This window comes from Streptomyces mangrovisoli, assembly GCF_000974985.2.
Lineage (GTDB): Bacteria > Actinomycetota > Actinomycetes > Streptomycetales > Streptomycetaceae > Streptomyces > Streptomyces mangrovisoli.
The window spans coordinates 113,587-170,575 of record NZ_LAVA02000003.1 but is presented as its reverse complement, the minus strand read 5'-3'; the positions used below and the strand labels follow the sequence as shown (position 1 = coordinate 170,575).

The window sequence follows — 56,989 nt, the reverse complement described above, 5'->3', positions numbered from 1 at the left end:
GGGTGCAGCCGGGCGTCGGGCGGCGGACGAAGCAGAACGCCAGCACAGCCCCCAGCACCAGCACCCCCGCACAGATCGGCATCGCCCGCCGGAACGCCGTGTCGAAGGCGCCCGCCGAGCGGTACGCGTCCGGCCCCATCCCCGTCAGCACCGGCAGCGCCGCCACCGCGACCAGCCCCGCCACGCGCGCCGCCGCGTTGTTGACGCCGCTGGCCAGCCCCGCCCGGGACGCGTCCAGGGAGGCCAGGACGGTGGCGGTCAGCGGGGCGACCAGGGTGACCATCCCGGCGCCCATCACCAGCACCGCGGGCAGCACGTCCGTCAGGTAGTCCGCGTCCTCGCCCACCCGCAGCATGAGCAGCATCGCCGCCGCGCACACCAGCGGTCCCGCGGTCAGCGGGATGCGCGGCCCGATCCGGTCGGCGAGGGCGCCCGAGCGGGCGGAGAACAGCAGCATCAGCGCGGTCGTCGGCAGCAGCGCGGTGCCCGCCCCGAGCGGCGAGTAGCCGGCCACCACCTGCAACTGGAGCGCGGTGAGGAAGAAGAAGCCGCCGAACGCCGCGTACACGCACAGGGTGACCAGGTTGACCGAGGTGAACTGGCGGGAGGCGAAGATGCCCGGCGGCAGCATCGGATCCGGCCGGTGCCGCTCCACCCACACGAACGCCACGCCCGCCGCGACCCCGAGGACCGCGCTCAGCACGACGGCCACCGAGCCCGAGCGCGCCTCGATCAGGGCATACGTCGTCAGCGCGAGCGCCAGCGCGCCGAGCACCGCGCCCAGCACGTCGAAGCGGCCGTGCCCGCCCGCGTCCCGCGACTCCGGCACGTGGCGCAGCGCGACCGGCACGCACAGCAGGGCCAGCGGCACGTTGAGCAGGAACACCCAGCGCCAGCCGGGCCCGGCCACCAGCCAGCCGCCCAGGAACGGACCCACGGCCGCGCCGATGCCGCCGAAACCCGACCACAGCCCGACCGCCCGCCCCCGGTCGTCGGGGTGGAAGGACGCCTGGATCAGCGCGAGCGAGCCCGGCGTGAGCAGCGCTCCGCCGACCCCCTGTAGGGCGCGGGCGGCGATCAGCACCCCGGCGGTCGGGGCGAGCCCGCACAGCAGGGAGGCCGCCGCGAACCACACGACACCCGTCACGAAGATCCGCCGGCGCCCGTAGCGGTCGCCGAGGGAGCCGCCGAGCAGGATCAGCCCGGCCAGCGTGAGCATGTAGGCGTTGACCGTCCACTGGAGGGCGGACAGTTCGGCGTCGAGATCCTCGCCGATGCGGGGCAGGGCGACGTTGACGACCGTCGAGTCCAGCAGCGCCATGCTGGAGCCGAGGACGGTCGTCAGCACGATCCACTTGCCCTGGGGCGAGGCCAGCCGGACATCGGGCATGTACCCAGGTATACAGCGAGCCGGGCGCATGTGTCCGGACAAGGGACGAGCCCGGCGCCCAGGGATGTCGACCTGGGCGGCCGGGCTCGCTTCAGCGGCGGAAGCCGCGGTGGATCACGTCGGACGGCGGGGTCCTCGTGACCGCGCGGGTCACTTCAGACGGTTGCCCGCCGACCGCAGGTTCTGCGTGGCCTCGACGACGCGGGCGGCCATCGACGCCTCGGCCAGCTTGCCCCAGGTGCGCGGGTCGTAGGTCTTCTTGTCGCCGACCTCGCCGTCGACCTTCAGGACGCCGTCGTAGTTGCGCAGCATGTGGTCGGCGACCGGGCGCGTGAAGGCGTACTGGGTGTCGGTGTCGAGGTTCATCTTGACGACGCCGTTGTCCAGCGCGGTGAGGATCTCCTGCTCGGTGGAGCCGGAGCCGCCGTGGAAGACGAAGTCGAACGGGGACGGCTTGCCGAACTTGGCGGCGACGCCCTCGCTGAGCTCCTTCAGCAGCTCGGGACGGAGCACCACGTTGCCCGGCTTGTACACGCCGTGCACGTTGCCGAAGGAGGCGGCCAGCAGGTAGCGGCCCTTCTCGCCCAGGCCGAGGGCCTCGGCGGTGCGGATCGCGTCCTCGACCGTGGTGTAGAGGGAGTCGTTGATCTCGTGGGAGACGCCGTCCTCCTCGCCACCGGTGGGGGTGATCTCCACCTCGAGGATGATGTTGGCGCGGTGGGCCTGCGCCAGCAACTCCTGCGCGATGGCCAGGTTGTCGGCCAGCGTCTCGGCGGAGCCGTCCCACATGTGCGACTGGAACAGCGGGTTGCGGCCGGCCTTGACGCGCTCCTCGGAGATCGCGAGCAGCGGACGCACGTACCCGTCGAGCTTGTCCTTCGGGCAGTGGTCGGTGTGCAGCGCGACGTTGACCGGGTACTTCTCCGCGACGATGTGCGCGAACTCGGCGAGCGCGACCGAGCCGGTCACCATCTCCTTGCTGTACTGGCCGCCCAGGAACTCGGCGCCGCCGGTGGAGATCTGGACGATGCCGTCGCTCTCCGCCTCGGCGAAGCCGCGCAGTGCCGCGTGCAGGGTCTGGGTCGAGGTGACGTTAATAGCCGGGTAGGCGAACTTGCCTGCCTTCGCCCGGTCGAGCATCTCGTTGTAGACCTCGGGGGTTGCGATGGGCATCTGTCCGCTCCTTGTATCTGCGGGTTGGCGTACTGCTTTTCGGCCCTGACCTAGACCTTGGGATGCGACGTCATCGTCGGCCCCATCTTTCCAGACTCGACCCGGTGCCTCAGCCCCGGCGCGGCCCCGACCCGCCGCGTGTGCACCTGCGCGGACGGCCGCTCAGTCGAGACCCAGCTCGTCCTTCGAGAACGCGTACAGGTACGGCACTCCCGCGCCCTCCTGGATCTTCTCGGCGGCGCCGGTCGCGCGGTCCACGATGGTGGCGACGGCGACGACCTCGGCGCCCGCCTCCCGCACCGCCTCGACCGCGGTGAGCGGGGAGCCGCCGGTGGTGGAGGTGTCCTCGACGACCAGGACCCGGCGGCCCTTGATGTCCGGGCCCTCGACCCGCCGCTGGAGGCCGTGCGCCTTGGCGGCCTTGCGCACCACGAAGGCGTCCACGCGCCGGCCGCGGGCGGCCGCGGCGTGCAGGATCGCCGCGGCGACCGGGTCGGCGCCCATGGTCAGGCCGCCCACCGCGTCGTACTCCAGGTCCGCGGTCAGGTCGAGCAGCACCTGGCCGACCAGCGGGGCCGCCTCGCCGTCCAGGGTGATGCGGCGCAGGTCGATGTAGTAGTCGGCCTCCAGCCCCGAGGAGAGCGTCACCTTGCCGTGCACCACGGCCTTGTCCTTGATCTGCTGCAGCAGTGCGCCACGTGCGTCCGTCATGCGGTCCAGCTTAGATGCGGCGCCAGCTCCAGGTGGTCGTCGCCTCCAGCGGCTGAAGCGGTGTGACCAGGCGTGGAAGGGTGTTGAGCCCGTTCGGCGGCCCGGTCTGCGGCTCCACGCAGACGGCCGCGTCCTGCTCGTCGTAGACCACGACCCAGTGCTCGGGGCTGGTCACCGCGAGTTCCAGGAAGCCGGGCCAGGTGAGCGTCACGCGCACGCCGTCCGGCATTCCGAAGCAGTCGTCCCACGGGCCGGGCTTCGGGTCGATCCGGTTGCCGGTGGGCAGGTGGTCGTCGCCGCGCTCCTCCTGCCACGCCGGGGCGAAGTCGAGCCGGGCGTCCGCGCCGCGCAGGTTCCGGTGGAACCACGGGTGCCAGCCGATCTGCGCGGGGAAGGAGTCGTCGTACGTCTCCACCGACATGGTCAGCGTCAGCGCGTCCGGGGTCAGCGCGACGGCCTGGGTGACCCGGCCCGCGTGGGGCCACGGCTCGACCAGGTCGTACGTGATCACGGCCTCGCCGTCCGCCACGCGGGCGGTGCGCCAGGAACCGTCGCGGACCGTGCCGTGGATGGCGTGCGGCGGCGAGTTGAGGGGCATCTGACGGACGGTGGCGCCGTCCCGGAAGCGGCCCTCGCGGATCCGGCCGCACCAGGGGACCATCGGGAAACAACCGAACCGCTCGCCCTGGCGCAGCAGTTCGGTGCCGTCGACCCGGAGCCCGCCCACCCGGCCGCCGTTGCCCGGCTGCACGGTCACCTCCGCGTCGCCCGCGGTCAGCGTGATGTCTTCGTTACGCACGGGACGACCCTACTGGGCCGATCAAGAGCACCTCGCGCGTGCGGCGCGGTTTCGCTCAGCGGCGCTTGCGCAGCACCCGGCCGACGACGATCGCCGAGGCCACGACCAGGGCCGCGGCCGGGGCGACCCAGCGCAGGGTGGCGCCGCTGCCGACGGTCTGCGGGGCGGGCACGGGCGCGTAGCGGCCGCGCGGCGGGGCGTGGTCGACCTCCTCGGCGCTGCGCCCGATCATCGTGCGCCGGGCGTGCGCGGCCTCGGCCGGCGGCTCGGCGGGCTCGGGGAACTCCGGCGCGGGGCCGACGGGGTCGGGTCCGGACGCGGGGTCGAGGGCGGGCGGGGGGACGTCGGTGTCGAAGACGGAGACGTGATCGTCGTCGGGCGCTTCGGGGGTGCCGGTCTCTTCGGGGGTGCCGGAGTCGCCGGGGCTGCCGGAATCGTCGCTGTCTGCGGTGTCCTCGGGGCCGTCGGCGCCGGTGTCGGTGCCGTCGGATCCGGTGCCGGTGTCCGTGCCGGTGACCGTCTCGTCGGGAGCGTCGGTGCCCTCACCCGGTGCCGGTGCCGGTGCCGGTGCCGGTTCCGGCGTCGGTGCCGGTACCGGTCCGTCGTCCGCGTCGGGTCCCGCCTCGAAGTCGGCGCTCGCGCCGGGCGCGAAGTCCTCCGTGGCCAGCGCCTGGAGCGGGTCGGCGGACGGCTGCGCGGCGAGGTTCTCGACGCACCGGTCCAGCAGCCGGGTCACCGCCGAGTGCACGGCGTCCGCCGGGAGTTCGCCCACCCGGCCGTCGGCCGTCACGGTCCCGGCGAAGGCGACCGTCGTCCCGCCGTCGGTGTCCCGCACCCGCACCGTGAGCGCGAACTTCACCGTGCCGCTGCCCCGGGCCTCGACCGCGTCGCCCTCGACGGCGAAGGAGTCCGCGTCCCCCGCGGTGACCCGGAACGCGCCGCGGTAGGTGATGGAGTGGCCGCCGATCCGCAGCTTCAGCCGCCCCGCGACCGGCTCGGTGCCCGCGTCCTGCTGGAGCCCGGGGACCGCGCGGGCGACCCGGGCGGGATCGGCGAGCGCCGCCCGCAGACGGTCGGCCAGAACCGGAACGTGCACCTCGTGCTCCATGTCTGCGGAGCCTACCCAGGGTGGGGCCGCCCGCACCCGCGCGGTGAGGGATTCGCCCGGGATCCACTCCCGGCGGGCGTACCCGCGGGGCCGCTCAGTAGCGCGGATGCACCAGGGTCGACACCCGCGCCCCGTGGACCCTGGTCCGCTCGGCCGATCGCCGGTCCGCGGCCAGCGCCGCCCGGGTCAGGGTGCGCGGCGGGGGCTCGCCCGGGTCGAGGCGGAGCGCCGGGCGGTCCACGGCGGCCAGCACGAACCCCCAGTCGCCCGGTCCGCGCACGGCGTCCGGGCCGCGCCGCGCGCCGCGGCAGCCCACCCGGTAGGGGGCGGTGCGCAGGCCGGCCGCGCGGACGGTGGCCTCCACGGTCCAGAAGTCCCGGCGCCGGGTGAGGACCGGACCGGCGTGCACGGCCAGCCGCCCGCCGGGGGCGAGGGCGCGGCGGGCGAGGCCGTAGAACTCCTCGGAGTAGAACTTGGTGCTCGCGGTGGAGCGGGGGTCCGGCAGATCCGCGATCACCACGTCGTACGCCGCCCGGGGGCACCGGCGCAGCAGGCCGAAGGCGTCGCCGACGGTGACATGGACGCGCGGGTCGGCGTAGGCGTGGCCGTTGAGCCGGGCGAGGGCGGGGTCGCCGCGGGCCAGCCGGACCAGGTCCGGGTCGGCGTCGACGACGTCGACCCGGCGCACCCCCCGGTGGCGCAGCACCTCGCGGACGGCGAGGCCGTCGCCGCCGCCGAGGACCAGCACCCGGGCGTGCGGTCCGGCCATCGCGGGGTGCACCAGGGCCTCGTGGTAGCGGCGCTCGTCACGGCCCGCGACCCGCAGCCGGCCGTCGAGGAAGAGGTCGAGGGGGCGGCCCGCGGTGCCGCCGGCCAGGACCACCTCCTGGCCGCCGCTCTGCCGGGCGACGCGCACGTCGTCCCCGTAGACCGCCTGCCGGGCGGCGCGCTCGAAGTCGTCGGCGAGGAGCGCGGCGGAGGCGAGGACGCCGAGCACGGCCAGATTGGCGGCGATCAGCAGCCAGCGGGCCCGGCGCCCGAGGTCGCGCCGGAACAGGCCGAGGACCAGGGCGCCCCCGGCCGTGACGTTCACCGCGCCGGTGAGCAGTACGCCGGTGAGCTGGCCGAACAGCGGCAGCAGCAGGAACGGGAAGGCGAGGCCGCCGACCAGCGCGCCGACGTAGTCCGCGGCGAACAGGTCGGCCACCGCGCCGCCCGCGTCCTGCCGCCGGATGCGCTGGATCAGCTCCATCAGCAGCGGCACCTCGGCGCCGATGAACAGTCCGATGGCGAGGGAGAAGGCCACCAGCAGGCAGCGCGGGCCGTCGGCCCACAGCCCGCCCCAGTCGCCGGTCCAGGCGAAGACGGCGTACAGGCTCATCGCGCTGCATCCGCCGGTCAGGGCGAGCGCGGCCTCGACCGCGCCGAAGCCCGCCGCCGCGCGCCCGCGCAGCCGTTTGGCGGCCAGCGAGCCGACGCCCATCGCGAAGACCATGACGGACAGCACCACGGACGCCTGGGTGACCGAGTCGCCCATCAAGTACGAGGCCAGCGCGACCAGTTCGAGTTCGTACACGAGTCCGCAGGCCGCGCAGACGAAGACGCACACCAGCACCAGGAACCGCCCGGTGCCGGGCCGCACCGGCAGCGGCGCGGGACCACGCCAGGGCGGCGGGGTGCCCGGCGGTGCCGGTGCGTGCGGATCGATCACATGGCGACGTTACGTGACGGGCAGGGGGCACTTCGTCACCCACACGTGTGGAACGCGGAGTTGACGCCGTGCCGGGCGGTCACGCCCGCGCCGGGGCCGCCGTCCGCGCCGGCTGCCGGACCCCCACCCGGGTCCGGGTGGCGACGAGTTGGCCGTCCTGCGGGTAGGCGTGCCAGGTGCGCCAGTGCACCTGGCCCTCGTACCGCTGGGCGAGCAGCGCGGTGAACGCGTGCGGGCTGCCGGGGAACACCCCGGCCAGGCCCTGGGGATGGTCGGAGACCAGGGCCAGCAACTCCTGCGCGCGGCCCGCGAACGAGCCCGGCGAGAGCACCTCCACCCGGGCCGCGAACTCGTACTCCCAGTCGCCGACGCGCTTGGCCACTCCGAGCGGCAGCGGGGTGCTGGACCCCGGGATGCAGGCCACCGTCTCCGAACACCTGCCCCGTTCCTCGTCCAGAAGTACCTGGTGTGAAGCGCCGAGAAGTCTCAACTGGAGTTTTGCGTCCGCCAGTTCGAGGTCGAGGGTGGCGAGCGCGGGGAGCGGCTCGCGGCCCAGGGCCCAGGCCAGGTCGGCCGCGCGCGTATCGGTGTAGGAGGTGTTCAGGGTCGTGAGCATGGATCGGCTCCGCTGGCACGCAAGGAGGGAGGAAGGTCCGGCGCACCCCGGTCGACACCGGGGAATCGGATCGCTCAGCCCTGTCGGCGGAGGGCGTCCGCGAGACGTCCGAGGGGCTGCGTCAGTGATTTAGAGGGAATCATGAACTGTGGTGCCACCACAGCGTTTTTACCCAAGTTCGTGCGGTTTCCATCCCTCAGAGGGCTCCACAGCTCAACTGTTCAACCACCGGCGCACGCCAGGCCGGGGAGGGCGCGCGCCGGAGCGATCCGCCCCTCATGTCGCCGCGCGCGCTCCCCCGGCCGATGCAGAGGCCAGTCGGCTGCCTCCCTGCGGGGGAAGCCGGCCGATCGCCTCCCTGCGGGAGAGGCCGGTCAGCTGCCTCCCCCGCAGCCGCCCCCGCCGCAGGACGAGCCGCACGACGACCCTCCGCAGGAGGAGTGGCCGCCGCAGGACGAGTGCCCGCCGCAGCTGTGGTGGCCGCCGGAGTGCCCTCCCGAGTGGTGCCCGCCGGAGTGGTGCCCGCCGGACGAGCCGCCGCTGTCGCTCTGCCCCACCCACCAGCCGGCGTCGCTGCCGGCGGCCCCGCCGAGGCGGCCCGCGCCCCGGTGCCGCTTGCCGGACCGGCCGCCCCGCGCCCCGTTCACCACGGCCGCGACGACCAGCACCGCGACCACCGCCAGGATGATGCCGAAGACCATGGCGTCACCCTCCTTCCGTTCCCCCGAAGCGGCCCCCCGTGGGCGCCTCGCCGTCCGCGCGACGTGCGCGTGCCCGGGGGATGCCCGGCCGCCGCACCCGCCAAAGCGGTGTTGAGGAACTTCTGAGCAAGGACACAGGGCGCGAAGGGGCCGGTTGAGGAACCCGGACCCAGGGCGCAGGATGACCGCCATGACCTCCAGCGCCCGCCCCCTGCTCAACCGCCGGCTCGCCGAGTTCGGCACGACGATCTTCGCCGAGATGTCCGCCCTGGCCCTCAGTACCGGCTCGATCAACCTGGGCCAGGGCTTCCCCGACACGGACGGCCCCGAGGAGGTCCGCGAGGCGGCCGTGCGGGCGCTGCGCGACGGCCGCGGCAACCAGTACCCGCCGGGTCCGGGCGTGCCCGAGCTGCGCGGCGGGGTGGCCGCCCACCAACAGCGCCGCTACGGCCTGGAGTTCGACCCCGACACCGAGGTGCTGGTCACCGCGGGCGCCACGGAGGCGATCGCCGCGTCGCTGCTCGCCCTGCTGGAGCCGGGCGACGAGGTGATCGCCCTGGAGCCGTACTACGACTCCTACGCGGCCTGCATCGCGATGGCCGGCGGCCGCCGGGTGCCGGTGACGCTGCGCCCGCACGAGGGCGCCTTCCGGCTGGACCTCGACGAACTGCGGGACGCGGTCACCGACCGCACCCGGCTGCTGCTGGTCAACACCCCGCACAACCCGACCGGCACGGTCCTCACCCGCGAGGAGCTGGCCGCGATCGCCGCGCTGGCCGTGGAGCGGGACCTCCTGGTGATCACCGACGAGGTCTACGAGCACCTGGTCTTCGACGGCGCCGAGCACGTGCCCCTCGCGACCTTCCCCGGGATGCGCGAGCGCACGGTCACGATCGGCTCGGCGGGCAAGACGTTCTCGTTCACCGGCTGGAAGGTGGGCTGGGTGACGGCCGCGCCGGGCCTGGTCACGGCGGTCCGCTCGGCGAAGCAGTTCCTCACGTACGTCGCCTCCGGACCCTTCCAGTACGCGGCGGCGGAGGCCCTCGCCCTGCCGGACACGTACTTCACGGCCTTCCGCGAGGACATGCAGGCCAAGCGCGACCTGCTGGCCGCGGGGCTCCGGGAGGCGGGCTTCACGGTCTACGACACCGCCGGCACGTACTTCATCACCACCGACATCCGCCCCCTCGGCGAGACCGACGGCTTCGCCTTCTGCCGCGCCCTGCCCGAACGCGCGGGCGTCGTCGCCATCCCGAACGCGGTCTTCTACGACCACCGCGAGGCCGGCGCCCCGTTCGTACGGTTCGCGTTCTGCAAGCGGACGTCGGTGCTCGACGAGGCCGTACGCCGGCTGAAGTCCCTGGCGGGCTGACCTGGGGCCGCGCGGCCCGCAAGACCCGGGACCCGGGGAGCCGGAAGCCCGGGGAGCCGGAAGTCCGGGCGGCGGAAAACGCGTGAGCCCGGCCCGGCACGCGGCCGTGGTGGCCGGTGCCCTGGCCGGGCTCCGCTGCGTCCGTGCGGGCGCGCGCCCTGGCGTGCTCGCGCGCGAACCTCCGTGGGCTCCGCGCGGGCTCCTGGCGAGGAGGTCTACTCCTCGTCGTCCTCGGGCTTGTCCGCCTCGTTGACCTCCTGTTCGAGGCCGAGCTGCTCGACGAGCCACTTGTCGAACTCGATCGCGGCCCGCACCCAGCTGACCGTGGAGGAGACGAAGTGGTTCAGGTCGACGCCCGTACCGACCAGCATCTGCGCCTCACCGATGAGGCGGACGGTGCCGTCGTCGTGCGTGTGGCTGTACACCTTGGGCCACAGGGTCCGCCGGTTCCAGTCGTCGATCGACTCGAGCAGCTGGGGCTTCTCGTCGATCTTGTGCGGACGGTCGTAGAAGGTCCGCACCGAGAAGACCGCCTGTTCGGCCTCCCCGCGGAACATGAAGTACGTACGGAACTGCTCCCACGGCGCCGCGAGGTCCCCCTCGTCGTCGACGACGTACTTGAGCTCCATCTGGTCGAGGAGCTGCTTCACGAGGTCCTGATCCGGGACGACGGGGCCCGCCGGTCCTTGGGGCTGCGGCTCTGGCTGGCCCCCGAAGTTCGGAATCGAGGACGGGTCGATGCTCACCGTGTTTTTCCCTTCATGCGGATTCCGCCATCCTCCCTCATGCGGGGAGGGGGGTGGCAAGCCCCGACGGAGCCTGTCGGACTTCTGTCCCACTTCTGTGGACGGGATCGATGCGGGAGGATGCGGCCATGCGCATACCGAGGCCCGTGACCTGGGTGCTGTGGACGCTGTGGGTGGGATGCATCGTTTTCACGCTGTGGGTGGTCTGGGAACTGTACGTGGTCATGAGCAGCGTCTGAGCCGTCCGGGACCGGTGTACGCGGGCCGCGCCCCGGGCCGCCGCGCGGTGCGGCGGACCGGGGCGCGGGCCGCGGGCCGTCGGGCTACAGCGTCTTGCCGGTCACCGGGCCCACGATCAGGCCGTCCTCGAAGGCGTCCACCCGGACCGTGTCGCCGTCCTTGACCTCGCCGGAGAGGATCTCCCGGGCGAGCCGGTCGCCGATCGCGGTCTGCACCAGGCGGCGCAGCGGCCGGGCGCCGTAGGCCGGGTCGTTGCCCTCCCGCGCGAGCCAGTCCAGCGCCTCGGGCGTGACCTCCAGGGCGAGCCGCCGCTCGGCCAGGCGCCTGGCGAGCCGGTCGATCTGGAGCCGGGCGATGCGGCCCAGCTCGTCCTTGCTGAGCGCCGAGAAGACCACCAGGTCGTCGAGGCGGTTGAGGAACTCCGGCTTGAAGGCGGTCCGGACCACCTCCAGGACCTGGCCCTTCTTCTCCTCCTCGGAGAGCACCGGGTCGACCAGGTACTGGCTGCCCAGGTTCGAGGTCAGCACCAGGATGGTGTTGCGGAAGTCGACCGTGCGGCCCTGGCCGTCGGTGAGGCGTCCGTCGTCCAGCACCTGGAGGAGGACGTCGAACACCTCCGGGTGCGCCTTCTCCACCTCGTCGAGGAGGACCACGGTGTACGGGCGGCGCCGGACCGCCTCCGTGAGCTGGCCGCCCTCCTCGTAGCCGACGTATCCGGGCGGGGCGCCGACCAGGCGGGCCACGCTGTGCTTCTCGCCGTACTCCGACATGTCGATGCGGACCATGGCCCGCTCGTCGTCGAAGAGGAAGTCGGCGAGCGCCTTGGCCAGCTCGGTCTTGCCGACGCCGGTGGGGCCGAGGAAGAGGAACGATCCGGTCGGGCGGTCCGGGTCGGCGATCCCGGCCCGGCTGCGGCGCACGGCGTCCGACACGGCGCGCACGGCCTCGCCCTGCCCGATCAGCCGCTTGCCGAGCTCGTCCTCCATGCGCAGCAGCTTCTGCGTCTCGCCCTCGAGCAGCCGGCCGGCCGGGATGCCGGTCCAGGAGGCGACGACGTCCGCGATGTCGTCGGCGCCGACCTCCTCCTTGACCATCGTGTTGCGGGTGACCTCCTCCTCGGCCTCGGTGGCCTCGGCCAGGTCGCGCTCGACGGCCGGGATCTCGCCGTAGAGCAGCTTGGAGGCGCTGTCGAAGTCGCCGTCGCGCTGGGCGCGTTCGGCCTGCCCGCGCAGGTCGTCGAGCTTCTCCTTCAGCTCGCCGACCCGGTTCAGGGACTGCTTCTCCTTCTCCCAGCGGGCGGTGAGTCCGCGCAACTCCTCCTCGCGGTCGGCGAGATCGCGGCGCAGCCGCTCCAGCCGGTCCCGGGAGGCGGGGTCGGTCTCCTTGTCGAGCGCCAGCTCCTCCATCTTCAACCGGTCCACGGAGCGCTGGAGTTCGTCGATCTCGACCGGCGAGGAGTCGATCTCCATGCGCAGCCGGGAGGCGGACTCGTCGACCAGGTCGATGGCCTTGTCGGGCAGGAAGCGGGAGGTGATGTAGCGGTCGGACAGGGTGGCCGCGGCGACCAGCGCGCTGTCGGCGATGGCCACCTTGTGGTGGGCCTCGTAGCGGCCCTTGAGCCCGCGCAGGATGGCGATGGTGTCCTCGACGGTGGGCTCGGCGACCAGCACCTGCTGGAAGCGCCGCTCCAGCGCCGGGTCCTTCTCGATCCGCTCGCGGTACTCGTCGAGCGTGGTGGCGCCGACCATGCGCAGTTCGCCGCGGGCCAGCATCGGCTTGAGCATGTTGCCGGCGTCCATCGCGGAGTCGCCGCCCGCGCCCGCGCCGACGACGGTGTGCAGTTCGTCGATGAAGGTGATGATCTGCCCGTCGGAGTCCTTGATCTCCGCGAGCACGGTCTTCAGCCGCTCCTCGAACTCGCCGCGGTACTTCGCCCCGGCGACCATGGCGCCGAGGTCGAGCGCGACCAGCCGCTTGTCCCTGAGGGACTCCGGCACGTCGCCCTTCACGATCCGCTGCGCGAGCCCCTCGACGACGGCGGTCTTGCCGACGCCGGGCTCGCCGATGAGGACCGGGTTGTTCTTGGTGCGGCGGGAGAGCACCTGCACCACCCGGCGGATCTCGGTGTCCCGGCCGATCACCGGGTCGAGCTTGCCCTCGCGGGCGGCGGCGGTGAAGTCGGTGCCGAACTTCTCCAGGGCCTTGTACTGGCCCTCGGGGTCGGCGGTGGTCACCCGGCGGCCGCCGCGCGCCTTCACGAAGGCCTCCTGGAGCTTCCGGGCGGTCACGCCCTGGCCGGTGAGCACGTCGGCGGCCGGGCCGCCCTTCGCGGCGACGCCCATGAGCAGGTGCTCGGTGGAGACGTACTCGTCGCCGAGGTCCTTGGCGCGGGCCTGGGCGTCCGCGATCACGGCGAGCAGGTCGCGGTTGGGCTGCGGGGGCGCGACCGTGGAGCCGGCCACGCTGGGCAGCGCGGCCAGGGCCCGCTCGGCGCCCTGGCGCACGGACGCCTGGTCGGCGTCGACGGCCGCGAGCAGATCGACGAGGTTCTCGTTGTCCTGCCCCTCGAGCAGCGCGAGAAGCAGGTGGGTGGGGGTGAGATCGGCGTGTCCCCCGGTCACGGCACGGTTGCTGGCCGCGTTGATCGCGTCCCGGCTCCTGTTGGTCAGCTCGGCGTCCACGTTCGCGTTCTCCTCCTGGCGTCAGGCCCACTACTGACTCAAGCAGCGTACACAAAGTTGAGTCTATTCCGCTCAAGGCTGGAGCAGGAAGTTCCTCCGCGTTCCCGCGCGCCGATCGCGCGCTACATTCCGGGCCATGGCGACACACCCCCAGGATCCGGGCGCGCCCGACGCCCCGTACCTCGCGTTCTGGCGCGAGAAGCACTTGTGCACCCTCACCACCCTGCGCCCCGACGGCAGCCCGCACGTGGTTCCGGTGGGGGTGACCTACGACCCCGGGGAGCGGCTGGCGCGGGTGATCACCAACGGGACGAGCGCGAAGGTGCGGCATGTGCTGGCCTGCGGCGAGGAGAGCGCGCGGGTGGCGGTGTGCCAGGTGGACGGCCGCCGCTGGGCCACTCTGGAGGGCCGGGCCTTCGTCCGGACCGACCGCCCGCGGGTGGCGGAGGCGGAGCGCCGCTACGCCGAGCGCTACGGGCGCACGCCGGCGCCGAACCCGTCCCGCGTGGTGATCGAGATCGAACTGACCCGGGCCCTGGGCCACGGCTGAGATCCACCGGAGAACCGGACGGGCGAGTGGCCGTTTTCGGCCATGCGCGCCGGGCGGCCGAAAGCCGCCGCAGTCCGGACATGTCCGCGCAAACTGCAGCGGCGTCACCGTGTTCAGGTCACGGTGACGCCGCTGCGGGGGGAAGCACCTGAGCGATCTGTTACGACGGGGGAATCGCGTCAGGCACTGCGGGGGGTGGCCGAGATGGTCCGCAGGTCCGAGGTGTCCGGCTCGGCCAGCCGGTGGTCTCGTTGGTCCAGATTCACAAAGATCATTCCGTACCGTACGGCGCACCGCACGGGCTGCGGCGCTCCGCGCGGCCGGCGCAGGCACCGGTACGCCCTTACGTCCTCGTCCTCGTCGCGGGTCACGACCACCGGTTCGCCGAAGACCGTCACCATCAACGAGTCACCACTGTGGGGGATGGCGGTGACCAGGTCGATGAAGTGCCAGCCCGAGCGGTAGGCCGTGGCCATCTCGCGCCGGAAGGACCGGTCGTCAGGAGGAGTGGTCACGTCAACTCCACACGCTGTCGTCCGTGCCGTCGGAAGTGTCGCCACCGACCACCACGGTCGGAGCCGGCGCCGACCACACACTGTCGGCCGGAGCCGCCGACGACCACACACTGTCGGCCAGCGTCGCCGCCTTGGCGCCCGAAAGGCCACTCAGCGTAGCGAAGGCCGCAACGGCGGAGAAGGCGGCGACAAGCACCGAGCGAAGCATTCTCTTACGCATAGTCGGCTTCGTCCTCACTTGAAGGTCCCCTCTTCCCCCGTCGAGTAAGACGATGGCTCATTCGGGCACGTCATGGCCACACGATCGGTGCATCATGTTCCTGCATGTTCAGGACCCTGGGGGGTGGAGATTTGGCAACGAATCGGACTAAAGCTACGCATCCCCATGCGGTGACGGAGCTGTGTGCGGAGGGCGGCCGTCTTTACGCGAACGCACTGCGCACGGGACGTATCGCCCGCGCGGACGTGGAAAACGCCCCCTGCCTGATCGAATTCGCCCTGCTCCATCCCGATCCGGACGACGCCGGCTGGCTGCGCCCGGTTCCCCCCTCGGTGGCCCTGGCCCAGCGGCTCAACCCCGTCGAACGCGAGATCACCGAACGCAGGCGGCTGTCCATCGAGCTCGCCGACGCATTCGAGCCGTTCATGGCGCTCAGCGCGCAGGTGACGGAGTCGACGCATTCGATCACCGTATTGGAGGGGCTCGACCGCATCAACGCCGCGCTCGACCTCGCCATAGCGCAGTGCCAGAACGAGATGCTCACCGTCCAGCCCAGCCAGCGCCACCCGGAGCGCCGGCTGGTGGAGGCGCTGGACCGCGACAAACCGCTGATCGAGCGCGGCGTGCGGATCCGCACCCTCTACCAGCACACCGCCCGCCACAGCCCCGAGCGGATCGCCTGGGTGGAGAAGTTCGCCGACGGCAAGGCCGAGTACCGCACCATCGACGAGCTGGTGGAGCGCCTCATCATCTGCGACGAGACGGTCGCCTTCATCCCCACCCAGGACGACCGCCAGGTCGCCCTCGAACTGCGCCACCCGGGCCTGGTCCGCTACCTGATCAAGGTGTTCGAGTTCATGTGGAGCCGCGCCGTGCCGCTGAGCGCCGGCGCCCCCTACGAGACCGCGCCCGACGGCATCACCGACATCCAGCACTCCATCGCCAAGCTGCTGGTGGAGGGCCATGTGGACGAGGCCATAGCGCGCCGCCTGGGCATGAACGTGCGCACCTGCCGGGCCCATATCGCCAAGCTGGCCCAGGTCCTGGGCAGCGGCAGCCGGGCGCAGCTCGGCTACCTCATAGCCCAGTCCGGGATCCTGAACCAGGATCAGTGAGCCGAACGGGGGGGCGGCAGGGGTGACGGCGAGGACGCACGACCACGGGGTGGAGGAGCTGTGCGAGGCCGGGCGCGGTGTCTACGCGCGTGCCCTGCGCGAGGGGAGCGTGCCGGACGCCGACGCCGAGGACGCCCCCTGCCTGCTGGGCTTCGGCCTGCTCCAGCACGACCGCGCCGACCCGGGGCAGCTGCGCCCGGTGGCCCCCTCCGTGGTGCTGCCCCGGCTGCTCGGCACCATCGAGGAGTCGATCGCCCAGCAGCGCCGGCGCGAGACCCGGCTCGCGGACGTGTTTGCCCCGTTCCTGACCATCGACGCCCAGGTGGTGCCCGGCGTCGACCCGCTCGCGATCACCGTGCTCGACGGCCTGGAGCACATCACCGCCGCCATCACCGACGCGATCGAGCACTCCCACGAGGAGGCGCTGGCCATCCAGCCCGGCCGCCGCTCGCAGACCGCGCTGACCGAGGCGCTCGCCAAGGAGCAGCGCTTCCTGTCCGCGGGCGGCCGCTTACGCACGCTCTACCAGCACACCCAGCGCCACTCCCCGTTCGTCCTGGACCACTACGAACAGCTCACCGGGGACTACGAGGTCCGCACCCTCGACGAGGTCACCGACCGCCTGATCGTGCTCGACCGGACCGTCGCCTTCGTGCCCGGCAAGTCCGACCGCACCCTCGCCCTGGAGATCCGCCACCCGGCCCTGGTCGGCTTCCTGGTCTCCGCCTTCGACCGGCTGTGGCGGCTGGCCACGCCGCTGCTGCCCACCCCCGAGCACCAGCCCGTCCGGGACGGGGTCACCACGCGCCAGCGCGCCATCGCCCGCCTGCTCGTGGAGGGCCTCACCGACGCCGTCATCGCCGACCGCCTCGGCATGAACGTACGCACCGCGCGCCTGCACATCGCCAAGCTCGCCGCGACCCTCGGCAGCGAGAGCCGCGCCCAACTCGGCTACCTCATAGCGGAGTCGGGCATCCTGAAACCGGATGGAGACCTGTCATGAGCGCGTCGGCGCATGCGCCGCACGGCATGGAGGAGCTGTGCCCCGCCGGGGAGAAGCTCTACGAACTCGCCCTGCACGAGGGCCGGGTCGGTGTCACACGGGCCGAAGAGGCGCCCTGTCTGCTGGACTTCGGGCTGCTCCAGCCGGCCGTCGACGACATGCACCGGCTCGAGCCCGTGGACCCGGCCGTCGCACTGCACCGGCTGCTGCGCGCCTCGGCGACCCGCATCGCCGACGAACGGCGGCGCGAGGAACGGCTCGCGGGGACCTTCGAGCGGCTGCTGCGGGCCGGCGGACCGCCCGGACCCGCGCCGGGCACCCAGGCCCTCACGGTGCTCAGCGGCACCGACCGGATCAACGAGGCGATCACCGCGGCCATGGTGGAGGCGGAGCACGAGACCCTGTGCATCCAGCCGCACGCCCACTACGACGAGAGCCGCACCGAACTCGCGCGGGCCCGCGCCCGCGCCCGCGACCAGGCCCTGCTCGACCGCGGCTGCCGCATCCGCACCCTCTACCAGCACACCCAGCGCCACTCCCTGGCCATCATGGCCAACTGCGAGATGCTGCGCGGCGACGTCGAGGCCCGCACCCTGGACGAGCTGACCGACCGGCTCATCGTGGTCGACCGGGCCGCCGCCTTCATCCCCGCCGACGCCGACGGCAGCCTGGCCCTGGAGATCCGCCACCCGGCGCTGATCGCCTACTTCGTGACCACCTTCGACCGGCTGTGGCGGCTGGCCACGCCCATGTACCCGCGGGCCGAACGGCAGCCCACGCTCGGCGGGGTCACCCCGCGCCAGCGGGCCATCGCCGCCCTGCTGGTCGAGGGCCACACCGACGCCGTCATCGCGAACCGCCTCGGCATGAACGTGCGCACCGCCCGGGTCCACATCGCCAAGCTCGCCGCCACCCTCGGCAGCGAGAGCCGCGCCCAGCTCGGCTACCTCATCGCGCGGTCGGGGATCCTCGATCAGGAAGGATGACCGAGGCGACCTGGGGTCCGGCCGGCCGCGGCGGCCCGTCCAGGCCCACCTGCGCGATGCGCACGCCCAGCTGGGTACGGCTCGCCGCGCCCAGCGTCTCCGACAGGCGCGCGATGTGCGCGCGGCAGGTGCGCACGCTGATGCCGAGCCGCTCGGCGATCACCGCGTCCTGGTGGCCCTCCGCCAGCAGCGCGGCGATCGACTGCTCCCGGTGCGAGATGCCCTCGATGCCGGTGTCCGGCAGCGGCGCGGTCAGCGGGATGGCCAGCCGCCACAGCCGCTCGAAGACGGTGAGCAGATAGCCGACGAGCGCCGGGTGGCGCAGCTCCAGGGCCATCGTGCGATCGGAGTTGGCGGGGATGAAGGCGACCGTGCGGTCGAAGAGGATCAGCCGGTCGATCACCTCGTCGAGGGTGCGCGCCTCGACCGTGTCGCCCATCAGCTCCAGGTAGTTGAGCAGGCCCTGGCCGTGCCGGGCGACATGCGTGTACAGGTCGCGCATCCGCACCCCGCGGCCGCGCAGCGCCAGCGCCCGGTGCAGGCCCTCGGTGAGCTCGTCCTCGCGGCGGATGCCGCCGGGCTGCACCGTGAGCACCTCGGTGGTGCACGCCTCGGTCGCCTCGTCCATCGCGGCCTGGATGCGGGAGAGTCCGTCGAGGACCCGGATCGCGGCGCCCGCGCCCTCGGCGGAGGCCGCCGAGGCCTGGACGCGGCCGCCGAGCCCGGCGTACCACTCGACGGCGGCGACCGCCGAACCGACGCGACCGTGGCTCGCCGTGACCTCGTCGTAGACCCCGCGCAGCAGCCGGGTCATGACCTCCTGCGGGGAGGTCGGCACCAGCCAGTCCATGTCGTCGGGGTCGGGGTGCAGCAGCGCCAGCTCCAGCAGGCAGGGCACCCGCTCGGCGTCCTCACGCGCCACGCGGCCCCGGCGCACCGCCCGCGAGTACACGCGGTCCCCGGCGTCGCACAACCGGTCGGCGCCGTGTGGATGGTCCTCCGTCCTGTGCCCGGCCATCGTCCATTTCACCCCCGGATACTGCGCCTTCCGCAGCGCAACTATGCGCGGCCACGACCTGGTCCGCAACAAGGCTCCCCTGGCCACCACCGTCGTAAGCCACCGGTTTCGACCGGTATTTACCGGCCTCCGCCCCTCGCATTGCAACAAGCTGACGGTGGTGGCCCGCAAGCCACAGGTGCATCGTGGAACCCGCTTCCCCCGGGTGCACGGGCGCCCGGCGCGGCCCCGGCCCGGCACCCCCCGCCGACCGGGGCCGCCGCTTCGCCCGGCAGGCCCGGGGCCGCCGCATCGCGCCCACGGGGGTGGCGCGATGCGGCGCTCGAGGCATGTCCGGGGCGCGCGCCGGGAGCACGCGTGCGCTGTTCGGAAATGCCTCAGTGATCGCCGTGTCACATACCGCATCTAACGTCCCCTCATGGCGGACATATTCGACGCGTACGCGCTGGCCGACGCGTGGGACGAGATGTTTGTACGGCCGGGTGAGGTCAGAACCGCCTACAAGCCCGTCCTGGCCGCGCTCCAGCCCATGGAACCAGGTGAACTGCGCTTCAGGGCGGACCAGATGGCCCGCGCGTTCACCGACCGCGGGGTGACCTACGCCTTCGCGGGCGAGGAACGCCCCTGGCCGCTGGACCTGGTGCCCCGGATCCTCGACGCCCTCGAATGGGACCTGATCCAGCGGGGCGTGGCCCAGCGGGTGCGCGCCCTGGAGGCGTATCTCGCCGACGCCTACGGCCCCTGCCGCGCCTTCGACGACGGCGTGGTGCCCTGGCGGCTGCTGCTGAACTCCCCGCACTTCCACCGCGCCGCGCACGGCGTCGAACCCCCCGGCGGGGTGCGCATCCATGTCGCCGGCATCGACCTCGTGCGCGACGAGGCCGGTGACTTCCGGGTCCTGGAGGACAACGTGCGGGTCCCGAGCGGGGTGTCGTACGTCATCGAGAACCGGCGGGCGATGACCCGGATCTTCCCCTCCCTCTTCGCGGAACAGCACGTACGGCCCGTGGACGGCTATCCGCAGCGGCTGCTGTCCGCCCTGCGCGCCGCCGCCCCCGAGGGGGTCGACGACCCCCGGGTGGTGGTCCTCACGCCCGGCCCCGGCAACGCCGCCTACTTCGAACACGCCCTGCTGGCACGGCTGATGGGCGTGCAGCTGGTGGAGGGCCACGACCTGGTGTGCCGGGGGAACCGGGTGCGGATGCTCACCACCCGCGGCGAGGTGCCGGTGCACGTCGTCTACCGGCGGCTGGACGACGTCTTCCTCGATCCGCTGCACTTCCGCCCGGACTCGGTGATCGGCTGCCCCGGCATCCTCGGCGCGGCGACGGCCGGCACCGTCACCCTCGCCAACGCCGTCGGCAACGGCATCGCGGACGACAAGCTGCTCTACACCTACGTCCCCGACCTGATCCGCTACTACCTGGGAGAGGAACCGATTCTGCCCAACGTCGAGTCCTACCGCCCCGACGAGCCGGGCCGGCTCGACGAGGTGCTCGACCAGATCGACCGGCTGGTGGTCAAGCCCGTCGACGGCGCCGGCGGCCAGGGCATCGTCATCGGCCCGGCCGCGGACGCCCGGACACTGGAGCGCACCCGCAGGGCCGTCGCCGCCGATCCGCGCGGCTGGATCGCCCAGCGGCCGGTGGCGCTGTCCACCTCGCCCACCCTCGCGGGCGATCGCATGGCACCGCGCCACATCGACCTGCGGCCGTTCGCGGTCAACGACGGCGGCGACGTGTGGGTGCTGCCCGGCGGACTGACCCGGGTCGCGCTCCAGGAGGGCAACCTGATCGTCAACTCCAGCCAGGGCGGCGGCTCCAAGGACACCTGGGTGCTCGCCGAGGGACCCGCCGAGCGGCCCGTCCCGCCCGCCCGCACCGCCCTGCCGGTGGTCGCCCCGCGCGAGGCGGGCCCCGACGGCCGATGGACCGTCCCGGCGGAGGAGGCGCAGCAATGAACGGCCGCCGCACCGACCCGAACGGCCCCCGGCCCGCCCCCGCGGAAGGGGCACCACGATGACCGACGTGATCCTCTCCCGTATCGCCGAGGCACTGACCTGGACCGGCCGCTACGTCGAGCGCGCCGACGCCACCGGCCGCATCCTCGACGCCTATCTGCACCGGATGCTGGAGGACCCCTGGCGCGACGAGGACGCCGCCTGCCGGTCGCTGTACGCGATCCTCGGCGTCGACGCGGGCGCGGACGGCGTGGACATGCAGCAGGTGCTCGACCAGCTCGCGTTCGACGCGCACTCGACCTGCTCCATCGAGGGCGCGCTGGGCGCGGCCCGCCGCAACGCCCGCAGCGCCCGGGAAGCCGTCTCCTCGGAGATGTGGGAGTGCCTGAACTCCACCTGGCACGCGCTGGCCGAGCAGCGCCGCGCGGCCCGCCGCACCGGCCCGCACGCCTATCTCGCGCTCGTCCGGCGGCGGTCGGCCCTCTTCTTCGGGCTGGCCGACTCCACCATGAGCCGCGACGACAGCTGGCGGTTCGTGGTCCTCGGGCGCAGCCTGGAGCGCGTCGACATGACCGTACGGCTGCTCGCGGTGCGGGTGCTGGACGCCCCGCACGCGCCGGACTGGCCGACGCTGCTGAGCGCGAGCGGCGCCGACGAGGCGTACGCGCGCCTGTACAGCGGCTTCGGCGACACCCCGCGGGTGGCCGAGTTCCTGCTGCTGGACCGCGACTTCCCGCGCTCCGCGCTGCACGCGCTGACCACGGCCGAGGAGTGCCTGAGCGCGCTCGGCCGGCCCCGCCAGGACCCGGCGCGGCGCCCCATCGGCCGGCTGCGCACCCGCCTGGAGTACCTGGACTCCCCGGCGCTGGCCGAGCAGCTGCCCACGCTGCTGGGCGACCTCCAGGCCGCCTGCCGGGCGTCCGCGGACGCCGTGGCGGAGGCGTTCTTCCCGTACCAGGGGCCCGTGGAGTGGGCCCAGGAAGGGGTCTGAGATGGCCCGCAGGCTCCGCATCCGGCACATCACCCGGGTGTCGTACGCCCAGGCCGCGGTCTCCTCGCACAACGAGGTGCGGATGACCCCGCTGACGCTGCCGGGCCAGACCACCCTGGACGCCCGGGTGAGCGTCAGCCCGGCCGCCGCGACCTGGTCGTACTGGGACTACTGGGGCACCCAGGTCACCGGCTTCGACCTGATGGACCCGCACGCCGACCTGACCATCACGGCGTCCAGCCTGGTCGAGACCGCCGCGCCGGGGCCGCTGCCCGAGGCGCCCGGCTGGCCGGAGATCGCCGGCCGCGTGGCGTCCTCACGGCTGCTGGAGTTCGCACACGCGACGGCCCGTACGGCCGTGCCCGCGCGGCTGGTGGAGGGGGCGCGGGAGCGGGTCGCGGGGCTGGGGCCGCACGAGACGGCGGAGGCCGTCTCCGCGCTGGTCGCCGACCGGGTGGCGTATCTGCCGGGCGCGACCGGCGTGAACACCTCCGCGGCCGAGGCGTGGGAGCAGGGCGCGGGCGTGTGCCAGGACATCGCGCACGTGGCGCTCGCGCTGCTGCGCGCCGTCGGGCTGCCCGCCCGCTATGTCTCCGGCTATCTGCACCCGCACACGGAGGCGGAGCCGCACCGGCCGGTCGCGGGCCAGAGCCACGCCTGGATCGAGTACTGGGCCGGTGAGTGGTGCGGTCTGGACCCGACCAACCGCACCCGCTCGGGCGAGGACCACGTGATCGTGGGGCGCGGCCGTGACTACGACGACGTCACGCCCCACAAGGGGATCTACCGCGGGGTGGCGGGCGGACCGCCGGAGGTGACCGTGGAGTTCACCAGGGTGGCCTGAATCCGCCCGCCGGAGCGACTACTTCAGGCCGTGGGCCGCGCAGGCCGTCTTGAAACCGTTGCAGATCTGCTTGACGGTGTAGATGTTGTCGGCGATGACCGTGTCCTTGATGTTGCTCGCGGTCAGCGCGACCACGGACACCAGCTGCGAGGGGATGTCCTTGTTGGTCGGGCTGTCGACCTTGTCCTGGGTGAGCGCGTCGAACTGGATGCTCTTGCCCTGGACCTTCAGGACGGCCATCTGCGCGGCGGCCTGGGCCTCGCTCGGGTACGACTTGTAGACCGACATGTACTGCGTGCCGGCGAGGATGCGCTGCACGGCGGCGAGCTCGGCGTCCTGGCCGGTGATGGGCGGCAGCTTGGAGACGCCCGCGGCCCGCAGGCTCTTGATGATGCCGGCCGCCATGGCGTCGTTGGCGGAGTAGACGCCCGCGATGTTGCTCGCGCCGACCGCGCTGATGGCCGCGGCCATCTCCTTCTGCGCGGTGTCCGGGCTCCAGTCCTGGGTGTCGTACGTCTTCGCGATCGTGACCTTGCCCTGGAGCTCCGACATCGCGCCCGCCTTGAACTGCTTGGCGTTGGGGTCGGTCGGCGAGCCGTTGACCATGATGATCTTGTCGGAGGTGTCGGCGTTCGAGCCGAGGGCCTCCATGAGGGAACGGCCCTGCACCTCGCCGACCAGCTCGTTGTCGAACGAGATGTAGGCGTCGATCGGACCCTCGGCGAGGCGGTCGTAGGCGATGACCGGGATGCCGGCGTCCTTGGCCTTCTTCACCATCGGGGCGATCTTGTGGGAGTCCACCGCGTCGAGCAGGATGACGTCGACGTGCTCGTCGATCATCTTCTGCATCTGGTCCGCCTGCTTCGAGGCGTCCTGGTCGGCGTTCTCGTACTCCGTCTTGCCCTCGTTCTTGGTGAGCGTGGCCACCTGCTTCTTGATGATGGGGTAGTCGAACTGGTCGTAACGCGTGTTCGCCTTCTCCGGCAGCAGCAGACCGACCGTCACATCGTTGCCCTTGGTCGGGCTTGCGCTCGCCCCGTCCCCCGACGCGTTCAGCACGCCGCAGCCGGCGAGCGAGAGGGTCATCGTGGACGCGGCCACAGATATGGCGATACGACGCATTCGGGGGCTCACTTCATTGCGATGCGGATGTGGGCGCTGCATTACGACCCAGGTGACTGAAAAGCCAACGCGGGAGCGCCCCCCAGCGTCAAGCGGAACTACTTAACGAACCCGCAACAGCACGCTCCGCTGCCCCTGTGAAGGCGATGCGGAACCGTCTCCAAACGCTCTTTACGGACCCTTCACCCATCGAAAGTTCATCCTAGAGCAAAGATCGGTCCATCCGAACCGCCGACCCCGTTCATCATCGCGACAACCGGCACGCACCTCGGGGGCCCGGCTCGGCGGGAACCGGGGGCCCGGCTCGGCGAGAACCTGGGGCGCGGCGAGAACCTGGGGATCGGCGGGACCCTGAGGGCGCGCCAGATGCCGTGACGGCCCGGCGGGCGCCCTGAGGGCATGACGAAGGGGCCCGGAGTCGCTCCGGGCCCCTTCGGGGTGTCACATCGGGCGCGCACCGCACACGGCCACGCACGGCCACGCACAGCCGCACCCGGCCGCAGCACGCTCGCGACCGGACCGCCGTCGGCCAGGGCCTGTCGGACCTAGTCCTTCGCCTTCTTCGGCCGCCACACCACCAGCGCGCTGGTCTGCTGGACCTCCTGGTAGGGCACCAGGTCACGGCGGTAGGAGGCGTGCACAGCGGCCTCGCGCTGACGCATGGCGGCCGCCGCCCCGTCCAGGGCCGCCTCCATCTCCGCGACCCGGGCCTGGAGCGCCGCGACCTGGTTCTCGAGTTCGATGATGCGCTTGATTCCGGCCAGGTTGATGCCCTCGTCCTGCGACAACTGCTGCACCTGGCGGAGCAGTTCGATGTCGCGGGCCGAGTAGCGCCGGCCCCGCCCGGCCGTGCGGTCGGGCGAGACCAGACCCAGCCGGTCGTACTGACGCAAGGTCTGCGGGTGCAGGCCTGAGAGTTGGGCGGCCACCGAGATGACGTAGACCGGGGTCTCCTCGGTCAGGTCGTACGGCCCACGGAAATTGTTACTGCGTCGACGGCCGTCCATCACTCTCATGCTCCCTTCGCGGCCTCGAACAGCTCGGCCCGCGGGTCCTCGCCCACGGTCGCCTCGCGATACGCCTCGAGCGCGTCACGAGCCTTCCCCGACAAGTCCTGCGGAACACTCACCTCGACGGTGACCAGAAGGTCCCCGCGGGTGCCGTCCTTGCGGACCGCGCCCTTGCCGCGGGCCCGCATCGTGCGGCCGTTGGGGGTGCCCGGCGGCAGCTTCAGGGTGACCGGCGGCCCGCCCAGGGTGGGCACCCTGACCTCGCCGCCGAGCGCCGCCTCCGTGAAGGTGACGGGCACGGTCACGGTCAGGTTGTCGTCCTTGCGGCCGAACACCGGGTGACCGTTGACATGGACCATCACGTAGAGATCGCCCGCGGGGCCGCCGCGCTCGCCCGGAGCTCCCTTGCCGCGCAGCCGTATGCGCTGCCCGTCGGTGACGCCGGCCGGGATGCGGACCTGCATCGTCCGGGAGGACTTGGCCCGTCCGCTGCCCTTGCACTCCATGCAGGGGTGCTCCGCGATCAGGCCGCGGCCCTTGCAGTCGGGGCAGGGGTCGGTCAGCGAGAACCCGCCGCCCGAGCCCCGGGCGACCTGCCCGGTGCCGACGCAGGTCGGGCACACGCGCGGTGTGCCGTTCTTGTCGCCGGTGCCGGAGCACGCCTTGCAGGGGGCCTGCGAGGACATGCGCAACGGGACCGTCGCGCCCTCGATCGCCTCGGTGAAGCTGAGGGTGACCTCGGACTCGATGTCCTGGCCGCGCCGCGGCTGGGTCCGGGTGCCGGTACCCGCGCCGCCGCGGTTGAACAGGCCCCCGAAGACGTCGCCGAGGCCACCACCGCCGCCGCCGAAGCCGCCGCCCTGACCCTGACCCTGGGCGCCGCCTCCGAAGAGGTCGCCCAGGTCGAAGTTGAAGGAGCCGCCGCCGGCGCCGGGTCCCGGCCGGAACCCGCCGCCGCCGAAGAGAGCACGCGCCTCGTCGTACTCCTTGCGCTTCTTGGGGTCACCGAGGACGTCGTTCGCCTCGGAGATCTCCTTGAACCGCTCCTCCGCCTTGGCGTTGCCCTTGTTGGCGTCCGGGTGGAACTCGCGGGCGAGCTTCCGGTACGCCTTCTTGATCTCGGCCTCGGTGGCGTCCTTGGGGACGCCGAGGACCTTGTAGTAGTCCTTCTCGATGAAGTCCTTGGTGCTCATCCCCGACGTCCCTCCTTCCTCATCGGTTCACGCTCAGCCCTCGTCCGGGCCACCGCTCTCCTTGTCGTCGCCCGTCTCCGCCTCGTCGGCCTTGACGGTCTGCGCGCCGGGCTGCGGTTCGGCGACGGCCACCCGCGCGGGGCGGATGGTGCGCTCGCCGAAGCGATACCCGGGCTGCAGAATCGCCACGCACGTCGTCTCGGTGACGTCCGGCGCGTAGCTGTGCATCAGCGCCTCGTGGACGGTCGGGTCGAAGGGCTCGCCCTCCTTGCCGAACTGCTGCAGGCCCATCTTCGCGGCGACCGTCTCCAGCGACTCCGCGACGGACTTGAAGCCGCCGACGAGTTCGCCGTGGTCCCGGGCCCGGCCGATGTCGTCGAGCACGGGCAGGAGTTCGGTCAGGAGATTCGAGATGGCGATCTCCTTGACCGCGATCCGGTCGCGTTCGACACGGCGGCGGTAGTTCTGGAACTCGGCCTGAAGGCGCTGGAGGTCCGTCGTGCGCTCGCCGAGCGCGGTCCGCACCTGGTCCAGCTGAGCCGTCAGACCCGCCAGCTGACTTGCGTCCCCGGCCGGGGCCGCCGCCTCCTCAGCGGAGGGGGCGGCGGCCTGCGGCTCGGCGTCTTCCGAGGTGGCGCCTGAGGGGACGTCGGGCTTCTCCTCGAAACCCGGGGTCTCCTCCGTCACGCGGCACCGTCCTTGCGCTCGTCGTCGACGATCTCGGCGTCCACCACGTCGTCGTCGGCGCGGGCGTCACCGGCGGAGGCGCCACCGGCGGCCTGACCGGCCTGCGCGTCGGCGTACATCGCCTGGCCCAGCTTCTGCGAGACGGCGGCGACCTTCTCCGTGGCGGTGCGGATCTCGGCGGTGTCCTCGCCCTTGAGCGTCTCCTTCAGCTCGGCGATCGCACCCTCGACCTCGGCCTTGATCTCGCCCGGGACCTTGTCCTCGTTGTCCTTGAGGAACTTCTCGGTCTGGTAGACGAGCTGCTCGCCCTGGTTGCGGGACTCGGCGGCCTCGCGGCGGCGGTGGTCCTCGTCCGCGTACTGCTCGGCCTCCTGGCGCATCCGGTCGACCTCGTCCTTCGGCAGCGAGGAGCCGCCGGTGACGGTCATCTTCTGCTCCTTGCCCGTGCCCAGGTCCTTGGCGGTCACGTGCATGATGCCGTTGGCGTCGATGTCGAAGGACACCTCGATCTGCGGGACGCCGCGGGGCGCCGGCGGCAGACCGGTCAGCTCGAACATGCCGAGCTTCTTGTTGTACGCCGCGATCTCGCGCTCGCCCTGGTAGACCTGGATCTGCACGGACGGCTGGTTGTCCTCGGCCGTCGTGAAGATCTCGGACCGCTTGGTCGGGATCGTGGTGTTGCGCTCGATGAGCTTGGTCATGATGCCGCCCTTGGTCTCGATACCGAGGGACAGCGGGGTCACGTCGAGGAGCAGGACGTCCTTGACCTCACCCTTGAGGACACCGGCCTGGAGCGAGGCGCCGATGGCGACGACCTCGTCCGGGTTCACACCCTTGTTGGCGTCCTTGCCGCCGGTCAGCTCCTTGACGAGCTCGGCGACGGCGGGCATACGGGTCGAGCCGCCGACCAGGACGACGTGGTCGATCTCGCCGAGGGAGATGCCGGCGTCCTTGATGACGTTGTGGAACGGCGTCTTGCAGCGCTCCAGCAGGTCGGCCGTCAGCTGCTGGAACTGGGCGCGGGTGAGCTTCTCGTCCAGGTGCAGCGGGCCCTCGGCGGAGGCCGTGATGTAGGGCAGGTTGATCGAGGTCTCCGAGGAGGAGGACAGCTCGATCTTGGCCTTCTCCGCGGCCTCGCGCAGGCGCTGGAGGGCCATCTTGTCCTTGGCGAGGTCCACACCGTGGCCGGAGCGGAACTGCTGCACCAGGTAGTCGACGACGCGCTGGTCCCAGTCGTCACCACCGAGGTGGTTGTCGCCGTTGGTGGCCTTCACCTCGACGACGCCGTCGCCGATCTCCAGCAGCGAGACGTCGAACGTGCCGCCACCGAGGTCGAAGACCAGGATGATCTGCTCGTCCTTGTCGAGGCCGTACGCGAGCGCGGCCGCGGTGGGCTCGTTGACGATGCGCAGGACGTTCAGGCCCGCGATCTCGCCGGCCTCCTTCGTCGCCTGGCGCTCGGAGTCGTTGAAGTACGCCGGGACGGTGATGACCGCGTCGGTCACCTTCTCGCCCAGGTAGGCCTCCGCGTCGCGCTTCAGCTTCTGGAGGATGAAGGCGCTCATCTGCTGCGGGTTGAAGGTCTTGCCGTCGAGCTCGATCTTCCAGTCGGTGCCCATGTGGCGCTTCACGGACCGGATGGTCCGGTCGACGTTGGTGACCGCCTGTCGCTTGGCGACCTCGCCGACCAGCACTTCGCCGTTCTTCGCGAAGGCGACGACGGACGGCGTGGTCCGGGCACCCTCGGCGTTGGTGATGACGGTGGGCTCGCCGCCTTCAAGAACGCTGACGACGGAGTTAGTCGTGCCCAGGTCGATGCCGACCGCACGTGCCATGGTGATTTCCTCCAGCTGACTTGAGTGGAACGGACTCAAGTGTGCATGAGGTCGGCGACTCGGTCAACAGACATGAGTCTGTGAGGCTCAACTCTTATCCGTTCCTTACACGCAACACCTCTCCGACCTGCGACGACATCAGCGACCGGAGGCCGCGCACCCCGGAAACGGGGTCCCCCGGAGGGCGTACGGCGGAGTCGCGTCCGCGCGGCAGCCGCACATCGGTACCGCGTCCGCCCGGCAGCCGTACGACCGCGTCATGACGTTCCCCGAGCCGCACGGCGCACTCCCGCCCCACCACGAGCCGTACGGCCGTCTCCCGTCCGGGTCCACGGGAGGGCCTTGCGCCCGTCTCCCGTCCGGGTCCACGGGCGAGCCGCGCGCCCGTCTCCCGCCCGCATCCGCCAGCGGGCCGTACGACCGCCTCCCGCCGAGGCCCGCCCGGCAGCCGTAGCGCCGTCTCGCCCCGCCGGGCGGGGACCGGCACCCGCACCAGGGCCAGCACCAGCGCGAGCGCGCCGCCCGCCACCCACCACAGCGCCCCCTCGCCGATCCATCCGCCGTGGGCGAGCACCCCGACGACCACCCCGGCGGCGGAGACCGTGCCGAGCAGCACGCTCGCGCCCGGCTCGGTGAGGCCGAGCCGGCGCAGCCGGTGCGCGAGATGGTCGGGCGCCCGGCGCCGCAGCGGCCGCCGCCCGAGCCGTCGGGCCGCCACGACGAGCAGCGCGTCGGCGCCCGCCACGGCGGTGAGCGCGAACAGAACGCCCGCGCTGGGCGCGAGCCCGTACCCGCTGCGGGCGAGCACGGCCGCGGAGGCCAGCAGGAACCCGGTGAACAGGGACCCGCAGGCGCCCAGGGCGATCCGCGCCGGATGCCAGTTGTGCATCAGGAACCCGGTGAGCGCCGCGGCCAGCACGCTGAGCAGCACCGCGACCCCGTCCAGGACCTCGGCCGCCGCGCACGCGCCGACCCCGAAGGCGGTGACCACGCCCACGGTCCCGGCCAGCCCGTCGGCGTGGTCGAGGCCCTTGAAGGCGAGCGTGACGGCGACGATCCAGACGACGGCCAGCAGTCCGGCGGGCACCCCCGTCTCGTCGTAGGGCACCACCCAGGCGGCCGCGACGGCCGTGCCCAGGGCGAGGAACCGGGTCCTGAGCCGCCACACGTCGGCGGCGCCGCCGAGCAGCGCCAGCACCGCCGCCGCCCCGGCGAGACGGCCCGCCCCGGCGCCGTCCGGCAGCAGCCCGCACCCGTCCCCCACGGCGACCACCGAGCAGGTGGCGGCCACCACGGCGGCGCCGCCGAGCAGCGGCACCGGGCGCGCCCGCCGCCGGTCGGCGAGCCCGGCCCGCAGGACGGGCACCCGCAGCAGCGCCGCGAGCAGGGCGGCGAGCAGCAGGGCGGCGATGGCGGCGGCGATCCCAGAGAGCACGGGTCCAAATTAGGCGCGAATGCAGCAATTATTGATGAATAACACGATCGGATTGTCCGGAATGCTCCGCCTGAGGGAGCTCGACCGCCGCTCCGGCCACCCGGCGACCCCGGCGGAACGCCGCCGGAAGGCCGGTGGAACACCGCCGGGAGGCCGAAGAAAGGCCGGTGGGAGGCCGGAGGAAGGCCGGTGGAACACCGCCGGAAGGCCGGAGGAAGGCCGGTGGAATGCCGCCCTCACCCGGGGGGTAGCCGGCACGGCGGTTGAGGTCACCCTCAGCGACGCAGATCACCGCACGCCTGGCTACAGTGCGAGGAAAGATACGGGTAGTCTCAGACGGACTGCATAAGTTACCGCTTAGTAATCTCCCTCGCAGGCCCGAGGAGCCCCCAAATGCAACTCGCCGCGATCATCGTGTCGCTGGTTCTCGCCGTGGTCGGCGTGGCGCTGTTCGCCCGCGCCATCGCGCAGATCTACCGGTTCGTACGGCTCGGCCAGGACGTTCCCGCCGGCACCCGGACCGACGACTGGACCGCCCGCACCGCCACGGTGATCAGGGAGTTCCTCGGCCACACCCGGATGAACCGGTGGGGCGTCGTCGGCGTGGCCCACTGGTTCGTCGCCGTCGGCTTCTTCTCCCTGGTGCTGACCCTGATCAACGCCTTCGGCCAGCTCTTCGAGGCCGACTGGACGCTGCCGGTCATCGGTCACTGGCTGCCGTACGAGATGTTCGTCGAGTTCATCGGCACGATGACCACGCTCGGCATCCTCACGCTCATCGTGATCCGCCAGCTGTCGCTGCCGACCCGGGCCGGACGCAAGTCCCGCTTCGCCGGCTCCAACTTCGGCCAGGCGTACTTCGTCGAGGCCGTCATCCTCATCATCGGCCTCGCCATCATGACGCTGCGCGGCCTGGAGGGCGCCCTCGCCCACGTGGACGGCTACGAGGCCGCCTACTTCGCCTCGTACCCCCTGGTCGCCGCCTTCCGGGGCACCGGCACCGCCACCCTCCAGAACCTGATCTACCTCACCGCGATGATCAAGATCGGGACGTCCTTCATCTGGATGATCACGGTCTCGCTCAAGACGGACATGGGCGTCGCCTGGCACCGCTTCCTGGCCTTCCCGAACATCTGGTTCAAGCGCAACGCCAAGGGCGCGACCGCCCTCGGCGGCCTGCTGCCGATGACCTCGGGCGGCAAGCCGATCGACTTCACCGACCCCGGTGACGACGACGTCTTCGGCGTCTCCCAGGTGGAGCAGTTCTCCTGGAAGGGCCTGCTCGACTTCTCCACGTGCACCGAGTGCGGCCGCTGCCAGTCGCAGTGCCCCGCCTGGAACACCGGCAAGCCGCTCTCCCCGAAGCTGCTGATCATGTCGCTGCGCGACCACGCGCACGCCAAGGCGCCCTACCTGCTCGCCGGCGGCGGCAAGAGCATGGAGGGCGAGGAGAAGGCGTCCGAGGAGCAGCTCGCGGGCGTGCCCGCCGCGGCCCTCGCGGAGGCCGAGCGCCCCCTCATCGGCACCGCCGAGGAGAACGGCGTCATCGACCCCGACGTCCTGTGGTCCTGCACCACCTGCGGCGCCTGCGTCGAGCAGTGCCCGGTGGACATCGAGCACGTCGACCACATCGTCGACATGCGCCGCTACCAGGTCATGATCGAGTCGGCCTTCCCGTCCGAGGCGGGCACGATGCTCAAGAACCTGGAGAAGAAGGGCAACCCCTGGGGCCTCGCCAAGAAGCAGCGCCTGGAGTGGACCAAGGAGGTCGACTTCGAGGTCCCGGTCGTCGGCCAGGACATCGAGGACCTCACCGAGGTCGAGTACCTCTACTGGGTCGGCTGCGCCGGCGCCCTGGAGGACCGCGCCAAGAAGACCACCAAGGCCTTCGCCGAGCTGCTGCACATCGCGGGCGTCAAGTTCGCGATCATGGGCGGCGACGAGAAGTGCACCGGTGACTCCGCCCGCCGCCTCGGCAACGAGCCCCTCTTCCAGGAGCTCGGCATGGAGAACGTCATGGCGCTGAACATGGCGTTCGGCGAGGAGATGGACGACGACGGCAAGGTGACCGACGAGTCGCGCAAGCCGAAGTCGGCCAAGAAGATCGTCGCGACCTGCCCGCACTGCCTCAACACCATCGGCAACGAGTACCCGCAGCTCGGCGGCGACTACGAGGTCATCCACCACACCCAGCTGCTCCAGCACCTGGTGGACGAGGGCAAGCTGGTCCCGGTCACCCCGGTCGAGGGCATCATCACCTACCACGACCCCTGCTACCTGGGCCGCCACAACAAGATCTACACGCCTCCGCGCGAGATCATCGCCAGCGTCCCGGGCCTGCGGAACGAGGAGATGCACCGCCACAAGGAGCGCGGCTTCTGCTGCGGCGCCGGCGGCGCGCGCATGTGGATGGAGGAGCGGATCGGCAAGCGCATCAACAACGAGCGCGTCGACGAGGCGCTCTCGCTGAACCCGGACATCGTCTCCACGGCCTGCCCGTTCTGCCTCGTCATGCTCACGGACTCCGTGAACGGCAAGAAGGCTGCGGCTGAAAGCGGCTCCGCCGCGGGCGTCAAGGTGAAGGAGTCGATCCAGGTCGTCGACGTCGCCCAGCTGCTGCTCGACTCGGTGCGCACCCCGGTCGACCCGGCCGGCGAGCCGGAGCCGGAGAACGCGCCGGAACCGGAGCCCGCGAAGTAACACCCGTTCGGCGTACGACGGCGCCCCCGGCCTCATCGAGAGGCCGGGGGCGCCATCGTCGTAGGGCGTGGGACCCGCCGCTACTCCTTCGGGCCGGCCTGCTGCACGACCTCGAACGACCACAGCGTGGAACCGGAGGCGGCCGGACGCGGCCGCTCACCGCCCTCGCCACCGCCCTGAGCACCGCCGCCCTGGCCGCCGGCGCCCTGCCCCTGGTGGGCGGCCTTCATCGGCCCCTCCATCCACGCCTGGAAGGACGCCTCGTCCCGCCAGCGCGTGTACACGAGGTAGGTGTCGGTGCCCTCGACGGGCCGCAGCAGCTCGAACCACTCGAACCCGTCGGAGTTCTCGACGGCGTGGGCCCGCGAGGCGAACCGCTTCTCCAGCGTCTCGCGCTGCTCGGCGGGGACGGTCAGTACGTTGATCTTGACTACGCTCATGCGCCCAGTCTGCCCCGCGCGGGGTCCCCGCGGGGCCCGGCCCGCCTCTCCGGAGCCGGTTCACACCAGTCCCAGAAATTTCCCGGTGTCACGTACAACCATTTCGCACCGATGGCGGTCTCCCTCTTGCCGACCTGCTCATGACACCGAGGCGAACTCGCGGCGAACACGGGCAATACGGCACCCCATCGACTGCGGATGCCCTCGCGGCATCCCGCATGCAGCAGGAGAAACCGCATGCACAAGCAGCACCTGCGACTCGCCCTCGCGACGGCCACGGCCGCCGCCATCACGGGCGGTCTGCTGACGTTCGCGGCGCTTCCCGCGTCCGCGGCGGACTCCACCCACGTGGCCCAGGCCGACTTCAACGGCGACGGCGTGGGCGACGTCGCCTCCTCGGCCCCGGACGCCTCCGTCAGCGGCCACGCCAACGCGGGCGCGGTCGTCGTGCTCTACGGCACCAAGTCGACCGGCATCAGCTCCTCCAAGCGCACCACCCTCAGCCAGAACAGCTCCGGCGTCCCCGGCACCGCCGAGGCGGGCGACGTGTTCGGCTACGACACCGCGTACGCCGACTTCAACGGCGACGGCTACGACGACCTCGCGGTGGGCACCCCGGACGAGAAGGTCGGCAGCGACGCCGACGGCGGCACGGTCGCCATCCTCTGGGGCTCCAAGAGCGGCCTGACCGGCAAGGGCCTCACCGTCGCCGACCCGGCGGCCTCCTCCCACGACTACTGGGGCCGGACCCTGGCCGCGGGCGACTTCGACGGCGACGGCAAGGCCGACCTGGCGGTCGGCAGCTCCTCCTCGACCATGTACCTGTACAAGGGCGGCTTCACCACCGCCGGCGCCTACGGCAGCCGTACGACCTTCAAGCCGCCGATCATGTCCGGCGGTTCCGACGGCCCGCAGCACATCACCGCGGGTGACGTGAACGGCGACGGGAAGACCGACCTCGTGGTGGACGGCTACGAGACGGAGACCGGGACCGGCTGGAACACCAACTACTGGCTGCCCGGCAGCTCCACGGGCCTGAGCGGGTCCTCCGCGGTCAAGCTCAGGGCCGGCATCGTCACCGGCATCGGCGACATCAACGGCGACGGCTACGGCGACATCGTCACCGGCGCCGACTGGAACGGGACGATCGACGGGGACGACCCCGTCGCCATCCCGGACTCCTCCGACGGCGGGCGGGCCAACATCACCTACGGCTCCGCCTCGGGCCCGGCCGGCACCACCTACATCAACCAGAACACCGGCAGCGTCCCCGGCACGTCCGAGAAGGACGACGCCTTCGGCTGGGACCTCGACCTCGGTGACATCAACGGGGACGGCTACCAGGACCTGGTCGTCTCCACGCCGCTGGAGGACATCGGCGGCGTGACCGACACCGGCATGGTCACCGTCCTGTACGGCTCCGCCTCCGGCGTGAACACCGCCTCCGGCGCCCAGTCCTTCGCCCAGAGCACCGCGGGCGTCCCGGGCAGCGACGAGAAGTACGACATGTTCGGTGTCGACGTGAAGCTCGACGACGTCAACGGCGACGGCAAGGCCGACCTCATCGTCGGCTCGACCGAGAACAGCGGCAACGGCGCGGTCACCTACCTGCCGTCCAGCGGCACGAAGATCACCACGACCGGCTCCCGCGCCCTCTCCGCGAGCGCCTCCGGCCTGTCCACGGCGGGCTACCCGCAGTACGGCTCGGTCTTCGCCGACTGACCCGGAGAACCCGCAGAACCTCCCCCTTAGGGGATGTCACAGCTCGGCAGCAAAGCCGGGCCCGGAACCCCGGGCCCGGCACACCGATCTCCCGGACCAGGTACGTTCGATGACGTGGCTGGATTCAGGAACGGACGCGGCAATCGCGACGACCGCGCCCCGCACGCGCGACCTCAGAACCCTCCGTACGGACAGCAGGCCCCGCAGGGCCCGTCGTACGGGCAGGGACCGTCGTCGTACGGACAGCAGGGCCAGGGCCCGTCGTACGGGCAGCAGGGGCCGTCGTACGGCTACCCGCAGAACCCGCGGCAGCAGCAGCCGTACCAGCAACAGCAGCAGCAGTACGGCTACGGCGCCCAGGGCGAGCCGGAGTACTTCGGCGACGGGTACCCGCAGGGCGGCCCCGACCCGTACGCGGCGAACAACCCCGGCTCCACGCAGGCGTTCCGCGTGGGCGAGGAGCCGTACAGCCAGGGCGAGACCTATCACGCGGGCGCGGCCGCGGCGCCGCCCGGACCGGTCGGCCCGCGCCTGCACTGGAAGGAACTGCTGCGGGGGGTCGTGTTCTCCCCCGACCAGACCTTCCTGCGGATGCGCGACTACACGATGTGGGGCCCGGCCCTGCTCGTCACCTTCCTCTACGGCCTGCTCGCGGTCTTCGGCTTCGACGGCGCCCGCCAGGACGCGATCAACGCGACCCTCAGCAACGCGGTCCCGATCGTGCTGGTCACGGCCGTGGCGATGGTGCTGAGCGCGTTCGTCCTGGGCGTGGTCACCCACACCCTGGCCCGTCAGCTGGGCGGCGACGGCGCGTGGCAGCCCACGGTCGGCCTCTCCATGCTGATCATGTCCCTCACGGACGCGCCGCGCCTGGTCTTCGCGATGTTCCTCGGCGGCGACGCGACGTTCGTGAAGCTGCTGGGCTGGGCGACCTGGGTGGCCGCCGGCTACCTGCTGACCCGCATGGTCGGCCGCTCCCACGACCTGCCCTGGCCGAAGGCCCTGGGCGCGTCGGCGATCCAGCTGATCGCCCTGCTGTCGATCGTGAAGCTGGGCACGTTCTAGGACGCGGCTAGAATCCGCTGCGACCTGCGGAGATCCCGCACAATCGGGCGCTTCGGAGGTACGGCATGACGAGACGTACGGCGTCGCCGGGCGCCCTCGCGTGGTGGACGTGCGGGGCGCTCGCCGCGTGCGTCCTGCTGACGGTGGCCGCGCACCTGGCGGGCCGGCACAAGTACGAGATGCTGCGAGCCGCCGCTCGGACTCATTCCCTCGGCGGTGAGCCGCGGGTGCGGGCCGACATGTGGTTCGGCAACCTGACCGGGTGGCTCCAGGCGTCGACCGCGCTGGCCGTCGTTCTGTTCGTCTTCTGGCTGCGCCGGACGCGCGCACTCGCGGAGCTGGTGTGGCCCGAGGCGCGACGCCCCCGCCGCACCTGGCGGATCCCCGCCTGGCTGCTCGCGCCCGCCTGGCTGTTCCTGCTGCCGATGACGTCCGTGAACGAACTGTGGGCCGCCACCGAGCCCGAGGAACGCCGTCGTCCCGCCACCCCGCTGCTCGTCGTGTGGTGGCTCTGCGTCCTCGCGACCGCCTACCGGACCACGGCCGGCGCGCCCGCCCTGAAGCGGGCCATGACGGCGCCCGCGGCCCTCGACGCCCTGCACCGGCTCCTGCTCTCCGACGGCCTGCGCGTCGCGGCCGCGACCACCACCGCGATCGTCGTCCTGCGCCTGAGCGGCAGGCTGGACGCTGCGGTCAGAGCGCTTCCCTGTTCTCCTTCGGCGCCGCACCCGACCGGTGCACCGGCGGCAGCACGCTCCACGGGAAGTTGATCCACTCGTCCGTGCGCTTCCAGACGTACTCGCACTTCACGAGGGAGTGCGACTTCTCGTAGATCACCGCGCTGCGGACCTCGGCGACGGTGTCCAGGCAGAAGTCGCGGACCAGCTTCAGCGTCTTTCCGGTGTCGGCGACGTCGTCGGTGATCAGGACCTTCTTGTCGGAGAAGTCGATGGCGTTGGGCACCGGCGCGAGCATGACCGGCATCTCCAGCGTGGTCCCGACCCCGGTGTAGAACTCGACGTTCACCAGGTGCAGGTTCTTGCAGTCCAGGGCGTAGGCCAGCCCGCCCGCGACGAACACGCCGCCACGGGCGATCGACAGCACGATGTCGGGCTCGTAGCCGTCGTCGGCGATGGTCTGCGCGAGCTCGCGGACGGCCTCCCCGAACCGCTCGTAGGTCAGGTTCTCCCGTGCGCCGCCCACGCCGCTCACACCTGCGTCCGGTGGAAGTTCAGGTAGGAGCGGGAGGGGGTGGGTCCGCGCTGCCCCTGGTAGCGGGAGCCGTAGCGCTCGCTGCCGTAGGGGAACTCGGCCGGCGAGCTGAGCCGGAACAGGCACAGCTGCCCGATCTTCATGCCCGGCCAGAGCTTGATGGGCAGCGTGGCGAGGTTCGACAGCTCCAGGGTGACGTGCCCCGAGAACCCCGGGTCGATGAACCCGGCGGTGGAGTGGGTCACGAGCCCGAGCCGGCCGAGCGAGCTCTTGCCCTCCAGGCGCGAGGCCAGGTCGTCGGGGAGCGAGATCACCTCGTACGTCGAGGCCAGCACGAACTCCCCCGGGTGGAGGATGAACGGCTCGTCGCCCTCCGGCTCCACCAGGCGGGTCAGGTCGACCTGCTCGACGGAGGGGTCGATGTGCGGGTACCGGTGGTTCTCGAACACCCGGAAGAGTCGGTCCAGCCGTACATCGACGCTCGACGGCTGCACCATGGATGCGTCGAAGGGATCGATGCGGACCCGCCCGGCATCGATCTCGGCCCGGATGTCTTTGTCAGAGAGAAGCACGCCCTGAGGATACGCAAGGCGCGCGGAGCCACCACAATCGTGACGGTTCCACGCGCCGGGCGTACGGGTGCTTCCGCTCCTACCGCTTCTCGAGCGTGACCGGCACGACGCTGCGGAGCCGGGCACAGCGCGGACACCGGACGAGCCGTCCGGGGCCGAGCCGCTCGGCCTTCTGCATCGGGAACGAAGCGGTGCTGAACACGTGCCCTTCGGCACAACGGACGACGGTGCGCTCCATCAAGTCCCAGAGTCCCTTCCCCAAGAGCCACGTCCGGAGGCTGCTCGCCGGACGGCAAATGCCACATTACGGGATCAAAGGAACGACTCTCCAGGCGGCACTCCGGCATCGCGCGGAGCCTCTCCCACACCCCCACCGTACGCCCCAACTCCTGCCCCACGCAGCCCTGTCCACTCCGCAGAACACGACGGGCCCCCGGGCCATCGGCACCGGAGGCCACGCATGAGGTACAGTGAGCGAGCGTTCCGACACCGGCCTCAACCGGCGTCCTACGCGGGTGTAGTTTAATGGTAGAACATCAGCTTCCCAAGCTGAGAGCGCGAGTTCGATTCTCGTCACCCGCTCCACGAACAAGGCCCAGGTCCACGGACCCGGGCCTTTTTGCTGTCGCGCTCGGTGGGTGGGTCTAGTCGGCGAAGAGGGCGCCGTACTGCGGTTCGCCCGAGGTCGAGATGCCGGAGGCGCTGGCGGAGAGGGCGCGGGAGCCGGTCGTGGTGATCTTCGTGCCGGTCGACGGCAGGTACGTCACCGCGCCGTTGCCGCCGTTCTCGTACGAGCCGACGATCAGGTCGGCCTTGCCGTCGCCGGTCACGTCGTCGAGCTTGACGTCGGCGCCGAACAGGTCGTACTTCTCGTCGTTGCCCGGGACGCCCGCGGTGCTCTGGGCGAAGGACTGGGCGCCTGAGGCGGTGTTCACGCCGGAGGCCGATCCGTACAGGACGGTCACCAGGCCGGTGTTGGTCACCCCGTCGATGTCCTCGAACGGGGTGGAGACCACCAGGTCCTGGAAGCCGTCACCGTTGACGTCACCGAGGTCGAGGTCCCAGCCGAAGCCGTCGCCCTTCTCCGAAGTGCCGGGCACGCTCCCGGTGTTCTGGGTCACGGTCGTCATGCCGGCGGGGCCGGACGCGGAGCCGTAGGTGATGTTCATGCGGCCGCCGTCGGAGGAGTCCGGGACCGCCTCGCCGTCCGAGGTCTTTCCGTCCCACGAGGCGCCCGTGACGATGTCGCCGTAGCCGTCGCCGTTGATGTCGCCGATGCCGGTGACGAGACCCATCCTGAGCTTGACGCCGGAGGCGACGCTCAGGCCGCTCGCGGTGCCGGGCAGCCAGTAGTTGACGTTCCACTCGTCGCCGTAGCCGTTGACGACGAGGTCGGTCTTCCCGTCGCCGTTCACGTCGCCCGCGGTGAGGTGCTGCGGCCCGTTGGGGGCGCCGGACGCGATCGGCGGCTTGGCGGTGGTGCGGCTGCCGTAGGAACCGGCAGTGGTGAAGCCGCCCTTGTAGAGGTACAAGGTCGAGGAGGAGTTGGCGACCACGAGGTCGTCCTTGCCGTCGCCGTCGAAGTCGCCCGCGGCCAGGTTGTCGCCCCAGTAGTCGTGCGAGGACGGCGCCGGGTCGGCAACGGTGACACCCTTGCCGGTCAGGCCGCTCTGGGAGCCCCACAGGATGGCGACCGTGCCGCCGTCGGTGTCGGAGCCGACCTTCTCGTGCGGCGCGCCCGTGGCGAGGTCGTCGTAGCCGTCGCCGTTGAAGTCCCCGTAGGCGAGGGAGTAGCCGAACGCGTCGCCCTTCTCGGCGGTGCCGGGGACGCCCGCGCTGTTCTGGCTGAGCGTGGTGCGCCGGGTGGCGGAGACGCCGGTGGTGGAGCCGTAGAGCGCGACCACCGCGCCGGCCTCGGCCTGGCCGCCGACCGAGGCGGTGGCCGCGGAGGTGACGACGTCACCGATGCCGTCGCCGTTGAAGTCGGCCGCGGCCACGTGAGTGGAGTCCGCGGCCGAGGCGGGGAGCGCCGCGAAGGTCAGCAGACCGCCCGTCACAGCGGCGGCGGTGGCCGTCGCGAGGGCGAGTCGCAGGTGCTGCTTGTGCATGGGTGTTTCTCCTGCTGCCCGCGGGATGCCGTGCGGGGCGTCCCGGTCGATGGGGTACCGGTCCGCCCGTGTTCGCCTGGAGTTGTCCTGGGCGTCACGAGCGGGTCGGCGATCAAGAGACACACGCCGGTGCGCAACGGTTGTAGCGACGGGCGGGGAAAGATCGACGCCCCCGTAGGCGCCGCCCCCGCCCGTCCGCCGGCCTCAGTAGCCGAGCACCCAGCCGAAGGCCAGCCCGGTGGTGGGCGCGGGGAGCTTCAGGGATGCCGCGGTGTAGCTGATCGTGCCGGTGCCGGTCAGCCGGCCGGACGTCCGCGTGGTGAAGGTCCAGTCGCGGCCGCTGTAGCCGTCCTCGCCCGGTGCCGCGACGGAGAGGTCGGCACGGCCGTCGCCGTTGAGGTCGCGCAGGAAGAGCCCGGAGCCGTTGAGGCCGCCGAACTGGTCGCCGTACTCGTTCGATCCGGGCACGCCCGCGGTCCCCTGGTTGAAGCTCTGGGCGCCGGTGGTGGTCAGGCCCTTGGCCGAGCCGTAGAGCACGGTGACGGCGCCGGCCTCGTAGTCGGTGCCGATGTCCTCGCCCGGCACACCGATCGCCAGGTCGGCGGAGCCGTTGCCGTCGATGTCGGCGGCCGAGAGGGCGGAGCCGAACTCGTCGCTGTTCTCGTCCGCGCCGGGGACGCCGCCGACGCCCTGCACCAGGTCGACCGGGGTCCGGGTGGCCGCCGGCCCCTGCGCGCTGCCGTACAGCACGCGCACGACACCGCCCTTGTTCACCGGCAGCGGCTGCTTCGGGGTCCAGCCCTCCTCGTCGTGGGCCCCGAACCGGGCCTCGCCGAGGGCGACGTCCGCGTGGCCGTCCTTGTCGAAGTCACCGACCGCCACGGATGTTCCCGTGGTCTCCGAGGACCAGGACGCGGCCTGCACCAGGCCGGTGGACGTGCCGCGCAGGAAGGTGGTGCCGCCGCCACCGGCGCCGCTGTACGCGGCGGCCACGTCGGCCTTGCCGTCGCCGTCGATGTCGCCCACGCCGATGCGCACGTTCTTGCTGAAGTGCGGGATGCCCGCGGAGACACGGGTGAGCGACGCCGGGGTGGCACCGGGGGTGAACGGGCCTCGCGCGACGGACACCCCGCCGGCCTCGTCGCCGCTGTCGGCGGTCACGATGTCCGGCTTGCCGTCGCCGGTGACGTCGGCGATCGCGATGCCGTCGAAGCCGTTGCCCGCCGACTGCTGCACGCCGGGCAGCACGGTGCCGCCGGTGAAGCCCTTCGGGCCGCTCCACAGGATGGTGATGCGGCCGGTCTGCTCGTTCGTGGCCGCGTCCTCACCGGCCGCGAGGACGACCAGGTCCGCGTAGCCGTCGCTGTTCAGGTCGGCGCTGGCCAGGTGGTAGCCGAACTCGTCGCCCTTCTCGGAGCTGCCCGGGACGCCGCTCGTGGACTGGCTGACGACACGGCGGTCGGCGGTCCTGGGCCCGCTCTTGGAGCCGGGGATCACGACGACGTAGCCGGCCTCCTTGACGCCGTTCGCGGTGCCGGCGGGGACGCCGATCGCCAGGTCGCGGTAGCCGTCGCCGTCGAAGTCGTACGCCTTGGCGGCGCCGGCCGCGGAGGCCGGGCCGGCGGCGACCGCCAGCAGACCGCCGGTGAGGGCCGCGGCGGCGGCGGTCGCCAGGGTGAGACGTATGCGGTGATGCATGCGGGTGCTCTCCAGGACATGCGGGGATGCGGGGCATCCACTGACGTGGGTCGTCGCCCTACGCCGCACCGCGTCCGTTCACCTCGCATACGCCCGGACGTGGATCGGCGTTGGTAAAGAGCAGACCAACGGAGAGCGTGTGTGGTTGTGCGGGGAACGCGGTCTTCTCGTGCGGGGCCCGCACAAGAAGACCGCTCGCCCCGGTCGTGAAGACCGCTCGTCCCGGTCGTTCAGGCCGGGGTGTCCGCGTCCTGGGCGGCGGCCGCGAACGCCTCCGGGCCCTGTTCCACCGCCGCCGGGTCCATCCACATGACCTGCCAGCCGTGGCCGTCGAGGTCGAAGAAGCTGCGGGAGTACATGAAGCCGTAGTCCTCGGCACCGTCCGCCTCGGTGGCGCCCGCCGCGAGCGCGGCGGCGCTGACCGTGTCGACCTCGGCGCGGGAGGACACGCCGAAGGAGTAGAGCGCCAGCGCGTGCGTGGTGGGGTCGGCGATCGGCAGCTTCGAGTACTCCGCGAACTTCTCGCGGTCGAGCAGCATGACGAAGGCGTGCTCGCCGACCAGCATGCAGGCGGAGCTCTCGTCGGTGAACTTCGGGTTGAAGCCGAAGCCGAGCTTCTCGAAGAAGGCCTTGCTGCGTTCCAGGTCCGTCACGGGGATGCTGACGAACAGCATGCGGCCGGCGTGTGCGGGAGTGGTCATCGTGGGTCTCCGGTCGTGAGTGGGGGTCGCTGATGGCGTACGTCCCTATAGACCAGGACGGTCGGCGGAACTCATCGGCCGTCCGGAGATCGTCCCGCCGGGGCCGCCGTTTCGAGCCCGTGTCACAACGGACTCACAGGCACCACAACCATCGTGCCGCCGCGATGGTCAACATGAACGACCGATGTACCAGGGACCGATTCCGGGAGTATCCGTGCCCCACCGCATCCGCCGTCGTTCCGTCCTGGGCTGTGCCGCGCTCGCCGCGCTGCTCACCGCCCCCGTGGTGCTGGCCGCGCCGGCCTCCGCCGCGACGACGACGCCGGTGATCGACTTCAACGGCGACGGCTACGCCGATCTCGCGATCAGCGCGCCGAACGCCACGGTGTCCGGCGTCGCCGACGCGGGCTATCTGTCGATCGTCTACGGCTCCTCCGCCGGGGCCGACACCGCGCACGCCAAGGTGATCACGCGCGCCACCGCGGGCGTGCCCGGGGACGTCCTGCAGTACGACACCTTCGGCAGCTGGACCGCCGCCCGCGACCTCGACGAGGACGGCTACACCGACCTCGTGGTCGGCGGCTACCACACGCCCGTGGTGCTGTGGGGCTCCGCACAGGGACTGCGCGAAGGCGCCGCGCTCTCCGGCACGACGTACCAGGTGGGTGCGGGCGACATCAACGGCGACGGGCACGCCGACGTCGTCGCGAACACCGGGGGCGCGCTGGAGGTGCGCTTCGGCCCCTTCACCCGGGCCGGGGTGCCCGCCTCGACCGACACGCTGGCCTTCGACGACGAGGACGGCCCCCAGGGCTTCACCGTCGGCGACGTCACGGGCGACGGCAAGGACGACGTCGTCACCCAGCACGGCTTCGAGGAGATGCAGTACATGTCCCGCCTGTACAAGGGCACGTCCACCGGCCTGAGCAAGACCTTCCAGTCCTCCGGCTACTACACCGTCGGCGGGATCATCGCCGACGTGAACAAGGACGGCTACGGCGACTTCATCGCCCGGCAGGTCTCCCATGTCTCCGAGACGAAGGAGTACGACGCCGGTGACGTCCGCGTCGTCTACGGCTCGGCCTCCGGTTTCTCCAGCCGTACCCAGAAGATCAACCAGGAGACGCCGGGTGTCCCGGGCGTCGGCGAGACCGGCGACGGCGACACGAAATACGGGGACCAGTTCGGCTACTCGCTCGCCGCCGGCGACGTGACCGGCGACGGCTACCCGGACATCGCGGTCGGCGTGCCCGGCGAGGGCATCGGCTCGGTCCGCGAGGCGGGCGCGGTGGTCCTGCTCAAGGGCGGCCCGTCCGGTCTCACCGGCACCGGGGCGCAGGCCTTCAACCAGTCCACGTCGGGGGTTCCGGGCGCGTCGGAGAAGGGTGACAACTTCGGCGCCTCGGTGCTGCTCGCGGACGTCAACGCCAACCACCGCGCGGACCTCGCCGTGGGCGCGCCCCAGGAGGACGGCACCTACCAGAACTCCGGTGCGGTCTGGCTCCTGCGCGGCTCGAAGACCGGCCTGACGACCACCAACATCACGTCCTTCGGTCCCAGCGCCCTGCACGCCCCGGAAGCGGGCGCCCGCTTCGGGGACACGTTCGCGCGCTGATCCGGGGCCGTTTCGGGGGTGCCGAATCAGGGCGGCGGGCGGATTTGTGCGGATGGCCACAGCATCCGGGGCCTCCGTGGGCGCATACTGAGCCATGACCAAGCCCGCGGCACCCAAGCGTCACCTGCCCACCAGCCCCTTCAAGGCCCCGGTCGCACCGGCCCCCAAGCACTTCGCCCTGGGCGACCAGGTCACTCATGACGTGTACGGGCTCGGCCGGGTGATCGGCATCGAGGACGGAATCGCGGCTCTCGTCGATTTCGGGCCCGAGCAGATGCGCATTCTGAGCCCGTACGCCAAGATGACCAAGCTCTAGTGCCCACTCGCGGCACGCCAGGTCCCGGCAGGGACCTGTAACGAAAGGCAGACCTCTCATCGACTCGATGTCGCTGTTCTCCGCCCCGGAAGGGCACCTGAGCCGTTCCGCCGCAGTGTCGCCGCCGCCGGCGACCAACCCCTTCCAGGCCCCGGACTTCGGAGAGAACTCCGGAGACGACGAGAGCCTGTGGCCCGAGGAGGCCGACGGCCCCGAGCCGCGCAGGACGCGGTCCAAGGCCGCCTAGGGCCCGTCACGAGCCGCCCCCGTACGTGTTCGGGGGCGCAGCCATGCCCTGGGCCGGCCGCCCTGGGCCGGCCGCCGCCACCGGAAGCCCGCGTGCCGAGCTCCGGCGGCGCCCCGCGCCTCTCAGAAGGCGCTGTGCGGACTCGTGAGTGCCGCTCCGAAGTAGCCCTTCGGGCCGCGCACGGTGATTCCGGCGCTCTTGCCGCACACGTCGACGGAGCCCTTGAGGACGGGGCCGGAGGCCGAGCCGCGGGCGATCCAGACGCAGCCGTCGCTGTTCTCCGTGGGGATGCCGACGACCGTCTCGGCCTTGCCGTCCTTGTTGAGATCGGCGAGATGGACCGCCGCGCCGAACTGGTCGCCGGTCTCGACGGCACCGGGCACCTGGGCGGTGTCCTGGGTGTAGCCGACCGCCTTGGCGGTGGTCAGACCGGTGGCGGAGCCACGCAGCAGTACGACCGTACCGGCCGACTCGTGTGTCCCGACCGCCTCGCCCGGGACGCCGACGACGACGTCGGCGCGGCCGTCGCCGTCCACGTCGCCCACGCTGAGCGACTGGCCGAACCGGTCGCCGTTCTCGGCGGTTCCGGGCACGCCCGCGGTGGCCTGGTGGAAGATCTTCGGCTGCTGGTCGGCGGTGATGCCCTGCGCGCTGCCGTAGAGCACCTGGATCTCGCCGCCGCGGTGCGCGGCCCCGGACATGTTCATCGTGGAGTCGTCGTCCCCGATGCCGGTGACCAGGTCGCCGTAGCCGTCACCGTTGACGTCGCCGATCTGGCCGGCGTAGCCGTCCGCGGCGGTCAGATCGGTCGGCCAGTTCGAGAAGGGGTCCTCGCCGATCGGGCCCTCGTCGGCGTACACCGATCCGCGCAGGTCGTCGTCCGAGGGGCCGGGCAGCCAGAACCGTTCGGCCTTGCCGTCGCCGTCCACGTCCCCCATGACCACGCCGCGGGCGTTGACGCGCCATTCCAGGTAGGCGGAGGCGGCCTTGCCGGTGCGGCCGAAGGGGCCGGTGTAGGCGCTGGACTCGCAGCCCGAGCCGATGCCGACCTCAGGGGCGCCGTCCCCGTCCATGTCCCCCGTGGCCAGGGACATCCCGAAGCGGCAGTACTTCTGCCCGTCCCCGAAGCCGGCCGACGGCGCGATGGTGGCGCCGCCCGCCAGACCGTGCGGTCCGCCCCACACCACGGTCACGGAGCCGCGGGAGGTCTTGCCGTCGACGTCCTCGTGCGGGGTGCCGACCAGCAGATCCGCGTAGCCGTCCCGGTCCAGGTCGGCGCTGGCGACGGCCTCGCCGAACCCGTCCGAGTCCTCGGGTGTGCCCGGGATCCCGGTGGTCGCCTGCGTGATCACGGTCCGCCGGGAGGCGCTCACGGACGACGCCGACCCGTACAGGACGACGACGGCTCCGGCTCCCTCCACCGAGCCGTTGGCGGCCTCGGGGGCGCCCACCACCAGATCGCGGTAGCCGTCACCGTTGAAGTCGTCCTGGACGGACGCGGTGTTGGCCCCCTTGTAGGGCGCGGCGGCGGAGGCCGTCCCCGGGACGAGCGTGACGGCGAGGATCGGGGCGAGCACGGCCGCGGCCGTGACTGCTCTGCGCAACGGAACTCCTTGACGGGACGGCGCGGACCGCGCATGACAGGAGCAACACCGGGGCCGCTCGGTCACTTCGACCATCGAAGGCACCAGAAGGTTGTGCCCGCGCGGCACTTGGCCGGCCGGGGACCGGCGCCGCTCACGGGAGAACCCCCGGGCCGAGGCCCGGGGGTTCTTGTCGGCCGGACCGGCGCCTCATGGGGGTCGGCGCTGGTCGGTCCGGCTGTGGGGGGTGGGGCTGGGGGGTGGGGTCAGAAGGCGGTCAGGGTGAGGGTGAACCCGGTCGGGCTGGTGTCCTGGATGTACGAGGCGAAGTCGGCCACGTCGTCGAAGGCGAAGCCGTAGGCCTTGCCGTCCTTCGTGGCGGCGTGGATGGCCTTCGCGTAGTGGTTGGTCAGGGCCGTCTGGTAGAAGGTCGCCGGGTCCGTGGTGGGCTGGTCGGGGTTGCTCAGCAGGGTGGTGCGGTTGAAGCCCGCGCCGAGGACCGCGGCCACGGGGCCGGTGGTGCCGTCGTTGGGGGCCGCGAGGTTGCCGTCGCAGAAGAGGACGTCGCGGGTGGACGGCTTGGCGAAGGACACCGAGGCCGGGCCGGTGAAGGTGAACTGGTCGGCGCGGACCCGGCCGGTGAACGTGCCCGCGTTCGTGGTGACCCTCAGGTCCTTGCCGGTGTACGTGCTCCACACCGAGTCGATGTACGGCGCGAGGTAGTCCTTGGCGAAGATGCCCGCGTCCAGGCCGTGTCCGGGGGCGATGATGCGGGTGTCGTCGACGACCAGCCCCGCGAACTCCTCGACCTCCTTGACCGCGGCGAACGCCGCGGCGCGGCCGCCGTCGACGAGGGTGCCCGCCGTCTGGTCCTTGTCGCCGGTGAGCCGGATGCTCATCGGGACGCTGAACATGTCGACCATCGTGGTGTTGCAGAACATGCCGGACGCGTTGTGGGTGAACTCGGCGCAGTCGTGCAGGATGCCGTAGTTGGGGTCCGAGGTGACCCAGCCGGCCGGGTACTGGAGCGCGGGGTTGCCGTTGCCGTCGGCGACGGCCTTGAACTTCAGCTTCGCGCCCATCGAGACGTAGATCCGGCCCGACATGTAGGGCAGCGACAGCTTCGTCTCGCCGCTGCCGGCCAGCGGGATGGCGTAGTCGGTGAAGCCGTCGGCGCCGTTGTCCGCCAGCGCGATGGGGACGACCTGGCCGTCCGCGGTGAGCCGTACCTGCTTGCCGTCGAGGTTGCCGACGACGTACAGGTGCACCGAACCGTTCGTGAACGAGCCGCTGTTGTTGACGACGGTCACCGGGAGCGAGCCGCTCGCCGCGGTGGTGCCGCTCTGGTCCGCGAGGGCGAACGGGGCGATGGAGGCGATCGCCGGTACCGCGACGGCCGCGCCGCCCAGGGCGAACAGCATCTTGCGGCGGGTCAGGTTGCGCTGGTGACGGGGTGCCATGTGGGGTGCTCCTTGGGTCCCGGTCCCGGCCGGGGGGAGGCCGGGGCGCTCGGGTGGGGAGGGGATCAGGGGGAGTGGGGACGCCCGGGTGCGGCCGCCGCGGCGTCGTGGCTCAGCCGACGGTCCACTTCTGGTTGGCGTTGCCGGAGCAGGTCCAGATCTGCAGGCGGGTGCCGTCGGCCGAGGAGTTGTCCTTGGCGTCGAGGCACTTGTCCGCGCCGGTGTTGGTCAGGTCCTTGGCGGAGGTGTACGTCCACTGCTGGGCCGACGTGCCGTTGCAGGTGTAGAGCTGCACCACCGCGCCGTCGTCGTGCGAAGCGGCCTTGACGTCCAGGCACTTGCCGAGGGCCCGTACGGTGCCGTCGCTGCCCAGGGTCCACTTCTGGGCGTCGTTCCCGGTGCAGTTGTGCAGCTGGATCGGGGTGCCGTCGTCGCTGCTGCCGCCCGCGACGTCCACGCACATGCCGCCGATGCCCTTGATCGCGCCGGTCCGCGTCGTACCGCCGGTGCTGCCGCCCGTGCTGCCGCTCGTGCTGCCGGAGTCCGAGGTGGTGACATGGACGTAGTCGACGGTCATCGTCTGCGGGAACGAGGTGGAGGAGTCGGGGTTGCCGGGCCAGTCACCGCCGACCGCGAAGTTCAGGATGATGTCGAAGGGGTGGTCGAAGACCCACTTGTTGCTGCCCGCGTCGGCCGGGGTGCGGGTCTCGTAGGTCTGGCCGTCGACGGACCAGGTGATCGCGGAGGGGCTCCAGTCGACGGCGAAGGTGTGGAAGTCGTCGGCGAAGGACGTGCCGTTCGGCAGCGTGTACGCGGCGCCGAGGCCGCCCGCGCCGGAGTAGCCGGGGCCGTGGATGGTGCCGTGGACGGTGCCGGGCTCGTAGCCGACGTTCTCCATGACGTCGATCTCACCGCTGCCCGGCCAGCCCACGCTGCCGAGGTCGTCGCCGAGCATCCAGAACGCCGGCCAGACGCCCTGCCCCTTGGGGACCTTGATCCGGGACTCGAAGTGGCCGTACTTCTGGGTGAAGGTCTTCGCCGTGTTCAGCCGGGCCGACGTGTACTGGCAGGTGCCGTACCAGCACTGGAGGCCGGAGTCGGTGTTCTTGCGGGCGGTGACGACCAGATCGCCCTTGCCGTCGAGGGCGGCGTTGCTGGTGCTGTTCGTGTAGTACTCGAGTTCGTGGTTGCCGTTGCCGCTGCCCCCCGTCTCCAGGCTCCACTTCGCGGAGTCGGGCGCGCTGCCCGCGGCTCCGTCGAAGTCGTCGGAGAACGTCGTCGTCGTGGTGACGGTGGCGGCGTTCGCGCGGTTCGTCGCCGCGTCCGACGTGTTGATGAGGACGGCGGAGGCGAGGCCGGCGGAGACCAGCAGCGCCAGACCGCCGAACGACCATCTGCGTGAGCGATGAACGGCCATCGGATGTGCGCTCCTTGTCTGTGGGGGACGTCCGGGCAGGGCACCGGAGGTACACGCAGCGTGCTCGGCCGGCCGCACGGGCGACGAGCTGAGAGCGCTCTCTCCCGCGGGGAGGGCTCCACCGGTGCGCCAGACGATACGCACGAACATTGCCGCCGCCAACCGGACGGCGAACGCATCAAATCCCTTTGACCTGCGGGTATTTGACGATCTCCGTGAGCCGCAAACAAGTTTAAGTTTGGTTTAAAGCCCACTTAAGAAGGGCGGGACGGGGCTCTCGCGGGCCGTCAACGGGGGTGCGCGGAGAGTGAGCGTCGCGGGGACCGTGGAGGCCGTCGGGACGGGCCGGGAGGCCGTCGGGCGGGGCGACGGCCAAGATCGGAAGTCTGAGCATCTCCTGAGCAGGAACGGTGAATTCCGCTGATTGGCTTGCCGTCGCGACAAACCCCACAGGAACAGCTGAAAAGAGTTCTGCCCGATCATGCCCAAGCACATAGCTTCCCGGCGCGGTGCCACCGTCCTCGTCGGCCTGGCGGCCGCCGCCCTGCTCGCCACCGGAACCGCGAACGCGTCGATCATCTCGCGGGACGGCGCGCGGATCGCCGCGTACGAGGCGACGCTGGCGGACAGCAAGGAGTCGGGCGCGGCCGACACCCTCAAGCAGTTCGACGGCCTCGCCCACGACGATCAGGTCAAGTTCCTCGACTACACGGAGGACCCGGACAACCTCAAGGCCCTGCTGCACGAGGCCGCGGACGTGCCCGCCGCCGGCACGACCACGCACTCGATCACGAGCCTGAGCGGCGGGGACGTGCAGATCACGGCGGACAGCAACGCCGACTTCACGCCGGACACCTCCGGCGGCGGCGACTCGTCCGCGGCCGCCAGGCTCCACCGCGGCTGGTGGGACACCACGTACACGGTCAGCCAGAAGATCCTGGGGGTGACGGTCACCCGGCTGAGCCTGTGGGTGAACTACTACACCAACGGATCGTCCATTACTAAGGTGGACCACGCCGACTGCGGCAAGCGGAACTTCAATGCCGCGGTGGCCATCGGACACGGCACCCCGAAGGCGTGGCTCGCCGGGGGCACCGCCAATGGCGAGGTGGTCTGGGAAGGATCGATCGTCTACAAGGGCTTCGGCGTCGAGATCGACAAGCGGCACCATGTCGCGGCGGACGCCCGGGGCTTCAAGAGCGGTTATCTCAAGAACATCTGACCCCTTCTCCCGGGAACATCCGACCCTTTCTCAAGGAGCGCTGATGGCAACGCCTTCCACCTTCATCAAGGTGCTTCTGGCCGTTCTGGCCGGCCTGCTTCTGCTGGCCGTGGCCGGGATGGCCCTGTGGGCCTCCGGTTCCGGCGAGGAGTCCTCCTCCACGCACCGCGCCGCCCCCGCGACGCACGCGCAGGTGAACCGGTGAACGCATGGCGGCAGGCGAGCACCGGCCAGAAGTGGACGATCGCCCTGCTGGCCCTCGCCGTCGTCGTGATCCTCAACGGCATGGCGCACAACATCACCTGGTGATCCGACCGCGCGCACGCGAGAGGCCACCGCCGGACCGGTCGGTCCCGGTCCGGCGGTGGCCCTCGTCGGCGGTGCGGCGGGTCAGCGGTGCTTGCCCCACCGTCCGCGCGTGAACGGCTAGTTGGAGAAGTACAGGTACTTCCACGAGCCGTACGTCGTCGTGTTGACGTTGTCGCCCGAGGAGGTGTCGATGTACGCCGCCCGCACGCGCGCCTTGAGGCCGGACTGGCCGGGGGCGCCCAGGCTCACCGCGCACTTGCCGTTGGAGGCGAGCTTGAAGTACTGCCCGCTGCCCTCGGTCGTCTCCCACTTGCCGTTGTAGTAGACCTGAAGGTCGAGGCGCTCCTTGCGGCCCGCGTAGTACGACATGGTCGTGGTGACCAGCGGGGCGCTGTTCTTGTGGAACCAGTAGTACGACGTCGAGCCGATCTTGGCCGTCTTGTAGTTCTTCGTGATCGCGGTCGAGACCTTCGCGTAGGCGTACGCGCGGGACGTGACCGTCTTCGAGAGGTAGTGCGAGTCGCCCTTGAAGACCGCGCTGACGACGGTGTCGCGGGTCATGTCGACGGTCGCGGAGAAGTTGCCGTGCGAGTCGACCTTCCCGGACTTGACCAGCTTGTTGGGCTTGTCGGAGCCGTAGGGGTCGGCCCAGATCTCGACCGTGCGGTTGGTGTACGTGGTACCGAGGTGCGCGGTGAACTTCACGTCGGTGCCGTACGCGTACTTCTTGAGGTTGTTGTTCAGGGTCAGCGTGGCCGCGGCGCGGGAGACGGCGACCTTGTCGGACGCGGTGGCCGGGGAGTGGTCCGCGTCGCCCGCGTACGTGACCTTGTAGGTGACCGTGCCGCCGGCCGGCGGGGTGTCGGTGAAGGAGTACGTGCCGTCGGACTTCACCGTGACGGCGGGCAGCGCCTTGCCGTTCGGGGAGTCCATGTCGGTCCGGGTGACCTGGAGCTGGACCCCGGCGGGCAGCCCGACCGCGGTCAGCTTTCCGGTGACGGTGAGCGCCTTGGCGCGGGTCGCGCTGGTCGGGGCCTCGACTGTCAGGGTGGGGCTGTTCAGGTTCGCGCCGGGGAGCGCCTTGAGGGTGTAGCCGCCGCTGTAGGGGTCCGTGCCGACCAGCGCGAAGAGCGTGGAGTCGTCCGGCGCCCAGGCGAGGTCGACCGCGTGCGAGGTGCCCTCGTCGAAGGTGTGCAGCGGGACGGTGCCGTTCTGCTGGTACGTGAGGATCTTGGACCCGGCGGCCTGGGCGAGCAGGCCGTCGGAGGCGATGTCCCCGACCTGTCCGGCGGGGTAGGAGCCGGCCGGGGTGAAGTCGCCGTTCGCCCAGGTGTCCCGGTCGGTGCCGTTGAGCAGGACCTGGTCCGAGCCGGGCACCAGGTCGATGTCGTTGACGCCGCTGTTGAGCTTGTAGTCCATGAAGTGCCAGGCGACCAGCTTCGGCTTGTCGCCGGTGACGTCGAAGACGCCCTGCGAGTCGGAGGAGCTGCCGGTGTCGGCGGCGGCGAGCAGGCCGGGCTTCGACGGGTCGGTGTCCAGCAGCGCCGGGTTCCACAGGCCGGGCCACTGGTCGGCCGGGAACAGGGCGAGCGCCACCGGGTCCGTGCCGCTCGCCGGGTCGACGCTCGGGTCGACCGAGCCGATGTTGCCGTCCCACTGGTCGCCGTAGCTGAACCAGATCTTGCCGCCGGTGACGGCGACATGGCCGGGACCGGTGGTGGTGGCGACGGTGTAGCGGGACTTGATCTCCAGGGTCGCGGCGTCGAGGGCAACGATCTCGTGGCTGCCCGAGGCGGCCGCGTAGAGCGTGGCGCCGTCGTCGGACAGGGCCAGGTCGGAGACCCCGGTGATGCCCTCGACGGAGTCGACGGCGTCGCCGGAGTAGGTGGCGGCCGTGACGGTGCCGGTGCTGCGGTCGCCGACGAACACCCGCTGGACGGCGCCGTCCACGACGAGCCCCCCGGCCGTGGTGACATGGACGGCGGGCGCGGCCGAGGCGGAGCCGGCCGCGCCGAGGCTCAGCGCCGCCGAGCCGAGAAGGACCGCGAGCGCCGTCGCGGACGAGATGCTGCGCATACGCACAGTGCTGTTACCCCCACAGGAAAACCCGGTGCAGGACCGGGCAGTTGAGTGCGCCGCGCGGCACCCGGACACGACCGCGAGGAACCACGGCGTCGCACGGGGCGCGGCTGCTGGGAGCAGCGTATGACATGCCTGTGACAGTCGGGGAGAGGGTTTTCCGTGGCCCGCACCACGCTCGCCGGGTCGCCGGGGGTCTTGGTTACGCCGGCCTTGAACAGGCGTGTCTCCAGGGTGGATACGGGGTGGATAAGGGCTAGGGGCGTTCGTACAGCTGGAGCACCCCGCCGAGCGAGAAGCACAGGGCGCCCGTCAGCGTGGTCCAGTTGGCGATGGTGGCGTTGACCAGGCTGCCGGTGGTGGGGCGGGTGAAGGCGGTGATCGCCGAGATCATGAACAGGGCGGAGCCGAGCTGGTTCACGGCGACGATCCACCAGCCGAGGTCCCGGCCGAGGACGCGGAACCTGCCGTGGCAGACCTCGACGAAGGCGAGGTGGCCGGAGATCAGGAAGAGCACGCAGCCGACCACGTCCGGCGCCCAGACCAGCCGGTTGACCTGTTGGACGCTCAGTCCCTGGAGGAAGGAGTCCAGCAGGTCGACGGCGAAGACGACCGTGCCGGCGAACAGGACGAACGCGCTGAGCCAGTCCACCCGGGTCGGCTCGTAGCTCCACCAGCGCCAGCGCCGGGTGACCAGCCGGCCCGCGCCGCCGGGCACGTGCCGGGGCGCGTTGACGACCTGGAGCAGGGAGACGTAGCCGCCGGTGTTGAAGAAGAGCCCGCCGGCGAAGTAGATCGAGGCGCACGTGGTGGCGTCCCCGGAGCCGAGCTGCGCGACGCCCGCGCCCGCCGCGAACAGGGCCCCGCCGATGACGAAGGCGGTCGCGGCGATGGCGTTGAGCCTGCGCAGGCGGCGCAGCGAGACCTCGTCGGCGCGGTGGTGCCGGGCCGGGCCGCCGGGCGTGTGCACCGCGATGAGTCCGCGCCGCCTGGCGAGCCGCGACTCCCATACGGCCGTGCCGCCGCCCGGCGGGTGCCAGGTGAGCCGCGTGGTGAACGGCCCGGCCCCCTCGGCGTGTTGCCCGGCGTCTCCCGCGTCCCTGATCACGCGTCGACTGTGCCAGAGCGGACGGGAGATGACGGTCATTTCGGCTGTTGTCCGCCGCGTGCGTCGGACGGGTCCGGACGCGCCCGAGGGGCGCGGGGAACCGCGCGACCAGCCACGACGGAGCCGCCCGGGGGCACGGAGGCACAGCGGGCCCGGGGGCACGGAGGCACTCCCCGCGCCCCTGAAGCGTGGTCAGATCAGTTCGTGCTGGGGCTGCGGGCGGGGCGTCGGCGCCGCGCGGCGCCGCTCGTAGGGCGCGAAGGTCCGGACGTAGGCGTAGATCACCGAGGCCAGGGCCAGCAGGAGGAGCGGGCCGGCGAGCCACGCGTGCTCGGCCATCTCCAGGGGGAGCCACCGGTACGCCACCAGCAGCGCGACGAAGACCGCGGCGCCGTACCCGACCGTCCGCAGCCCCACCCGGTCCCAGCCGCGGTCGTAGGTGCGCAGACCCCCCTCGACCGTGAGGGCGAAGACCACCCCGGCGACGAGGTCCGCGCCGTAGTGGTACCCGAACCCGAGCGTCGCGGTGAGCGTGGCGACCAGCCAGAACGCGCCCGCGACACGCAGCGCGCGCGGCCCGCGGCGGGAGTGGACGAAGATGGTCACGGCCCAGGCCGTGTGCAGGCTGGGCATGCAGTTGCGGGGCGTGAACCCGTCGTACGGCACCGGGTGCGGCGCGCGGACCGGCGCCGTGGTGTGCGGCCAGAGGTCGGCCGTCGGCCAGTGCCCGAACTGGTGCCCCGCCTCCGCCCACAGGCTGACCGAGGACCAGTGGTCGGCGCCGTCGCCGTACGCGAAGACCGGGCCGACCACCGGGAAGATCATGTAGACGGCCGGGCCGAGCAGGCCTATCACCAGGAAGGTGCGCACCAGGTGATGGCGCGGGAAGCGGCGCTCGACCGCGACATGGCGGAGTTGGTACAGCGCGACGACGACCGCGGCCACGGCGAGCTGGCCGTAGACGATGTCGAGCAGGTTGAAGCCGATCGGACCCGAGGCGGTGACGAGCCGGCCCACCAGCCAGGACGGGTTGCCCAGGGCGTGGTCGGCGGTGGCCACGTACTGGTCGAGCACGGTCGGGCGGGTCTTGGAGGTGATGAGCAGCCAGGTGTCGCCGGTCTTGCGGCCGGCCACCAGCAGCAGGCCGAGACCGGCGCCCTTCAGCAGCAGGACGCGTTCCCGCCCGGTGCGCCGGGTGACGGCGACGACCGCGCAGCCGAGGACCACCCACAGTGCGCCGTTGCCGAACGGGTGGCCGTGGCCGACCCGCACGCCGAACGCCTCGCGGACGACCAGGAAGGCGAGGTCGACACCGATCGCGGCGCCGAGCGCGACGAGCCGCTGGCGCCAGGTGAGCACCACCATGGTGAGGGCCATGCCGGCGTAGAGCAGGAAGCCCGACTTGGGCGGGAGCACGACCTCCCGCACCTGCTCGGTGACCGGGCCGGGGACGCCGTAGTGCCGGGCGGCGACCTCCAGGGCCACGAGGAACCCGGCGACCACGACGGCCGCCGCCGCCCATAGCCGCGCCCGTGGCCGACGCCACGTCGAGAGCACGGTGCTGCGGAGTCCTCGCGGAAGGTCTCGCGGTGCTGTAGGTATCAATTTCGGCCGGTTCACTAGTGAGGGACGGACGGTCGGGCCTCGTGCCCGACGGGGCACGCGATGCCGCGACGGGCGTACGGCGACGTCGGGGCGACGGGCACGGACGACCGGACGGCGGGCGGTCGGGAGCGCCCGCGCCTCACCCCGGACGAAGACGTACTTCGCCCGTTCCGCGTGCCACGCCCGCCGCCGCTTCTACGCCCACGTGCGCCACATCACAGCGGCCGGTCCGCACGCAGAGGCGGCACAGCGGAGCCGCCCAGCCTTGTCCCGGGGCGCGCACAGCGCGCAGACAGCCGATGCACCCTCGTCCCCCGTCCCCCTGTGCCGCCGACGCCCTTCGTATGTCCCTCAGAACGGGACAGTCACCTTCAAGAGCCGTTCCCCCCGGCCCACCTGCCGAGGGAAACACAGCGAATCTGCACAGGTCAATAGCGCTGTGCATACCCTGTGCACACCCAGGGCCACCCGCAGAAGGGACATTCCTGCCCTGATCCTGGTGAACGGGATACGGCGCGGACGGGGTCGGGGCGGTGACGGGCGGACGGCGCGAGGGTGGACGCGCGACCCGCGGGCGGACCGTTGTCAGTGGGATGGTCCATGCTGCGGACATGCTGATTGCCACTGACGCCCGGGGGCGTGCCGTACGGCAGCCGGACGGGGAGCGGATCGCGGCCCTGCTGGCCGGGCTGGCGCACGGGGATCATCTGATACTCGAGCGGCAGGGGGACGGCGTCGCCGGGGACTGGTACGTCCAGGTCCTGTACCGCGACGACACCTACCAGCTGGAGCACCGCGACGGCGTGCCCGCCGAGCACTACCAGACCCGGAGCGGGTCCAGGGAGGACGTGCTCCGCGCGCTGCTCGGCTGGGCGGGCGGCGAGCGGACCTGGCGGGAGGGGTTCGCCTGGGAGAACATCGGCGCGTGGTTCGCGCCGCCGGACGCCCCGTAGACCCCCGGCCGGGGCGGGGCCGGACGCCGAGCGCGCCGAGCGCGCCGGGGTCCGTCAGGCGGGCGGGTCCGTCAGGCGGGCGGGGGCGCCGAGGTGACCGTCCGGTGCCAGAGGGCGTGGGCCTCGGGGGCGGCGCCAGGGGCCGCGAGGAGGAGCGGGGCGTCGTAGGGCGGCCGTTCGGGGAGGGCGATCGCGCCCGCCTCCCGGGCGATCAGCAGGGGCGGGAGGGCGTCCTGGGGGTGGTACGCGCCGATCGCCGCCGCCGTCGCGCGGCCCGCCGCGACCTGCACCAGGGAGAGGGCCGTCGAGCCCATCACCCGCACCGTGCAGTGGCGGGCCGCGAGTTCCGCGAGCAGGGCGTCCAGGCCGGGCCAGTGGACGTGGGCCGCCCACTCGGTGAGGAAGACATGGCCCGTGAGGGTGGTGTGGTCGGCCGCCCGGATCGGCGTGCCGTTGAGCCGGGCACCGCCGCCCCGGACCGCCGTGAACGTCTCACCGCGCCACGGGTCCGCCACCACGCCCAGCAGCGGTGTGCCGTCCGGCGCGGCGAGGCCCAGGGAGAAGGAGCACCAGCCGATGCCGTGCGCGAAGTTCGTGGTGCCGTCGACCGGGTCGATCACCCAGTGCGGGGCGTCCGGGTCGCCGGCCGTCTCGCCGTACTCCTCGCCGTCGACGCCGTAGGCCGGGAACGCCTCCCTGAGCGAGGCGCGGACGTGCCGCTCCACCGCCTCGTCGGTGTCCGTGACGATGTCGGCGGGTCCCGCCTTCTCGCGCAGACCCTGCCGACGGCTCGCGTCGGCGCCCGCCCGCCGGATGGCGGCGGCGGCCCACTCGGCCAGCTCCGCCGCCACGGTCATGGCTCCGGTCAGGCCCTCGGGCCCGGTCTCCCGCACCACCACGCGATCCCGCCTTCCCGAACGCCCGACGGCCGCCGGGTCAGGTCCTGCGGACACGACCCATGCGGCCGTTCACGTCCTGCGGCACGACCTAGGCGGCCGCGCCGGTCTCCGGGTCGGCCGTCGGCTGCGGGGCCGCGCCGTCGTCCTTCATGGCCTTGGCCTCGCTCTTGAGGATGCGCATGGACTTGCCCAGCCCGCGCGCCGCCTCGGGAAGCTTCTTCGACCC

50 protein-coding genes and 1 tRNA gene (2 of these 51 running past the window's edge) are annotated in these 56,989 nt (G+C 71.8%); 19 read left to right on the top strand and 32 right to left on the bottom strand.

Features of this window, described 5'->3' with window-relative positions; genetic code table 11:
• The 8 genes from WN71_RS01805 to WN71_RS01770 form a co-directional block, all read right to left on the bottom strand.
• Positions 1–1,390: the 5' portion of an MFS transporter gene (locus WN71_RS01805; protein WP_046581431.1), read on the bottom strand. Its footprint begins 68 nt before the window's first position; only the first 1,390 of its 1,458 coding nucleotides appear in the window; the start codon lies at positions 1,388–1,390; the stop codon falls past the left edge of the window.
• A gap of 150 nt (positions 1,391–1,540) precedes the next feature.
• Positions 1,541–2,563 carry a class II fructose-bisphosphate aldolase gene (gene fbaA / locus WN71_RS01800; RefSeq protein WP_046581430.1) on the bottom strand — a complete coding sequence of 341 codons (1,023 nt, stop codon included), beginning with the start codon at positions 2,561–2,563 and terminating at the stop codon, positions 1,541–1,543.
• Between the two features lie 162 nt (positions 2,564–2,725).
• On the bottom strand, positions 2,726–3,274 hold the full coding sequence (gene pyrE / locus WN71_RS01795) for an orotate phosphoribosyltransferase (RefSeq protein ID WP_046581428.1): 549 nt from the start codon (positions 3,272–3,274) through the stop codon (positions 2,726–2,728).
• Positions 3,275–3,284: 10 nt separating this feature from the next.
• Positions 3,285–4,073 (bottom strand): aldose epimerase family protein, encoded by a 789-nt coding sequence (locus WN71_RS01790; RefSeq protein WP_046581426.1) that lies wholly within the window; start codon positions 4,071–4,073, stop codon positions 3,285–3,287.
• Positions 4,074–4,128: 55 nt separating this feature from the next.
• Complete coding sequence (locus WN71_RS42175) at positions 4,129–5,181, bottom strand: SRPBCC domain-containing protein (RefSeq protein ID WP_046581425.1); 1,053 nt, start codon at positions 5,179–5,181, stop codon at positions 4,129–4,131.
• A 94-nt stretch (positions 5,182–5,275) separates the two neighbouring features.
• Complete coding sequence (locus WN71_RS01780) at positions 5,276–6,892, bottom strand: polyamine aminopropyltransferase (RefSeq protein WP_046581423.1); 1,617 nt, start codon at positions 6,890–6,892, stop codon at positions 5,276–5,278.
• A 79-nt stretch (positions 6,893–6,971) separates the two neighbouring features.
• Entirely contained in the window at positions 6,972–7,508 is a 537-nt protein-coding gene (locus tag WN71_RS01775) for a DUF2617 family protein (RefSeq protein ID WP_046581421.1), read from the bottom strand.
• Between the two features lie 374 nt (positions 7,509–7,882).
• Positions 7,883–8,209, bottom strand: a complete 327-nt coding sequence (locus tag WN71_RS01770) for a hypothetical protein (protein ID WP_046581420.1) — start codon at positions 8,207–8,209, stop codon at positions 7,883–7,885.
• Positions 8,210–8,390: 181 nt separating this feature from the next.
• On the opposite strand from WN71_RS01770, the gene WN71_RS01765 reads away from it, so the two are divergent.
• On the top strand, positions 8,391–9,581 hold the full coding sequence (locus WN71_RS01765; protein WP_046581418.1) for a pyridoxal phosphate-dependent aminotransferase: 1,191 nt from the start codon (positions 8,391–8,393) through the stop codon (positions 9,579–9,581).
• 215 nt (positions 9,582–9,796) lie between these two features.
• Here WN71_RS01765 and WN71_RS01760 read toward each other — a convergent pair whose 3' ends face one another.
• Together WN71_RS01760 and clpB are read right to left on the bottom strand one after the other, a co-directional pair.
• The gene (locus WN71_RS01760) at positions 9,797–10,327 is read right to left on the bottom strand and encodes a type III secretion system chaperone family protein (RefSeq protein WP_046581417.1); all 531 of its coding nucleotides are present in this window, start codon (positions 10,325–10,327) and stop codon (positions 9,797–9,799) included.
• 323 nt (positions 10,328–10,650) lie between these two features.
• A complete protein-coding gene (gene clpB / locus WN71_RS01755) occupies positions 10,651–13,248 on the bottom strand; it encodes an ATP-dependent chaperone ClpB (protein WP_046581415.1) in 2,598 nt (865 codons plus the stop codon).
• 136 nt (positions 13,249–13,384) lie between these two features.
• Between clpB and WN71_RS01750 the strand changes: the two genes are divergently transcribed.
• On the top strand, positions 13,385–13,798 hold the full coding sequence (locus tag WN71_RS01750; RefSeq protein ID WP_046581413.1) for a pyridoxamine 5'-phosphate oxidase family protein: 414 nt from the start codon (positions 13,385–13,387) through the stop codon (positions 13,796–13,798).
• Between the two features lie 179 nt (positions 13,799–13,977).
• Here the strand turns inward: WN71_RS01750 and WN71_RS01745 are convergent, their stop codons facing one another.
• A complete protein-coding gene (locus WN71_RS01745) occupies positions 13,978–14,274 on the bottom strand; it encodes a Rieske (2Fe-2S) protein (protein WP_046581611.1) in 297 nt (98 codons plus the stop codon).
• Between the two features lie 363 nt (positions 14,275–14,637).
• On the opposite strand from WN71_RS01745, the gene WN71_RS01735 reads away from it, so the two are divergent.
• Genes WN71_RS01735 through WN71_RS01725 form a run of 3 tightly spaced genes read left to right on the top strand, consistent with a single transcriptional unit; the run spans position 14,638 to position 17,637 of the window.
• Entirely contained in the window at positions 14,638–15,648 is a 1,011-nt protein-coding gene (locus WN71_RS01735; protein ID WP_240529532.1) for a helix-turn-helix domain-containing protein, read from the top strand.
• 22 nt (positions 15,649–15,670) lie between these two features.
• A complete protein-coding gene (locus WN71_RS01730) occupies positions 15,671–16,651 on the top strand; it encodes a helix-turn-helix transcriptional regulator (protein ID WP_046581408.1) in 981 nt (326 codons plus the stop codon).
• Positions 16,648–17,637: a helix-turn-helix transcriptional regulator gene (locus WN71_RS01725; protein ID WP_046581406.1), complete on the top strand. Its 990-nt coding sequence runs from the start codon at positions 16,648–16,650 to the stop codon at positions 17,635–17,637. Before WN71_RS01730 ends, WN71_RS01725 begins: the two co-directional genes overlap by 4 nt.
• On the opposite strand, the gene WN71_RS01720 is transcribed toward WN71_RS01725, so the two are convergent.
• Positions 17,600–18,655: a helix-turn-helix transcriptional regulator gene (locus WN71_RS01720; protein ID WP_046581404.1), complete on the bottom strand. Its 1,056-nt coding sequence runs from the start codon at positions 18,653–18,655 to the stop codon at positions 17,600–17,602. The genes WN71_RS01725 and WN71_RS01720 overlap by 38 nt on opposite strands.
• A 418-nt stretch (positions 18,656–19,073) precedes the next feature.
• Between WN71_RS01720 and WN71_RS01715 the strand changes: the two genes are divergently transcribed.
• The 3 genes from WN71_RS01715 to WN71_RS01705 are packed head-to-tail and all read left to right on the top strand — an operon-like array spanning position 19,074 to position 22,450.
• Positions 19,074–20,615 (top strand): circularly permuted type 2 ATP-grasp protein, encoded by a 1,542-nt coding sequence (locus tag WN71_RS01715; RefSeq protein ID WP_046581403.1) that lies wholly within the window; start codon positions 19,074–19,076, stop codon positions 20,613–20,615.
• A 58-nt stretch (positions 20,616–20,673) separates the two neighbouring features.
• Positions 20,674–21,606, top strand: coding sequence for an alpha-E domain-containing protein (locus WN71_RS01710; protein WP_046581401.1), 933 nt, complete (start codon positions 20,674–20,676; stop codon positions 21,604–21,606).
• Position 21,607: 1 nt separating this feature from the next.
• Positions 21,608–22,450 (top strand): transglutaminase family protein, encoded by an 843-nt coding sequence (locus WN71_RS01705; RefSeq protein WP_046581400.1) that lies wholly within the window; start codon positions 21,608–21,610, stop codon positions 22,448–22,450.
• A gap of 18 nt (positions 22,451–22,468) precedes the next feature.
• On the opposite strand, the gene WN71_RS01700 is transcribed toward WN71_RS01705, so the two are convergent.
• The 6 genes from WN71_RS01700 to WN71_RS01675 form a co-directional block, all read right to left on the bottom strand.
• Positions 22,469–23,572 (bottom strand): sugar ABC transporter substrate-binding protein, encoded by a 1,104-nt coding sequence (locus tag WN71_RS01700; RefSeq protein ID WP_046581398.1) that lies wholly within the window; start codon positions 23,570–23,572, stop codon positions 22,469–22,471.
• 545 nt (positions 23,573–24,117) lie between these two features.
• Positions 24,118–24,579, bottom strand: coding sequence for a heat shock protein transcriptional repressor HspR (locus tag WN71_RS01695; RefSeq protein WP_206299993.1), 462 nt, complete (start codon positions 24,577–24,579; stop codon positions 24,118–24,120).
• A 5-nt stretch (positions 24,580–24,584) separates the two neighbouring features.
• Entirely contained in the window at positions 24,585–25,775 is a 1,191-nt protein-coding gene (gene dnaJ / locus WN71_RS01690; protein WP_046581393.1) for a molecular chaperone DnaJ, read from the bottom strand.
• Between the two features lie 33 nt (positions 25,776–25,808).
• Positions 25,809–26,462: a nucleotide exchange factor GrpE gene (gene grpE, locus WN71_RS01685; protein WP_046581392.1), complete on the bottom strand. Its 654-nt coding sequence runs from the start codon at positions 26,460–26,462 to the stop codon at positions 25,809–25,811.
• Positions 26,459–28,297 (bottom strand): molecular chaperone DnaK, encoded by a 1,839-nt coding sequence (gene dnaK / locus WN71_RS01680; RefSeq protein WP_046581389.1) that lies wholly within the window; start codon positions 28,295–28,297, stop codon positions 26,459–26,461. Before dnaK ends, grpE begins: the two co-directional genes overlap by 4 nt.
• A 94-nt stretch (positions 28,298–28,391) precedes the next feature.
• Positions 28,392–29,732, bottom strand: a complete 1,341-nt coding sequence (locus WN71_RS01675; RefSeq protein ID WP_052742872.1) for an MraY family glycosyltransferase — start codon at positions 29,730–29,732, stop codon at positions 28,392–28,394.
• A 393-nt stretch (positions 29,733–30,125) separates the two neighbouring features.
• Here WN71_RS01675 and WN71_RS01670 point away from each other — a divergent pair, with 393 nt between their 5' ends.
• A complete protein-coding gene (locus tag WN71_RS01670; RefSeq protein WP_046581387.1) occupies positions 30,126–32,432 on the top strand; it encodes a (Fe-S)-binding protein in 2,307 nt (768 codons plus the stop codon).
• Positions 32,433–32,512: 80 nt separating this feature from the next.
• Here the strand turns inward: WN71_RS01670 and WN71_RS01665 are convergent, their stop codons facing one another.
• Positions 32,513–32,872, bottom strand: a complete 360-nt coding sequence (locus WN71_RS01665; protein WP_046581385.1) for an antibiotic biosynthesis monooxygenase family protein — start codon at positions 32,870–32,872, stop codon at positions 32,513–32,515.
• Between the two features lie 237 nt (positions 32,873–33,109).
• Between WN71_RS01665 and WN71_RS01660 the strand changes: the two genes are divergently transcribed.
• The 3 genes from WN71_RS01660 (at position 33,110) to WN71_RS01650 (ending at position 36,429) form a co-directional block, all read left to right on the top strand.
• Positions 33,110–34,594 (top strand): FG-GAP and VCBS repeat-containing protein, encoded by a 1,485-nt coding sequence (locus WN71_RS01660; RefSeq protein WP_046581384.1) that lies wholly within the window; start codon positions 33,110–33,112, stop codon positions 34,592–34,594.
• Positions 34,595–34,627: 33 nt separating this feature from the next.
• On the top strand, positions 34,628–35,659 hold the full coding sequence (locus WN71_RS01655) for a Yip1 family protein (protein ID WP_079177577.1): 1,032 nt from the start codon (positions 34,628–34,630) through the stop codon (positions 35,657–35,659).
• A gap of 65 nt (positions 35,660–35,724) precedes the next feature.
• Positions 35,725–36,429, top strand: coding sequence for a DUF4328 domain-containing protein (locus WN71_RS01650; RefSeq protein ID WP_046581380.1), 705 nt, complete (start codon positions 35,725–35,727; stop codon positions 36,427–36,429).
• On the opposite strand, the gene WN71_RS01645 is transcribed toward WN71_RS01650, so the two are convergent.
• Complete coding sequence (locus WN71_RS01645) at positions 36,353–36,862, bottom strand: phosphoribosyltransferase (protein WP_046581609.1); 510 nt, start codon at positions 36,860–36,862, stop codon at positions 36,353–36,355. The two genes, WN71_RS01650 and WN71_RS01645, sit on opposite strands and share 77 nt — an antisense overlap.
• A gap of 5 nt (positions 36,863–36,867) precedes the next feature.
• Positions 36,868–37,443 carry a dCTP deaminase gene (dcd, locus tag WN71_RS01640; protein ID WP_046581378.1) on the bottom strand — a complete coding sequence of 192 codons (576 nt, stop codon included), beginning with the start codon at positions 37,441–37,443 and terminating at the stop codon, positions 36,868–36,870.
• Positions 37,444–37,954: 511 nt separating this feature from the next.
• Between dcd and WN71_RS01635 the strand changes: the two genes are divergently transcribed.
• Positions 37,955–38,028 (top strand) — tRNA-Gly (locus WN71_RS01635).
• Between the two features lie 59 nt (positions 38,029–38,087).
• On the opposite strand, the gene WN71_RS01630 is transcribed toward WN71_RS01635, so the two are convergent.
• The 3 genes from WN71_RS01630 to WN71_RS01620 form a co-directional block, all read right to left on the bottom strand.
• Positions 38,088–39,551: an FG-GAP-like repeat-containing protein gene (locus WN71_RS01630; protein ID WP_046581377.1), complete on the bottom strand. Its 1,464-nt coding sequence runs from the start codon at positions 39,549–39,551 to the stop codon at positions 38,088–38,090.
• Positions 39,552–39,755: 204 nt separating this feature from the next.
• On the bottom strand, positions 39,756–41,249 hold the full coding sequence (locus WN71_RS01625; RefSeq protein WP_046581375.1) for an FG-GAP-like repeat-containing protein: 1,494 nt from the start codon (positions 41,247–41,249) through the stop codon (positions 39,756–39,758).
• 230 nt (positions 41,250–41,479) lie between these two features.
• On the bottom strand, positions 41,480–41,950 hold the full coding sequence (locus WN71_RS01620) for a VOC family protein (protein ID WP_206299992.1): 471 nt from the start codon (positions 41,948–41,950) through the stop codon (positions 41,480–41,482).
• Between the two features lie 214 nt (positions 41,951–42,164).
• Between WN71_RS01620 and WN71_RS01615 the strand changes: the two genes are divergently transcribed.
• From WN71_RS01615 to WN71_RS01605, 3 genes are all read left to right on the top strand, one after another.
• Entirely contained in the window at positions 42,165–43,565 is a 1,401-nt protein-coding gene (locus tag WN71_RS01615; RefSeq protein WP_079177575.1) for an FG-GAP-like repeat-containing protein, read from the top strand.
• Between the two features lie 94 nt (positions 43,566–43,659).
• Complete coding sequence (locus WN71_RS01610) at positions 43,660–43,881, top strand: hypothetical protein (protein WP_046581372.1); 222 nt, start codon at positions 43,660–43,662, stop codon at positions 43,879–43,881.
• A gap of 67 nt (positions 43,882–43,948) precedes the next feature.
• On the top strand, positions 43,949–44,128 hold the full coding sequence (locus WN71_RS01605; protein ID WP_046581369.1) for a hypothetical protein: 180 nt from the start codon (positions 43,949–43,951) through the stop codon (positions 44,126–44,128).
• A gap of 122 nt (positions 44,129–44,250) precedes the next feature.
• Here the strand turns inward: WN71_RS01605 and WN71_RS01600 are convergent, their stop codons facing one another.
• The 3 genes from WN71_RS01600 to WN71_RS01590 all read right to left on the bottom strand — a co-directional run bounded on the left by WN71_RS01600 (position 44,251) and on the right by WN71_RS01590 (position 48,588).
• Positions 44,251–45,732 carry an FG-GAP-like repeat-containing protein gene (locus WN71_RS01600; protein ID WP_046581367.1) on the bottom strand — a complete coding sequence of 494 codons (1,482 nt, stop codon included), beginning with the start codon at positions 45,730–45,732 and terminating at the stop codon, positions 44,251–44,253.
• A 245-nt stretch (positions 45,733–45,977) separates the two neighbouring features.
• The gene (locus tag WN71_RS01595; RefSeq protein WP_046581365.1) at positions 45,978–47,171 is read right to left on the bottom strand and encodes a glycoside hydrolase family 64 protein; all 1,194 of its coding nucleotides are present in this window, start codon (positions 47,169–47,171) and stop codon (positions 45,978–45,980) included.
• Positions 47,172–47,283: 112 nt separating this feature from the next.
• Positions 47,284–48,588, bottom strand: a complete 1,305-nt coding sequence (locus tag WN71_RS01590) for a glycoside hydrolase family 16 protein (protein WP_046581363.1) — start codon at positions 48,586–48,588, stop codon at positions 47,284–47,286.
• Positions 48,589–49,069: 481 nt separating this feature from the next.
• Here WN71_RS01590 and WN71_RS01585 point away from each other — a divergent pair, with 481 nt between their 5' ends.
• Together WN71_RS01585 and WN71_RS41710 are read left to right on the top strand one after the other, a co-directional pair.
• The gene (locus WN71_RS01585) at positions 49,070–49,810 is read left to right on the top strand and encodes a hypothetical protein (RefSeq protein ID WP_046581360.1); all 741 of its coding nucleotides are present in this window, start codon (positions 49,070–49,072) and stop codon (positions 49,808–49,810) included.
• Between the two features lie 43 nt (positions 49,811–49,853).
• Positions 49,854–50,015, top strand: a complete 162-nt coding sequence (locus WN71_RS41710; RefSeq protein WP_167382890.1) for a hypothetical protein — start codon at positions 49,854–49,856, stop codon at positions 50,013–50,015.
• A 221-nt stretch (positions 50,016–50,236) separates the two neighbouring features.
• Here WN71_RS41710 and WN71_RS01580 read toward each other — a convergent pair whose 3' ends face one another.
• The 3 genes from WN71_RS01580 to WN71_RS01570 form a co-directional block, all read right to left on the bottom strand.
• Positions 50,237–52,195: a YncE family protein gene (locus WN71_RS01580; RefSeq protein ID WP_052742871.1), complete on the bottom strand. Its 1,959-nt coding sequence runs from the start codon at positions 52,193–52,195 to the stop codon at positions 50,237–50,239.
• 259 nt (positions 52,196–52,454) lie between these two features.
• On the bottom strand, positions 52,455–53,306 hold the full coding sequence (locus WN71_RS01575) for a hypothetical protein (protein ID WP_240529531.1): 852 nt from the start codon (positions 53,304–53,306) through the stop codon (positions 52,455–52,457).
• Positions 53,307–53,498: 192 nt separating this feature from the next.
• A complete protein-coding gene (locus WN71_RS01570) occupies positions 53,499–54,863 on the bottom strand; it encodes a phosphatase PAP2 family protein (protein ID WP_107469525.1) in 1,365 nt (454 codons plus the stop codon).
• Positions 54,864–55,522: 659 nt separating this feature from the next.
• On the opposite strand from WN71_RS01570, the gene WN71_RS01565 reads away from it, so the two are divergent.
• A complete protein-coding gene (locus WN71_RS01565) occupies positions 55,523–55,864 on the top strand; it encodes a hypothetical protein (protein WP_240529530.1) in 342 nt (113 codons plus the stop codon).
• A gap of 71 nt (positions 55,865–55,935) precedes the next feature.
• Here WN71_RS01565 and WN71_RS01560 read toward each other — a convergent pair whose 3' ends face one another.
• Both WN71_RS01560 and tatA read right to left on the bottom strand, forming a co-directional pair.
• Positions 55,936–56,763 (bottom strand): inositol monophosphatase family protein, encoded by an 828-nt coding sequence (locus WN71_RS01560; protein WP_338058670.1) that lies wholly within the window; start codon positions 56,761–56,763, stop codon positions 55,936–55,938.
• Between the two features lie 88 nt (positions 56,764–56,851).
• A protein-coding gene (tatA, locus tag WN71_RS01555) for a Sec-independent protein translocase subunit TatA (RefSeq protein WP_046581355.1) crosses the window boundary here: on the bottom strand, positions 56,852–56,989 show its 3' portion. It continues 66 nt past the right edge of the window; 138 of the gene's 204 nt are visible here — the last part of the coding sequence; its start codon lies off the right edge, out of view — the gene reads right to left on this strand; it ends in the stop codon at positions 56,852–56,854.

Coding starts and splice junctions, on each gene's coding strand:
- fbaA (WP_046581430.1), bottom strand. CDS start 2,563: ATGCCCATCGCAACCCCCGAGGTCTACAACGAGATGCTCGACCGGGCG.
- pyrE (WP_046581428.1), bottom strand. CDS start 3,274: ATGACGGACGCACGTGGCGCACTGCTGCAGCAGATCAAGGACAAGGCC.
- WN71_RS42175 (WP_046581425.1), bottom strand. CDS start 5,181: ATGGAGCACGAGGTGCACGTTCCGGTTCTGGCCGACCGTCTGCGGGCG.
- WN71_RS01775 (WP_046581421.1), bottom strand. CDS start 7,508: ATGCTCACGACCCTGAACACCTCCTACACCGATACGCGCGCGGCCGAC.
- WN71_RS01770 (WP_046581420.1), bottom strand. CDS start 8,209: ATGGTCTTCGGCATCATCCTGGCGGTGGTCGCGGTGCTGGTCGTCGCG.
- WN71_RS01765 (WP_046581418.1), top strand. CDS start 8,391: ATGACCGCCATGACCTCCAGCGCCCGCCCCCTGCTCAACCGCCGGCTC.
- WN71_RS01750 (WP_046581413.1), top strand. CDS start 13,385: ATGGCGACACACCCCCAGGATCCGGGCGCGCCCGACGCCCCGTACCTC.
- WN71_RS01745 (WP_046581611.1), bottom strand. CDS start 14,274: ATGGCCACGGCCTACCGCTCGGGCTGGCACTTCATCGACCTGGTCACC.
- WN71_RS01735 (WP_240529532.1), top strand. CDS start 14,638: ATGTTCAGGACCCTGGGGGGTGGAGATTTGGCAACGAATCGGACTAAA.
- WN71_RS01725 (WP_046581406.1), top strand. CDS start 16,648: ATGAGCGCGTCGGCGCATGCGCCGCACGGCATGGAGGAGCTGTGCCCC.
- WN71_RS01720 (WP_046581404.1), bottom strand. CDS start 18,655: ATGGCCGGGCACAGGACGGAGGACCATCCACACGGCGCCGACCGGTTG.
- WN71_RS01715 (WP_046581403.1), top strand. CDS start 19,074: ATGGCGGACATATTCGACGCGTACGCGCTGGCCGACGCGTGGGACGAG.
- WN71_RS01710 (WP_046581401.1), top strand. CDS start 20,674: ATGACCGACGTGATCCTCTCCCGTATCGCCGAGGCACTGACCTGGACC.
- WN71_RS01705 (WP_046581400.1), top strand. CDS start 21,608: ATGGCCCGCAGGCTCCGCATCCGGCACATCACCCGGGTGTCGTACGCC.
- WN71_RS01700 (WP_046581398.1), bottom strand. CDS start 23,572: ATGCGTCGTATCGCCATATCTGTGGCCGCGTCCACGATGACCCTCTCG.
- WN71_RS01695 (WP_206299993.1), bottom strand. CDS start 24,579: ATGGACGGCCGTCGACGCAGTAACAATTTCCGTGGGCCGTACGACCTG.
- dnaJ (WP_046581393.1), bottom strand. CDS start 25,775: ATGAGCACCAAGGACTTCATCGAGAAGGACTACTACAAGGTCCTCGGC.
- dnaK (WP_046581389.1), bottom strand. CDS start 28,297: ATGGCACGTGCGGTCGGCATCGACCTGGGCACGACTAACTCCGTCGTC.
- WN71_RS01670 (WP_046581387.1), top strand. CDS start 30,126: ATGCAACTCGCCGCGATCATCGTGTCGCTGGTTCTCGCCGTGGTCGGC.
- WN71_RS01665 (WP_046581385.1), bottom strand. CDS start 32,872: ATGAGCGTAGTCAAGATCAACGTACTGACCGTCCCCGCCGAGCAGCGC.
- WN71_RS01660 (WP_046581384.1), top strand. CDS start 33,110: ATGCACAAGCAGCACCTGCGACTCGCCCTCGCGACGGCCACGGCCGCC.
- WN71_RS01655 (WP_079177577.1), top strand. CDS start 34,628: ATGTCACAGCTCGGCAGCAAAGCCGGGCCCGGAACCCCGGGCCCGGCA.
- WN71_RS01650 (WP_046581380.1), top strand. CDS start 35,725: ATGACGAGACGTACGGCGTCGCCGGGCGCCCTCGCGTGGTGGACGTGC.
- WN71_RS01630 (WP_046581377.1), bottom strand. CDS start 39,551: ATGCACAAGCAGCACCTGCGACTCGCCCTCGCGACGGCCACCGCCGCC.
- WN71_RS01625 (WP_046581375.1), bottom strand. CDS start 41,249: ATGCATCACCGCATACGTCTCACCCTGGCGACCGCCGCCGCCGCGGCC.
- WN71_RS01620 (WP_206299992.1), bottom strand. CDS start 41,950: ATGACCACTCCCGCACACGCCGGCCGCATGCTGTTCGTCAGCATCCCC.
- WN71_RS01610 (WP_046581372.1), top strand. CDS start 43,660: ATGACCAAGCCCGCGGCACCCAAGCGTCACCTGCCCACCAGCCCCTTC.
- WN71_RS01605 (WP_046581369.1), top strand. CDS start 43,949: ATGTCGCTGTTCTCCGCCCCGGAAGGGCACCTGAGCCGTTCCGCCGCA.
- WN71_RS01595 (WP_046581365.1), bottom strand. CDS start 47,171: ATGGCACCCCGTCACCAGCGCAACCTGACCCGCCGCAAGATGCTGTTC.
- WN71_RS01590 (WP_046581363.1), bottom strand. CDS start 48,588: ATGGCCGTTCATCGCTCACGCAGATGGTCGTTCGGCGGTCTGGCGCTG.
- WN71_RS01585 (WP_046581360.1), top strand. CDS start 49,070: ATGCCCAAGCACATAGCTTCCCGGCGCGGTGCCACCGTCCTCGTCGGC.
- WN71_RS41710 (WP_167382890.1), top strand. CDS start 49,854: ATGGCAACGCCTTCCACCTTCATCAAGGTGCTTCTGGCCGTTCTGGCC.
- WN71_RS01580 (WP_052742871.1), bottom strand. CDS start 52,195: ATGCGCAGCATCTCGTCCGCGACGGCGCTCGCGGTCCTTCTCGGCTCG.
- WN71_RS01565 (WP_240529530.1), top strand. CDS start 55,523: ATGCTGATTGCCACTGACGCCCGGGGGCGTGCCGTACGGCAGCCGGAC.